Source organism: Pseudomonas mercuritolerans (assembly GCF_025706525.1).
Classification (GTDB): Bacteria; Pseudomonadota; Gammaproteobacteria; order Pseudomonadales; family Pseudomonadaceae; genus Aquipseudomonas; species Aquipseudomonas mercuritolerans.
Map to the genome: position 1 here is coordinate 57,494 of NZ_JAMSHA010000008.1, position 57,671 is coordinate 115,164.

Annotated in this window: 42 protein-coding genes (2 of these 42 running past the window's edge); 25 read left to right on the plus strand and 17 right to left on the minus strand. The window is 59.9% G+C overall.

Features of this window, described 5'->3' with window-relative positions; all coding sequences use genetic code 11:
- Positions 1-274: the 3' end of a hypothetical protein gene (locus ND528_RS21555; RefSeq protein WP_130912024.1), read on the plus strand. The gene continues 440 nt to the left of window position 1, outside the view; 274 of the gene's 714 nt are visible here — the last part of the coding sequence; its start codon lies beyond the left edge, outside the window; its stop codon occupies positions 272-274.
- A 121-nt stretch (positions 275-395) separates the two neighbouring features.
- On the opposite strand, the gene ND528_RS21560 is transcribed toward ND528_RS21555, so the two are convergent.
- On the minus strand, positions 396-1,613 hold the full coding sequence (locus ND528_RS21560; RefSeq protein WP_011335737.1) for an argininosuccinate synthase: 1,218 nt from the start codon (positions 1,611-1,613) through the stop codon (positions 396-398).
- A 129-nt stretch (positions 1,614-1,742) separates the two neighbouring features.
- A complete protein-coding gene (locus tag ND528_RS21565) occupies positions 1,743-2,657 on the minus strand; it encodes a flagellar protein MotY (RefSeq protein WP_041479867.1) in 915 nt (304 codons plus the stop codon).
- Positions 2,658-2,817: 160 nt separating this feature from the next.
- On the opposite strand from ND528_RS21565, the gene pyrC reads away from it, so the two are divergent.
- Positions 2,818-3,864, plus strand: a complete 1,047-nt coding sequence (gene pyrC / locus ND528_RS21570) for a dihydroorotase (RefSeq protein WP_263471207.1) — start codon at positions 2,818-2,820, stop codon at positions 3,862-3,864.
- Entirely contained in the window at positions 3,861-4,538 is a 678-nt protein-coding gene (rnt, locus tag ND528_RS21575; protein ID WP_130912022.1) for a ribonuclease T, read from the plus strand. The genes pyrC and rnt overlap by 4 nt, the downstream gene beginning before the upstream one ends.
- Positions 4,539-4,610: 72 nt before the next feature.
- Here the strand turns inward: rnt and ND528_RS21580 are convergent, their stop codons facing one another.
- Positions 4,611-5,213, minus strand: coding sequence for a peroxiredoxin (locus ND528_RS21580; protein WP_003227723.1), 603 nt, complete (start codon positions 5,211-5,213; stop codon positions 4,611-4,613).
- Positions 5,214-5,525: 312 nt separating this feature from the next.
- On the opposite strand from ND528_RS21580, the gene ND528_RS21585 reads away from it, so the two are divergent.
- Together ND528_RS21585 and bfr are read left to right on the plus strand one after the other, a co-directional pair.
- Positions 5,526-5,744, plus strand: a complete 219-nt coding sequence (locus tag ND528_RS21585) for a bacterioferritin-associated ferredoxin (protein WP_003227725.1) — start codon at positions 5,526-5,528, stop codon at positions 5,742-5,744.
- A gap of 201 nt (positions 5,745-5,945) precedes the next feature.
- Entirely contained in the window at positions 5,946-6,419 is a 474-nt protein-coding gene (gene bfr, locus ND528_RS21590) for a bacterioferritin (RefSeq protein WP_016773403.1), read from the plus strand.
- A 204-nt stretch (positions 6,420-6,623) separates the two neighbouring features.
- On the opposite strand, the gene grxD is transcribed toward bfr, so the two are convergent.
- From grxD to ND528_RS21605, 3 genes are all read right to left on the minus strand, one after another.
- Entirely contained in the window at positions 6,624-6,965 is a 342-nt protein-coding gene (gene grxD / locus ND528_RS21595) for a Grx4 family monothiol glutaredoxin (protein ID WP_016773402.1), read from the minus strand.
- 97 nt (positions 6,966-7,062) lie between these two features.
- Positions 7,063-9,168, minus strand: coding sequence for a molybdopterin oxidoreductase family protein (locus tag ND528_RS21600; protein ID WP_130912020.1), 2,106 nt, complete (start codon positions 9,166-9,168; stop codon positions 7,063-7,065).
- 135 nt (positions 9,169-9,303) lie between these two features.
- Complete coding sequence (locus ND528_RS21605) at positions 9,304-9,594, minus strand: hypothetical protein (RefSeq protein ID WP_016773401.1); 291 nt, start codon at positions 9,592-9,594, stop codon at positions 9,304-9,306.
- A 404-nt stretch (positions 9,595-9,998) separates the two neighbouring features.
- On the opposite strand from ND528_RS21605, the gene argF reads away from it, so the two are divergent.
- Positions 9,999-10,919, plus strand: coding sequence for an ornithine carbamoyltransferase (gene argF, locus ND528_RS21610; RefSeq protein WP_024014160.1), 921 nt, complete (start codon positions 9,999-10,001; stop codon positions 10,917-10,919).
- Complete coding sequence (locus ND528_RS21615) at positions 10,916-12,025, plus strand: ABC transporter ATP-binding protein (RefSeq protein WP_130912626.1); 1,110 nt, start codon at positions 10,916-10,918, stop codon at positions 12,023-12,025. Before argF ends, ND528_RS21615 begins: the two co-directional genes overlap by 4 nt.
- A gap of 120 nt (positions 12,026-12,145) precedes the next feature.
- Here the strand turns inward: ND528_RS21615 and ND528_RS21625 are convergent, their stop codons facing one another.
- Both ND528_RS21625 and ybaK read right to left on the minus strand, forming a co-directional pair.
- Positions 12,146-12,928 carry a PhzF family phenazine biosynthesis protein gene (locus ND528_RS21625; protein ID WP_137214064.1) on the minus strand — a complete coding sequence of 261 codons (783 nt, stop codon included), beginning with the start codon at positions 12,926-12,928 and terminating at the stop codon, positions 12,146-12,148.
- Between the two features lie 99 nt (positions 12,929-13,027).
- Positions 13,028-13,498: a Cys-tRNA(Pro) deacylase gene (gene ybaK / locus ND528_RS21630; RefSeq protein WP_130912627.1), complete on the minus strand. Its 471-nt coding sequence runs from the start codon at positions 13,496-13,498 to the stop codon at positions 13,028-13,030.
- A 350-nt stretch (positions 13,499-13,848) separates the two neighbouring features.
- On the opposite strand from ybaK, the gene ND528_RS21635 reads away from it, so the two are divergent.
- The 11 genes from ND528_RS21635 to ND528_RS21685 all read left to right on the plus strand — a co-directional run bounded on the left by ND528_RS21635 (position 13,849) and on the right by ND528_RS21685 (position 26,477).
- Positions 13,849-14,700: an MIP/aquaporin family protein gene (locus ND528_RS21635; RefSeq protein WP_016773396.1), complete on the plus strand. Its 852-nt coding sequence runs from the start codon at positions 13,849-13,851 to the stop codon at positions 14,698-14,700.
- A gap of 77 nt (positions 14,701-14,777) precedes the next feature.
- Positions 14,778-16,280 (plus strand): glycerol kinase GlpK, encoded by a 1,503-nt coding sequence (gene glpK / locus ND528_RS21640; protein ID WP_024014162.1) that lies wholly within the window; start codon positions 14,778-14,780, stop codon positions 16,278-16,280.
- 95 nt (positions 16,281-16,375) lie between these two features.
- On the plus strand, positions 16,376-17,131 hold the full coding sequence (locus ND528_RS21645) for a DeoR/GlpR family transcriptional regulator (protein ID WP_007916700.1): 756 nt from the start codon (positions 16,376-16,378) through the stop codon (positions 17,129-17,131).
- 246 nt (positions 17,132-17,377) lie between these two features.
- A complete protein-coding gene (gene glpD, locus ND528_RS21650) occupies positions 17,378-18,913 on the plus strand; it encodes a glycerol-3-phosphate dehydrogenase (RefSeq protein ID WP_263471208.1) in 1,536 nt (511 codons plus the stop codon).
- Positions 18,914-19,434: 521 nt separating this feature from the next.
- Positions 19,435-20,349 carry a glutamate/aspartate ABC transporter substrate-binding protein gene (locus tag ND528_RS21655; RefSeq protein WP_095181779.1) on the plus strand — a complete coding sequence of 305 codons (915 nt, stop codon included), beginning with the start codon at positions 19,435-19,437 and terminating at the stop codon, positions 20,347-20,349.
- Positions 20,350-20,549: 200 nt separating this feature from the next.
- Positions 20,550-21,296 carry an amino acid ABC transporter permease gene (locus ND528_RS21660; RefSeq protein ID WP_056790046.1) on the plus strand — a complete coding sequence of 249 codons (747 nt, stop codon included), beginning with the start codon at positions 20,550-20,552 and terminating at the stop codon, positions 21,294-21,296.
- A complete protein-coding gene (locus tag ND528_RS21665; RefSeq protein WP_016773391.1) occupies positions 21,296-21,967 on the plus strand; it encodes an amino acid ABC transporter permease in 672 nt (223 codons plus the stop codon). The genes ND528_RS21660 and ND528_RS21665 overlap by 1 nt, the downstream gene beginning before the upstream one ends.
- Positions 21,964-22,698, plus strand: coding sequence for an amino acid ABC transporter ATP-binding protein (locus ND528_RS21670; protein ID WP_016773390.1), 735 nt, complete (start codon positions 21,964-21,966; stop codon positions 22,696-22,698). Before ND528_RS21665 ends, ND528_RS21670 begins: the two co-directional genes overlap by 4 nt.
- Positions 22,699-22,915: 217 nt before the next feature.
- Complete coding sequence (gene aauS / locus ND528_RS21675; RefSeq protein ID WP_263471209.1) at positions 22,916-24,817, plus strand: two-component sensor histidine kinase AauS; 1,902 nt, start codon at positions 22,916-22,918, stop codon at positions 24,815-24,817.
- Positions 24,814-26,139, plus strand: a complete 1,326-nt coding sequence (gene aauR, locus ND528_RS21680; RefSeq protein WP_024014166.1) for a two-component response regulator AauR — start codon at positions 24,814-24,816, stop codon at positions 26,137-26,139. The genes aauS and aauR overlap by 4 nt, the downstream gene beginning before the upstream one ends.
- Before the next feature lie 8 nt (positions 26,140-26,147).
- Entirely contained in the window at positions 26,148-26,477 is a 330-nt protein-coding gene (locus tag ND528_RS21685; protein ID WP_172828174.1) for a GlpM family protein, read from the plus strand.
- 256 nt (positions 26,478-26,733) lie between these two features.
- Here the strand turns inward: ND528_RS21685 and ND528_RS21690 are convergent, their stop codons facing one another.
- Positions 26,734-27,768, minus strand: coding sequence for an alpha/beta fold hydrolase (locus ND528_RS21690; protein ID WP_137214068.1), 1,035 nt, complete (start codon positions 27,766-27,768; stop codon positions 26,734-26,736).
- A 215-nt stretch (positions 27,769-27,983) separates the two neighbouring features.
- On the opposite strand from ND528_RS21690, the gene ND528_RS21695 reads away from it, so the two are divergent.
- Both ND528_RS21695 and metR read left to right on the plus strand, forming a co-directional pair.
- Positions 27,984-33,524 carry a dermonecrotic toxin domain-containing protein gene (locus tag ND528_RS21695; RefSeq protein ID WP_263471210.1) on the plus strand — a complete coding sequence of 1,847 codons (5,541 nt, stop codon included), beginning with the start codon at positions 27,984-27,986 and terminating at the stop codon, positions 33,522-33,524.
- 154 nt (positions 33,525-33,678) lie between these two features.
- Positions 33,679-34,596: a transcriptional regulator MetR gene (metR, locus tag ND528_RS21700; RefSeq protein ID WP_130909512.1), complete on the plus strand. Its 918-nt coding sequence runs from the start codon at positions 33,679-33,681 to the stop codon at positions 34,594-34,596.
- Between the two features lie 127 nt (positions 34,597-34,723).
- Here the strand turns inward: metR and ND528_RS21705 are convergent, their stop codons facing one another.
- From ND528_RS21705 to ND528_RS21725, 5 genes are all read right to left on the minus strand, one after another.
- Positions 34,724-35,221 (minus strand): GNAT family N-acetyltransferase, encoded by a 498-nt coding sequence (locus ND528_RS21705; RefSeq protein ID WP_130909511.1) that lies wholly within the window; start codon positions 35,219-35,221, stop codon positions 34,724-34,726.
- Between the two features lies 1 nt (position 35,222).
- Positions 35,223-35,861, minus strand: a complete 639-nt coding sequence (locus ND528_RS21710) for a LysE family translocator (protein WP_263471211.1) — start codon at positions 35,859-35,861, stop codon at positions 35,223-35,225.
- Positions 35,862-35,884: 23 nt separating this feature from the next.
- Positions 35,885-36,295: an NUDIX hydrolase gene (locus tag ND528_RS21715; RefSeq protein WP_263471212.1), complete on the minus strand. Its 411-nt coding sequence runs from the start codon at positions 36,293-36,295 to the stop codon at positions 35,885-35,887.
- 68 nt (positions 36,296-36,363) lie between these two features.
- A complete protein-coding gene (locus ND528_RS21720) occupies positions 36,364-37,689 on the minus strand; it encodes an APC family permease (RefSeq protein ID WP_263471213.1) in 1,326 nt (441 codons plus the stop codon).
- Positions 37,690-37,954: 265 nt separating this feature from the next.
- The gene (locus ND528_RS21725) at positions 37,955-38,776 is read right to left on the minus strand and encodes a carbon-nitrogen hydrolase family protein (protein WP_263471214.1); all 822 of its coding nucleotides are present in this window, start codon (positions 38,774-38,776) and stop codon (positions 37,955-37,957) included.
- Between the two features lie 124 nt (positions 38,777-38,900).
- Here ND528_RS21725 and ND528_RS21730 point away from each other — a divergent pair, with 124 nt between their 5' ends.
- Together ND528_RS21730 and ND528_RS21735 are read left to right on the plus strand one after the other, a co-directional pair.
- Positions 38,901-39,701: a helix-turn-helix transcriptional regulator gene (locus ND528_RS21730; RefSeq protein WP_137214075.1), complete on the plus strand. Its 801-nt coding sequence runs from the start codon at positions 38,901-38,903 to the stop codon at positions 39,699-39,701.
- Between the two features lie 158 nt (positions 39,702-39,859).
- Positions 39,860-41,479: an FMN-binding glutamate synthase family protein gene (locus ND528_RS21735; RefSeq protein ID WP_137214076.1), complete on the plus strand. Its 1,620-nt coding sequence runs from the start codon at positions 39,860-39,862 to the stop codon at positions 41,477-41,479.
- 49 nt (positions 41,480-41,528) lie between these two features.
- On the opposite strand, the gene ND528_RS21740 is transcribed toward ND528_RS21735, so the two are convergent.
- The gene (locus tag ND528_RS21740; RefSeq protein ID WP_263471215.1) at positions 41,529-45,122 is read right to left on the minus strand and encodes a hypothetical protein; all 3,594 of its coding nucleotides are present in this window, start codon (positions 45,120-45,122) and stop codon (positions 41,529-41,531) included.
- Between the two features lie 390 nt (positions 45,123-45,512).
- A complete protein-coding gene (locus tag ND528_RS21745; protein WP_263471216.1) occupies positions 45,513-46,934 on the minus strand; it encodes an amino acid permease in 1,422 nt (473 codons plus the stop codon).
- A gap of 471 nt (positions 46,935-47,405) precedes the next feature.
- On the opposite strand from ND528_RS21745, the gene ND528_RS21750 reads away from it, so the two are divergent.
- The 3 genes from ND528_RS21750 (at position 47,406) to ND528_RS21760 (ending at position 57,261) form a co-directional block, all read left to right on the plus strand.
- Positions 47,406-47,864: an REP-associated tyrosine transposase gene (locus ND528_RS21750; RefSeq protein WP_130911184.1), complete on the plus strand. Its 459-nt coding sequence runs from the start codon at positions 47,406-47,408 to the stop codon at positions 47,862-47,864.
- Positions 47,865-48,813: 949 nt separating this feature from the next.
- Positions 48,814-51,951, plus strand: a complete 3,138-nt coding sequence (locus ND528_RS21755; protein WP_263471217.1) for a biosynthetic peptidoglycan transglycosylase — start codon at positions 48,814-48,816, stop codon at positions 51,949-51,951.
- Positions 51,952-52,143: 192 nt separating this feature from the next.
- Positions 52,144-57,261, plus strand: a complete 5,118-nt coding sequence (locus ND528_RS21760) for a dermonecrotic toxin domain-containing protein (protein WP_263471218.1) — start codon at positions 52,144-52,146, stop codon at positions 57,259-57,261.
- Between the two features lie 52 nt (positions 57,262-57,313).
- On the opposite strand, the gene ND528_RS21765 is transcribed toward ND528_RS21760, so the two are convergent.
- Positions 57,314-57,671 carry the 3' end of a hypothetical protein gene (locus ND528_RS21765; protein ID WP_408005058.1) on the minus strand. The gene runs 893 nt beyond the window's last position, so only the last 358 of its 1,251 coding nucleotides appear in the window; the start codon falls outside the window, past its right edge — the gene reads right to left on this strand; the stop codon is at positions 57,314-57,316.

Sequence of the window (57,671 nt, forward strand, 5' to 3'; positions counted from 1 at the left end):
CATCAAGCTGTCACCCTCGGTAGGCGAACTGACCATCATCGACGCGCGAGGTATCGATGCATCAAGGGAATTCGATGCGATCCTCGAAGCGCTCAAAAACGCAGAGAGGAAACATGCGCGCGTTCTCGTATTCCTGTGCAATCACGCCTCGGATTCGCTGGCCCACTGCGCACTGCAACAGATCAGGCAGGCGAAGAAAGGCCCAGGCGCCACACTTTGCATCGTGTACAACCTGTGTTCGCAGACAGTGACATTGCTCGGCAGAACGAGCTGACACCGCGACCAAGCCTGTGTACAGACAGAACAAGGACCGGCCTGATGAACCCTACTGAAAATCCGAAAAAAAAGGCGGCCCTGAACAGGCCGCCTTTTTTATGCGCGTCGGTCAGAGTCGCTCAGAACAACTTGCGACCCTTGTTGGCAGCAATACGCATGCGCAGCGCGTTGAGCTTGATGAAGCCTGCCGCGTCGGCCTGGTTGTAAGCGCCGCCGTCTTCTTCAAAGGTCGCGATGTTGGCGTCGAACAGTGAGTCGTCGGACTTGCGGCCAGTAACGATGACGTTGCCTTTGTACAACTTCAGGCGCACTACGCCGTTCACGTTGACCTGCGAAGCGTCGATCATCTGTTGCAGCATCAGACGCTCAGGGCTCCACCAGTAGCCGGTGTAGATCAGGCTGGCGTACTTGGGCATCAGCTCGTCTTTGAGGTGAGCGACTTCGCGGTCCAGAGTGATCGATTCGATGGCGCGGTGGGCGCGCAGCATGATGGTGCCGCCCGGGGTTTCGTAGCAGCCACGGGACTTCATGCCGACATAACGGTTTTCGACGATGTCGAGACGACCGATGCCGTGCTCGCCGCCGATCCTGTTCAGCGTCGCCAGTACGGTGGCCGGGGTCATTTCGACGCCGTCCAGCGCGACGATGTCGCCGTTGCGGTAGGTCAGTTCCAGGTACTGCGGGGTGTCGGGAGCCTTCTCCGGGGAGACGGTCCAGCGCCACATGTCTTCTTCGTGCTCGGTCCAGGTGTCTTCCAGCACGCCGCCTTCATAAGAGATGTGCAGCAGGTTGGCGTCCATCGAGTACGGAGATTTTTTCTTGCCGTGGCGTTCGATCGGGATCGCGTGCTTCTCGGCGTAGTCCATCAGCTTCTCGCGGGACAGCAGGTCCCACTCGCGCCAAGGGGCGATCACTTTCACGCCTGGCTTGAGCGCATAGGCACCCAGTTCGAAACGCACCTGGTCGTTGCCCTTGCCGGTGGCGCCGTGGGAAATGGCGTCGGCGCCGGTTTCGTTGGCGATTTCAATCAGGCGCTTGGCGATCAGCGGACGGGCGATGGAAGTACCCAGCAGGTACTCGCCTTCGTAAACGGTGTTGGCGCGGAACATCGGGAACACGAAATCTCGCACGAATTCTTCGCGCAGGTCATCGATGTAGATTTCTTTGACGCCCATGGCCTGAGCCTTGGCGCGGGCCGGCTCGACCTCTTCGCCTTGACCGAGATCAGCGGTGAAGGTCACCACTTCACAGTTATAAGTATCCTGCAGCCACTTGAGGATCACCGAAGTGTCCAGGCCGCCGGAATACGCCAGAACGACCTTGTTTACGTCCGCCATGCCATCACTCCACGGGGTTCTACGGAAAGCCGGGGAGTCTACCGCTCAAACGCGATAATTTACAGAGGCGCGACAGCTTAAGACGACAAAGCGACAGAATCTGTCGAGAGCGCGACGATGACCGGCGGGTCAGGAAGTCGCTGCGGCCGTGGCCGGCGTACTCGCTTGCGGCGCCGGCGCAGGAGCCGTGGTGGGTGCCACGCGCGACAGTTTCACGTTGACCCGACGGTTCTTCGCACGATTGGCCTTGCTGGTGTTCGGCACGATCGGATATTGCTCGCCGTGGAAACGCACGGTGATCTGCGATTCCTGAATGCCGTTGGCCTTGAAGAAATCCACCACCGCCAGCGCGCGGCGGCGCGACAATTCGCGGTTGGTCAGACGATTGCCGCTGTTGTCGGAATGACCGTCGAGGTCAATGTGGTTCACCGTCGGGTCGGCCTTCATGTATTCGAGCATCACTTGCAGCTTGGCCTTGGCAGCCGGGTCCAGCTCAACCCCTTCGCCGGGGAAGCCGATTTGCGACTGCTTGATCTGGTCGAAATTCTGCGGCAGCAATTTCGCCACACAGCCTTGATAGTCGTTGAACGCCTTGCTGAATTTCACCGGCAACAAACGCACTTCGGAGACGCGGCCATCGCCAGACGCACGGCGTACCACCGGGCTGCGACCATCCAGCAGACCGCTGATCAGACCACCGGCCTGCGACTGCGAGCTGTTGAACAAGACGTTGCCGCTGCCCAGCCGCACAGAGCCCAGATTGATGTCGCCACGCCCCGGCTGCCACGGTGCAGCGGCAGCGAGCAAGGTCGCCGAACCACCACCGAGCATGGCGTTATAGGCATTCAGGCGAAAGATCGCCTGCTCACCGGCCTTGCGCACGAACTCGCCCGAGCCGAAATCGGTGATCGGTTGCGTCAGGCGGCACTCGAACTGGTCGCCGGCGACCGTCCACTCAATGTTCTCCAGACGGGTCTGGTAGGTCAGCGCCATCGCGGGAAGGCTGGCAAACACACTGAGCAGGGCTAAATAACGCTGGCGCACGGGAGGCTCCATTGGCTTGTGAAACACAAACACCGATTCACACAATGTTTACGGCATACCTCCGGGATATCGGACGCTCGTGGCAAAACTTGATAGCGGGTGCCTGCAAGAGTCTTTTCCGGTAGCATTCGCCTCAGTTTGACCCGCCTGGAATCCCCTCATGTCCGACCGCCTGACCCTGCTGCGTCCCGACGACTGGCACATTCATCTTCGCGATGGTGCCGTGTTGACCAATACCGTTGCCGATGTGGCCCGCACCTTCGGGCGCGCGATCATCATGCCGAACCTGGTACCGCCGGTGCGCAACGCCGCTGAAGCCGACGGCTATCGCCAGCGCATTCTCGCTGCCCGCCCGGCCGGCAGTCAGTTCGAGCCGTTGATGGTGCTGTACCTCACCGACCGCACCCAACCGGAAGAAATTCGTCAGGCCAAGGCCAGCGGTTTCGTCTACGCCGCCAAGCTGTACCCGGCCGGCGCGACCACCAACTCCGATTCCGGCGTGACCAGCATCGACAAGATCTTCCCGGCGCTGGAAGCCATGGCCGAAGTCGGCATGCCGCTGTTGATCCACGGTGAAGTCACCCGTGGCGACGTCGATGTATTTGACCGCGAAAAGATTTTCATCGACGAGCACATGCGCCGCGTGGTCGAGCGTTTCCCGACGCTGAAAGTGGTGTTCGAACACATCACCACCGGCGACGCCGTGCAGTTCGTCAACGAGGCTTCGGCCAACGTCGGCGCGACCATCACCGCGCATCACCTGCTGTACAACCGCAACCACATGCTGGTCGGTGGGATTCGGCCGCACTTCTACTGCCTGCCGATCCTCAAGCGCAACACCCACCAGGAAGCCTTGCTCGACGCGGCCACCAGTGGCAGCACCAAGTTCTTCCTCGGCACCGACTCGGCGCCCCACGCCCAGCATGCCAAGGAAGCCGCCTGCGGTTGCGCCGGTTGCTATACCGCTTACGCCGCCATCGAGATGTATGCCGAAGCGTTCGAACAGCGTAACGCGCTGGACAAGCTCGAAGCCTTCGCCAGCCTCAACGGCCCGCGTTTCTACGGCCTGCCGGCAAACACCGATCGCATCACCCTGGTCCGCGAAGAATGGACCGCCCCGACCAGTCTGCCATTTGGCGAGCTGACCGTTATCCCGCTGCGCGCCGGTGAAAAACTGCGCTGGCGCCTGCTGGAGGAACACGCGTGAGTGAAGACAATTTCGACGATGAGCTGGACGGTCAAAGTGGTGGCGGCGGTTCCCGTCACCCGATGGCAGCGCGTTTTCGCGGCTACCTGCCGGTTGTCGTCGACGTAGAAACCGGTGGCTTCAACGCAGCCACCGATGCCCTGCTGGAGATTGCCGCGACCACCATCGCCATGGATGAAAAGGGTTTCGTCTACCCGGATCACACCTACTTCTTCCGCGTCGAGCCATTCGAAGGTGCGAACGTTGAAGCGGCAGCGCTGGAGTTCACCGGGATCAAGCTCGATCACCCGCTGCGCATGGCCGTCAGCGAAGAAACCGCGCTGACCGACATCTTCCGTGGCATTCGCAAGGCGCTGAAAGCCAACGGCTGCAAGCGGGCAATTCTGGTCGGGCACAACAGCAGTTTCGACCTGGGCTTCCTCAACGCAGCAGTTGCGCGCCTGGACATGAAGCGCAACCCGTTCCACCCGTTCTCCAGTTTCGACACCGCGACCCTGGCGGGTCTGGCGTATGGTCAGACCGTGCTGGCGAAAGCCTGTCAGGCGGCTGGCATCGATTTCGACGGTCGTGAAGCGCACTCGGCGCGCTACGACACCGAAAAGACCGCTGAGCTGTTCTGCGGCATCGTCAATCGCTGGAAGCAGATGGGCGGCTGGGAAGACTTCGACGACTGATCCTCGTCGAGCAAATCCCGCGCATGAAAAAACCGGCCACGTGGGCCGGTTTTTTTACCTCGACGTCGCGCCTTACAGGGCCGCAGCGTTCTCGGTCAGGTAAGCCGCAACGCCTTCCGGCGAAGCGTTCATGCCTTTGTCGCCTTTCTTCCAGTTGGCCGGGCAGACTTCGCCGTGCTCTTCGTGGAATTGCAGCGCGTCGACCAGACGGATCAGCTCTTCCATGTTACGGCCCAGCGGCAGGTCGTTGATGATCTGCGAGCGAACCACGCCTTTGTCGTCGATCAGGAACGCGCCACGGAAAGCCACGCCGCCTTCGGATTCAACGTCGTATGCCTTGGCGATGTCGTGCTTCATGTCGGCAGCCATGGTGTATTTCACCTGGCCGATGCCGCCATTGTTGACCGGGGTGTTGCGCCAGGCGTTGTGGGTGAAGTGCGAGTCGATCGACACGGCGATCACTTCAACGTTGCGTGCCTTGAAGTCAGCCATGCGATTGTCCAGAGCGATCAGCTCGGACGGGCAGACGAAGGTGAAGTCCAGTGGGTAGAAGAACACCAGGCCGTATTTGCCTTTGATGGCCGAGGACAGGGTGAAGCTGTCAACGATCTCGCCATTGCCGAGTACGGCCGGGACGGTGAAGTCTGGGGCTTGTTTGCCTACGAGTACGCTCATTGATATCTCCTGGTGTAGAAACTTGAAGTTCAAGGTCCGGGCCAGCCTGCCACCCTCAGGCGACAGCCCTGTGACACGAACCCTCTTCGCAAGGGACGACCATCATACACTGCGTATTTGGCCTGACCGTAACGGATTTTCCCTGTGCGGCTATCCACTGCGTATTCATTGGGTCAAGGTAGCGTCTGACAAATACCGTTCGTCAGTCGCCAGCAAATAGGCTGCGAAGCGTTCCGAAAGCACTTTGACAATCATTCTCGTTAACATTAAGATCCATCGCAATTGAGTCACAACCAGCGACGGTTCTTACTTATGTATGTTTGCCTCTGCACTGGCGTCACCGACGGACAGATCCGCGAAGCGATCTATGAAGGTTGCTGTAGCTACAAAGAAGTTCGCCAGGCCACCGGCGTCGCCAGCCAGTGCGGCAAATGCGCCTGCCTTGCCAAGGAAGTGGTGCGCGAAACCCTGACCAAGCTGCAAACCGCCCAGGCCGCGATCCCTTACCCGGTAGAATTTACTGCTGCGTAAATGCCCTCATTTCAAAGAACCGGACCAGATGTCCGGTTTTTTTATGCCTGAAAATCAATTGCTTAGCGTCCAGACGCGGAACACAAACATTCTTATTCCGATTAATTTTCATTTATTATTCAATAACTTAGGTTTGACACTTATAACTGCCAAGCTCAAACTCCGCCTTATATACGGTTAATACAGGGCAGGACTCCGATCATGAAAGGCGACATTACAGTCATCCAGCATCTCAACAAGATCCTCGCCAATGAGCTGGTCGCGATCAATCAATACTTTCTGCATGCACGCATGTATGAAGATTGGGGTCTGAACAAGCTCGGCAAGCACGAATACCACGAATCCATCGACGAGATGAAACACGCGGACAAGCTGATCAAGCGCATCCTGTTCCTTGAAGGCCTGCCGAATGTGCAGGACCTGGGCAAGCTGCACATCGGCGAACACACCCGCGAGATGCTCGAATGCGACTTGCGCATCGAAAAGACCGGCCACGCCGACCTGAAAGCCGCAATCGCCCACTGCGAAACCGTTGGCGACTTCGGTAGCCGTGAACTGCTCGAAGACATTCTCGAGTCGGAAGAAGAACACATCGACTGGCTGGAAACCCAGCTCGGCCTGATCGACAAGATCGGTCTGGAAAACTATCTGCAGTCGCAGATGGGCGAAGAGTAGGAGCTGTCGGGTGAAACGAGGCTGCGATCTTTATCGATTTCAGCTTTAACTTCGCAAGACCTATGTAAACGCCAACAAAAAAGCCCCGCCCTCTTTCGAGGTGCGGGGCTTTTTGTTGGCCGAAGATCAAAAGATCGCAGCCTCGTTTCACTCGACAGCTCCTACAGGAGACGCGTCGTCGAGCGAAACTCCATGAACGCAGAATCAGGCTTCGGACTTGTTCGCCGCTGCCGCTTCGACAGCCGCCTTGATGGTGCTTTGCAGCGAACCGTCTGCAGCCATCTCGGTCATGATGTCGCTGCCGCCGACCAACTCACCGCCGACCCACAGTTGCGGGAAAGTCGGCCAGTTGGCGTACTTTGGCAAATTGGCGCGGATTTCCGGGTTCTGCAGGATGTCCACGTACGCGAACTTTTCACCACAGGCCATCACGGCTTGCGCAGCTTTTGCGGAGAAGCCGCACTGCGGGGCATTCGGCGAGCCTTTCATGTAAAGCAGAATGGTGTTGTTGGCAATCTGCTCTTTAATCGTTTCGATGATATCCATGGAGCACCTCGGCTGAACTTTCCGACTCAGAGGTCGGCACGGTGGCGCATTGTAACGGAATCCCGAGCGCCATGCTCGGTCTCCCCGACAGACCCGCTCAAGCCGCCGCCACCTTCACCGGCACACCGTTCAACGCCGCGTTACCCGACAGTTCGTCGAGCTGGCACTCGTCGGTCAGGTCGTTGGCGCTCGATCCCGGCTGGCCACTGGCGATTGCCATCTGCACGCCCGGGCGCGCATGGCCCCAACCGTGGGGCAGGCTGACCACGCCTTTCATCATGTCGAGACTGGCGAGCACTTCCACCTCGATCTGCCCGACCCGCGAACTCACCCGAACCCGCTGCCCATCGGCCAGACCACGGCTGGCCAGGTCATCCGGATGCATCAGCAACTGATGCCGCGGCTTGCCCTTCACCAGCCGATGAAAATTGTGCATCCACGAATTATTGCTGCGTACATGGCGGCGGCCGATCATCAACAATTCATCGGCTGCCGGCGCCTGCAACGCGGCAAAGCGTGCGAGGTCGGCGAGAATTTCCGGCGGTGCGGCCTGGATACGCTGATTCGGCGTTTTCAGACGTGACGCCAGATTCGGCTTCAGCGCCCCCAGATCAATGCCGTGCGGATGATCGAACAGCGTCGCCAGCGACAGCTTGTGCTCGGATGCATCGCCATAGCGGCCCATGCGCAGGCCCATGTCGATCATCTTAGCCGGCGGCATCGTCGGTTTCAGCTCCTTGCCGGTTTTCTCGGCGAAGGCTTTGGCCAAGCCGACGAAGATCTCCCAGTCGTGCAGCGCACCCTCGGGCTTGGCGAGAATCGCGCGATTGAAGCGGGTGACGTTACGCACCGCAAACAGGTTGAAAGTGGTGTCGTAGTGATCGTTTTCCAGCGCCGAGGTCGACGGCAGGATCAGATCGGCATAGCGCGTGGTTTCGTTGATATACAGGTCGATGCTGAGCATGAAGTCGAGGCCGTCCAGCGCCTGCTCCAATTGCCGGCCGTTGGGCGTCGACAGCACCGGGTTGCCGGCGACGGTGATCAGCGCGCGGATCTGCCCCTCGCCTTCCGTGAGCATCTCTTCGGCCAGTGCCGAGACCGGCAACTCGCCGCCGTATTCCGGCCGACCGGAAACGCGGCTCTGCCATTTGTTGAAATGCCCGCCCGAGGTCGACGCCACCAGATCCACAGCGGGTTCGGTGCACAGTGCACCGCCAACGCGATCGAGATTGCCGGTGACCAGATTGATCAACTGCACCACCCAATGACAGAGGGTGCCGAAGGCCTGAGTCGAAACGCCCATGCGTCCATAGCAGACCGCACTCGGCGCAGCAGCGAAGTCGCGCGCCAGTTGGCGAATCTGTTCGGCAGGCACTGCGCAGAGCGGGCTCATCGCTTCGGCACTAAACGCAGCCACGGCGTTGCGCACCTCGTCGAGGCCATCGACCGGCAAATGGCTGTCGCGGGTCAGGCCTTCGCTGAACAGCGTATTGAGCATGCCGAACAGCAACGCCGCATCGCCACCGGGGCGGACGAAAACGTGTTGATCGGCCATCGCTGCGGTTTCGCTGCGGCGCGGATCGACCACCACCACTTTGCCGCCGCGCCCCTGAATCGCCTTCAGGCGCTTCTCGACGTCCGGCACGGTCATGATGCTGCCGTTCGACGCCAACGGATTGCCGCCGAGGATCAGCATGAAATCGGTGTGATCGATGTCGGGAATCGGCAACAGCAGACCGTGGCCGTACATCAGATAGCTGCTGAGGTGGTGCGGCAGTTGATCGACCGACGTTGCCGAGTAGCGATTGCGGGTTTTCAGCAACCCCAGGAAGTAATTGCTGTGGGTCATCAGGCCGTAGTTGTGCACGCTCGGATTGCCCTGATACACCGCAACGGCGTTCTGCCCGTGACGTTCCTGAATCGCCGCCAGTTTCTCGGCCACCAGCGCAAACGCCTCGTCCCATTCGATCGGCAGCCATTCGCTGCCGACGCGGCGCATCGGCTGACGCAGGCGATCCGGATCATTCTGAATATCTTGCAGGGCCACGGCTTTCGGGCAGATATGGCCGCGGCTGAAGGTGTCGAGGGCATCACCCTTGATCGAGGTGATCGCGACGTTGCCATCGGTTTCCGTGGTTTCGATGGTCAGGCCGCAAATGGCTTCGCACAGGTGGCATGCACGGTGGTGAAGAGTCTTGGTCATGGCCAGTCTCTGTCTTGTTCGGGAGCAGGCAATCACGCCCGCGGGAACAAAACTATGGCCCGTGCGCAGAGGCGGCGCCAGCGACGTTCGTCTTGTGAATCGACGGTTATCAGGACAGCCGATAAATCGCCGCGATCAGTTCGGCGGCAACTGCGGCGGTGCCGCCAACTGGATTTCCTGGATGGTTTCGATCTGCTCATGGGCGACGTGGACGCCGGTGAGCTCGCCGATCAACCGCCAGTGCTCATCAAGCCCGGCGCTGATGGTGGCCATGCGATCGATCATGTGTCGACCGGCGGATTTGACCACTTCATCGTCACTGCGCAGCAACTCGAAAGACATCGAGGTGACGGACGCGGTGAGATGGGTCAGGGAGCGAGCCGTGTGGCCCAGCAGTTCCATTAACAGTTGTTCTTTCGATTCCATGCGGAGGCTTCCTGCGTCGCTCGAAACTTATTTATAACCCAGCACTTTGCTTTAGCAAATGTTTCAGTCTGAACATCCGACCAAGCGAATCCGTGGCGCGATGGTCGTAAAGCGACCAAAGCCGCGCCGATGCCCCGCGGCGGATTGCCAAGCCCGGCGGCGCCAGTGTACAAAGAGGCTTACCGCTGTACTGAATCCGGCTTCAACATGCGTGATCGAAATGCTCGGTCCGCGCTCCGAATCCCGCTGAAATAGTACCCTATTGGAAAAACGCGACATTTAGTGTCAATATCGCGCCTTCCCCTATTTCGTCGCCCCGTGCGGCTTACGCCGCAGGTCTCGCCCGTTGTTCCGTTAAACAAGGCTTTGAGCATCTGCGGTCTGTAGCAAAAAGGTAGTCAATGATGAGCGCAAGGCACTTTCTCTCCCTGATGGATTGCACGCCCGAAGAGCTGGTCAGCGTGATCCGTCGAGGCGTTGAGCTCAAGGACCTGCGTAACCGCGGCGTACTGTTCGAGCCTCTGAAAAACCGCGTGCTGGGGATGATCTTCGAAAAATCCTCGACCCGTACCCGAATCTCCTTCGAGGCCGGCATGATCCAGCTCGGCGGCCAGGCGATTTTCCTGTCCCCGCGCGACACCCAACTGGGCCGTGGCGAGCCGATCAGCGACTGCGCCATCGTCATGTCGAGCATGCTCGATGCGGTGATGATCCGCACCTTCGCCCACAGCACCCTCACCGAATTCGCCGCCAACTCGCGCGTGCCGGTGATCAACGGCCTGTCCGATGATCTGCACCCGTGCCAGTTGCTCGCCGACATGCAGACCTTTCTTGAGCACCGTGGCTCGATCCAGGGCAAGACCGTGGCCTGGATCGGTGACGGCAACAACATGTGCAACAGCTATATAGAAGCGGCGATCCAGTTCGACTTCCAATTGCGCGTTGCCTGCCCGGAAGGCTACGAGCCGAACCCGGAATTCGTCGCCCAGGCTGGTGATCGCGTGACCATCGTCCGCGATCCGCAAGACGCCGTGCGTGGCGCGCACCTGGTCAGCACCGATGTCTGGACTTCGATGGGCCAGGAAGAGGAAACTGCCAAGCGCCTCAAGCTGTTCGCGCCGTTCCAGGTCAACCGTGCCCTGCTCGACCTCGCTGCCGAGGACGTGCTGTTCATGCACTGCCTGCCGGCGCACCGTGGCGAAGAAATCAGTCTCGACCTGCTCGATGACCCGCGCTCCGTCGCCTGGGATCAGGCAGAAAACCGTCTCCACGCACAGAAGGCCCTGCTCGAGTTCCTCGTCGAACCGGCATATCACCACGCATGAGCCATGAATTACTGCTGAACCTGCGCAACCTCGCTTGCGGCTATCAAGATCAACGCGTGGTGCAGAACCTCAATCTGCACCTCAACGCCGGCGACATCGGCTGCCTGCTCGGCTCGTCCGGCTGCGGCAAGACCACCACCCTGCGCGCGATCGCCGGTTTCGAACCGGTGCACGAAGGCGAAATCACCCTCGGTGGCGAAACCCTCTCCAGTGCCGGTTTCACCCTGGCGCCGGAGAAACGCCGGATCGGCATGGTGTTTCAGGACTACGCGCTGTTCCCGCACCTGAGTGTGGCCGACAACATCGCTTTCGGCATTCGCAAGCACCCTAACAAGGCGCGCGTGGTCGAAGAGCTGCTGGAACTGGTCAACCTGAAAAACCTCGGCAAACGCTTCCCCCACGAGTTGTCCGGCGGTCAGCAACAGCGTGTCGCCCTCGCCCGCGCCCTGGCGCCGGAGCCGCAGTTGTTGCTGCTCGACGAGCCGTTTTCCAACCTCGATGGCGAGTTGCGCCGCAAGCTCAGCCATGAGGTACGCGACATCCTCAAGGCCCGTGGCACCAGTGCGATTCTGGTCACCCACGATCAGGAAGAAGCTTTTGCCGTCAGCGATCACGTCGGCGTCTTCAAGGAAGGTCGGCTGGAACAGTGGGACACGCCCTACAACCTCTACCACGAACCGGCGACGCCTTATGTCGCCAGTTTCATCGGTCAGGGTTACTTCATTCGCGGTCAGCTCGTCACCCCGGAATCGGTGCAGACCGAACTGGGTGAACTGCGCGGCAACCGTGCTTACACCTGGCCGATTGGCGGCGCGGTGGACGTGCTGTTGCGTCCGGATGACATTGTTTATGCGCCGGATAGCTCACTGAAGGCGCAGATTGTCGGCAAGACGTTCCTTGGCGCGGCGACCTTGTATCGCCTGCAACTGCCGACCGGTGCGCAACTGGAATCGATCTTCCCCAGCCATGCCGATCATCTGGTTGGCGCGCAGGTCGGGATTCGCGTAGCGGCGGATCATTTGGTGCTGTTCCAGGCTTCGGGGAGCACTGCGGCACAGATTCCGGCGGTGGAAAACGGCGTCCGTCGATTCAGCACCAGCCTTTGATCCGCACTGGATAAAAATTGTGGGAGCGAGCCTGCTCGCGAATGCGGTGTTTCAGTCGCCGAAGATGTTGACTGAAAGAGCGCTTTCGCGAGCAGGCTCGCTCCCACAGTTGGTATTGCCTCAGCCTAAAAACAGGGTGCCGCTGGCCACCAGCGTCGCATTGCCGCCAATCTTCACCCGCTCACCTTCCAACCGACAGAACAACTCCCCGCCCCGCGCCGAGCGCTGGCACGCGGTCAGGTTCGATTTGCCCAGACGTTTGGCCCAGTACGGAATCAGGCTGCAATGGGTCGAGCCGGTCACCGGGTCTTCATTGATACCGATTGCCGGGGCGAAATAGCGCGAGACGAAGTCATGCTGGTTGCCACGCGCAGTAACGATCGCGCCCAGCCATGGCAGTTTCGCCAGCGCTGCCATGTCCGGTTGGCAGTCGAGCACGGCCTGTTCCGAGTCCAGCACCACGAACAGCTCGTTGGAGCCGAGCACATCAACCGCCTCGACACCGAGCGCCCGCTCGACGTCCAGCGTCACGCCGATTTCCGATGGCACGATGGTCGGGAAGTCCAGCCATAGCCGGTCGCCTTCGCGGCTGACACTCAGCGGGCCGGACTTGCAAGTGAAGTCGATGCGCTCGGCCCCTTCCTTATAGATTTCGAACAATACAAATGCGCTGGCCAAAGTCGCATGCCCGCACAGTGGCACTTCAGTTGTCGGGGTGAACCAGCGGATATGCCAGGCCTGGCCTTCGCGCACCAGAAACGCGGTTTCCGCGAGATTGTGCTCGGCGGCGATCTTCTGCATCAAGTCATCGGCCAGCCAACTGTCGAGCCGATAGACCATCGCCGGGTTGCCACTGAACGGCCGATCGCTGAAGGCGTCGACCTGATGAAACGCAAGCTGCATGATTTTCTCCCTGAATTGGTCGACCGAGCATGCAACGGCGGCCCGGATCAGTGCCAGTGACAGAAACGCAATTTTTTCTTCATACAGCCGGCGCGACTATTACGCCCGGCCGATATCGGCGAACTGCGCCTGGGTGTGCTGGGCCAGCACCGCAGGCGCCAGTTCCACTTCCAGTCCTCGCCGCCCGGCACTCACATAAATAGACGCAAACCCCTGAGCGGAATTGTCGATGAAGGTGCGCAGGCGTTTCTTCTGCCCGAGCGGGCTGATGCCGCCCAACAGGTAGCCGGTGGAGCGTTGCGCGGCGGCGGGATCAGCCATTTCGGCTTTCTTCACTCCAGCGGCATGGGCCAGCCCCTTGAGATCGAGCGTTCCGACGACCGGCACCACAGCCACCAGCAGTTCGCCTTTTTCACTGGCGGCCAGCAAGGTTTTGAACACTTGCGCCGGTGCGAGCCCGAGCTTCTCCGCCGCCTCCAGCCCGTAGGACGCGGCCTTCGGATCATGTTCGTAACTGTGCACGCGATGTTCGGCACGAACTTTTTTCAACAAGTCCAACGCTGGGGTCATGGCAGCTCCGGGTTCGGCAATCTTTGAAAAACCTGCGGCGGATTCTAGGTCATCGTTCGGCAAAAGGCTCTATTCCAAGCCGCGAATCCCGTGGCTTCGCGCTGCACTCAAGCTGATCGCCGCGCTGATCATTCACACGACGAATAGTTTTATTGTGACCGACGGTTCACTTTCGACCTTTGACAGCTTTGTTTCTTGTCTATATTTTTTCGAATCTGAATAATGTAAGAATCATGCTCCGCGCAGTACCCAGCAGTAACCCGGGAACCGAATGGGGATTCCGACCCGGTGAAGATCGCGCCCTGCTCCGTTGGCAAGGCGCTACACAAGAAAAAGAACCGAGGTTTTCAATGACAGCTGCTTTACCGCAACCATCGCTTTCCGGCCAATGCATGGCCGAATTCCTGGGCACTGCCCTTCTGATCTTCTTCGGCACCGGCTGTGTCGCCGCGCTCAAAGTCGCGGGCGCCAGCTTCGGCCTGTGGGAAATAAGCATCATCTGGGGCGTCGGCGTGAGCATGGCGATCTACCTCACCGCCGGGGTTTCCGGCGCGCACCTGAACCCGGCCGTGAGCATCGCTCTGGCAATCTTCGCTGATTTCGAAAAGCGCAAACTGCCGTTCTATATCCTTTCGCAAATCGCTGGCGCCTTCTGCGGCGCGTTGCTGGTGTACACGCTGTACAGCAATCTGTTCTTCGATTACGAACAAACCCACCAGATGGTTCGTGGCTCGGCTGCCAGCCTGGAATTAGCCTCGGTGTTCTCGACCTACCCGAACCCGGTGCTGTCGACGGCCCAGGCGTTTCTGGTCGAGATGATCATCACCGCGATCCTCATGGGCGTGATCATGGCCCTGACCGATGACAACAACGGCCTGCCACGCGGCCCGATGGCGCCGCTGCTGATCGGTCTGCTGATTGCCGTGATCGGCAGTGCGATGGGTCCGCTGACCGGTTTCGCGATGAACCCTGCGCGTGACTTCGGTCCGAAACTGATGACTTTCTTTACCGGTTGGGGTGAAATTTCCTTCACCGGTGGTCGTGATATTCCGTATTTCCTGATTCCGATTTTTGCACCGATTGTCGGTGCCTGCCTCGGCGCTGCCGGGTATCGCGGGCTGATTGCCCGTCACCTGACCGGCGCCACACCTGCTACAAAGGATGCAGAACCGGCCATTGACGGCAAACCAAGAACTTCTTGAAACAGTCGGCGCCGGCTCCTGCCAAACCGAGCCTGCGCCACGGCCCACTCTCCCTTATTTCGTCCAAGGCAATCGACATGACCGACATTCAGAACAAGAACTACATCATTGCCCTTGATCAGGGTACGACCAGCTCCCGCGCGATCATCTTCGACCGCGACGCGAACGTGGTCTGCACCGCGCAGCGCGAATTCGTTCAGCATTACCCGCAAGCCGGTTGGGTCGAGCATGACCCGATGGAAATTTTCGCCACCCAGAGCGCGGTGATGGTTGAAGCGCTGGCCCAGGCCGGCCTGCATCATGACCAGGTCGCCGCGATCGGTATCACCAACCAGCGGGAAACCACCGTGGTCTGGGACAAGACCACTGGCCGCCCGGTGTATAACGCGATCGTCTGGCAGTGCCGCCGCAGCACCGAGATCTGCCAGCAGCTCAAGCGCGATGGTCACGAAGACTACATCCGTGACACCACCGGCCTGGTCACCGACCCGTACTTCTCCGGCACCAAACTGAAGTGGATCCTCGACAACGTCGAAGGCAGCCGCGAGCGTGCGCGCAACGGCGAGCTGCTGTTCGGCACCGTCGATAGCTGGCTGATCTGGAAATTCACCGGCGGCAAGGTGCACGTCACCGACTACACCAACGCTTCGCGCACCATGCTCTTCAATATCCATTCGCTGGAGTGGGACTCGAAGATGCTGGAGATCCTCGACATCCCCCGCGAGATGCTCCCGGAAGTCAAAGCCTCCTCGGAAATCTACGGTCGCACCAAGAGCGGCATCGCCATCGGCGGTATCGCCGGCGACCAGCAAGCGGCGCTGTTCGGCCAGATGTGCGTAGAGCCGGGCCAAGCGAAAAACACCTACGGCACCGGTTGCTTCCTGCTGATGAACACCGGCGACAAAGCGGTGAAATCCCAGCACGGCATGCTCACCACCATCGCCTGCGGCCCACGCGGCGAAGTGGCTTATGCTCTGGAAGGCGCCGTGTTCAACGGCGGTTCGACCGTGCAATGGCTGCGCGATGAACTGAAAATCGTCAACGACGCCCACGACACCGAATACTTTGCCAACAAGGTCAAGGACAGCAACGGTGTGTATCTGGTGCCGGCGTTTACCGGTCTCGGCGCACCGTACTGGGACCCGTATGCCCGTGGCGCGCTGTTCGGCCTGACGCGCGGCGTACGCGTCGATCACATCATCCGCGCCGCGCTGGAATCGATCGCCTACCAGACCCGCGACGTACTCGACGCCATGCAACAGGACTCCGGCGAACGCCTCAAGGCCCTGCGTGTGGACGGCGGTGCGGTGGCGAACAACTTCCTCATGCAATTCCAGGCCGACATCCTCGGCACCCAGGTCGAGCGTCCGCAAATGCGCGAAACCACCGCACTCGGCGCTGCCTATCTGGCCGGCCTGGCCTGCGGCTTCTGGGGCAGCCTGGAAGAACTGCGCGGCAAAGCAGTGATCGAGCGCGAGTTCGAACCGAGCCTGGACGAAACCGAGAAAGAGAAACTCTACAAAGGCTGGAAAAAAGCCGTCAGCCGCACCCGTGACTGGGCGCGTGAGGACGCCGAATAAGCCAACGTGCAGTTCCAGAAGGGTATCTAACTGGTAGGGAGCAGATTCCTGCGGCATCATGGGCAAATTTTGCTTGGCAGCCCAAAGGAAGCCCCATGAATCTGCCTCCCCGTCAGCAGCAAATCCTCGAGCTGGTCCGCGAACGCGGCTATGTGAGTATCGAGGAGATGGCCACGCTGTTCGTTGTCACCCCGCAAACCATCCGCCGCGACATCAATCAGCTCGCGGAAGCCAATCTGCTGCGTCGCTACCACGGTGGCGCCGCTTACGATTCCAGTGTCGAAAACACCGCGTATGCCATGCGTGCCGATCAGATGCGCGACGAAAAGCAACGCATCGGCGAAGCCATCGCCGCACAGATCCCCGATCACGCCTCGCTGTTCATCAATATCGGTACCACCACCGAATCGATCGCCCGCGCCCTGCTCAATCACAATCACCTGAAGATCATCACCAACAACCTGCACGTCGCCTCGATGCTCAGCGCCAAGGATGATTTCGATGTGCTGCTGACTGGCGGTAACGTGCGGCGTGACGGCGGTGTGGTCGGTCAGGCGAGTGTGGATTTCATCAATCAGTTCAAGGTCGATTTCGCCTTGGTCGGGATCAGCGGCATCGATGAGGACGGCAGCCTGCTCGACTTCGATTATCAGGAAGTGCGGGTCAGCCAGGCGATCATTGCCAATGCGCGGCAGGTGATTCTGGCGGCGGACTCAAGCAAGTTCGGGCGTAACGCGATGATTCGACTGGGGCCGATCAGCCTGATCGATTGCCTGGTCACCGATCAGCAGCCGGTACCGGCGCTGGCGCAATTGTTGAGTCAGCACAAAATTCGTCTGGAAGTCGTTTAACCCGCAAGATCAAAAGATCGCAGCCTTCGGCAGCTCCTACATCTGGAATGCATTCCTCCTGTAGGAGCTGCCGAAGGCTGCGATCTTTTGCTTTTAATGTTCGGATATTTTCCTTTCTCAGCCCTTCGATGAGTTTTTTCAATCGAACGCGACTGGCTGCGCGCGTGTTTATGGGCTACCATTTTCGCAAATGAACATTAATGTTCGATTTCCAAGACATAAAACCAAAAGAACCGAGGCCAGCCGATGTCCACCTCTACCTTGCGTACGCCCCCTCTCTCCGAGATCTATGACGTTGCCGTAATTGGCGGCGGGATCAATGGCGTGGGGATCGCAGCGGATGCCGCCGGTCGCGGTCTTTCGGTGTTCCTTTGCGAAAAAGATGACTTGGCCAGCCACACCTCGTCGGCCAGCAGCAAGCTGATCCACGGTGGCCTGCGCTACCTCGAGCATTACGAATTCCGTCTGGTGCGCGAAGCGCTGGCTGAGCGCGAAGTGCTGCTGGCGAAAGCGCCGCACATCGTCAAACCGATGCGTTTCGTCCTGCCGCACCGCCCGCACCTGCGTCCAGCGTGGATGATTCGTGCCGGCCTGTTCCTTTACGACAACCTTGGCAAGCGCGAAAAACTGCCGGGTTCGAAAAGCCTGAAGTTCGGCGCCGACAGCGCGCTGAAAAGCGAAATCAAGAAAGGCTTCGAATACTCTGACTGCTGGGTAGATGACGCGCGCCTTGTGGTCTTGAACGCCATGGCCGCCCGGGAAAAAGGTGCGCATGTGCACACCCAGACCCGCTGTGTCAGTGCCCGCCGCACCAAAGGTTTGTGGCATCTGCATCTGGAGCGCGCCGACGGCAGCGTGTTTTCGATCACCGCCAAAGCCCTGGTCAACGCCGCCGGTCCGTGGGTGGCGAAGTTCATTCGTGACGACCTGAAAATGGAATCGCCGTATGGCATCCGTCTGATTCAGGGCAGCCACATCATCGTGCCGAAACTGTATGAAGGCGAGCACGCGCACATTCTGCAAAACGAAGACCAGCGCATCGTTTTCACTATTCCGTACCTGAACCACTTCACCCTGATCGGCACTACCGACCGTGAGTACACCGGCGACCCGGCGAAAGTGGCGATCACCGAAGGCGAAACCGACTACGTGCTGAAAGTGGTCAACGCTCACTTCAAGAAGCAGCTGAGCCGCGAAGACATTGTGCACAGCTACTCGGGCGTTCGGCCGCTGTGCAACGACGAATCCGACAATCCGTCGGCAGTGACCCGCGATTACACCCTGGCGCTGTCGGGCAACGCCGAAGAAGCGCCGCTGCTGTCGGTGTTCGGTGGCAAGCTGACCACTTACCGCAAACTCGCCGAGTCGGCGATGGCGCAGTTGATGCCGTTTTTCACCCAGATGCGCCCGAGCTGGACCGCAACCGCCACCCTGCCCGGCGGCGAAGACATGACCACTCCAGAGGCGCTGAGCGCGCGAATTCGCGACAAATTCGACTTCGTGCCGACTGAAATCGCCCGACGCTGGGCCGTCACCTACGGCAGCCGCACCTGGCGCATGCTCGAAGGCGTGGAAACGCTGGCCGACATGGGCGAGCACATCGGCGGCGGGCTCTACACCCGCGAAGTCGATTACCTGTGCAGCGAAGAGTGGGCGACCACGGCGCACGATATCCTGTGGCGCCGCACCAAGCTTGGCTTGTTCACCACAGCGGAGGAACAGCAGAAGCTCGCGACGTATCTGGGCAAGGTTGAGCAGAATCGGAAGATCGAGGCGGCTTGATCTCACCGTTCAAACGAAAGCCCCTGCATCGAGAGATTCTGGGGCTTTTTGTTATGTGGACTTTGTTGAACCTGATTGGGGCAGTTAGATCTTTTCCCCCTCACCCCAGCCCTCTCCCCCAAGGGGTAGAGGGGGAAAGGGAGCCGATCTCCGTGGGCTCCAAAGTCCGAGGTCGACTCGGTATCTCACGTCGCCGTAACTCGACCATCCACCGCAGTCAGTCCCCTCTCCCTCCGGGAGAGGGTTAGGGTGAGGGGCTTTTGATCGTTCGGTTTTCCGAACGCGACTCCACAGTCGATTCGGTTAACCGGATCTCACCCTCAAAAAATTACCGCCACAAAACTTTAATAACGTTATAAAACAATTGGTTAACCGACTGTGACTGGTCTGGCACGAGTCATGCTCTACACTCTCTCGACGAATGCCTGCTGTGCCGACACTTCAGGAGCCGTCAGGCATTCGAAGCACAAAAAGGGCCGACAAACTGGCTCCATAAAAAAAACAATGTCGAGGAAAATTTGATGCGCATCGTTCCCCATATCCTGGGCGCAGCCATTGCTGCCGCTCTGATCAGCACGCCAGTTTTCGCCGCCGAGCTCACCGGCACCCTGAAGAAAATCAAAGAGTCCGGTGTCATCACCCTGGGCCACCGTGACGCCTCCATTCCGTTCTCCTACATCGCTGATGCGTCCGGCAAGCCGGTTGGCTACTCGCACGATATCCAGCTGAAGATCGTCGAAGCGATCAAGAAAGACCTCGACCTGCCGAACCTGCAAGTCAAATACAACCTCGTCACCTCGCAGACCCGTATCCCGCTGGTGCAGAACGGCACCGTGGACGTCGAGTGCGGTTCGACCACCAACAACGTCGAGCGTCAGCAGCAGGTCGACTTCTCCGTCGGCATCTTCGAAATCGGTACCCGTCTGCTGTCCAAGAAAGACTCCAAGTACAAGGATTTCGACGATCTGAAAGGCAAGAACGTCGTAACCACCGCCGGCACCACCTCCGAGCGCATCCTCAAGGCGATGAACGCCGACAAGCAGATGGGCATGAACGTCATCTCCGCCAAAGACCACGGCGAGTCCTTCCAGATGCTGGAATCGGGCCGTGCCGTTGCGTTCATGATGGATGACGCGCTGCTGGCTGGCGAAGCCGCCAAAGCCAAGAAAGCCGCCGATTGGGAAGTGACCGGCACACCACAGTCGTACGAAATCTACGGCTGCATGATGCGCAAAGGTGACGAGCCGTTCAAAAAGGCTGTGGATGACGCGATCAAGGCCACCTACGCTTCGGGCGAAATCAACAAGATCTACGAGAAGTGGTTCATGCAGCCGATTCCGCCAAAAGGCCTGAACCTGAACTTCCCGATGAGCGACGAGCTCAAGACCCTGATCGCCAATCCGACCGACAAAGCGGCTGACGACAAGAAGTCCTGATTTTCTGACTAACCTTATCCCCTGAGGAGGCGCCTGCCTTTTCAGGGGATGGTCACTCCCTGCTGGCATTTTTCTGGAAACACTCGAACCGGTGGCTGTCGAGCCGATCGCGTGTGCCCGGTCTTTGAAAAAAGACTGGGGAGGGAACGGAGTTCCCCAGGCGGGCACTTGTACATCGATCGAATCGAGGGGAGACCCTAATGAATTACAACTGGGACTGGGGCGTGTTCTTCAAGTCCACCGGCGTGGGCAGCGAGACCTATCTCGACTGGTTCATCTCCGGTCTGGGCTGGACCATCGCCATCGCCGTCGTGGCGTGGATCATCGCCCTGCTGCTCGGCTCGCTGCTGGGCATCATGCGCACCGTGCCGAACCGCATCGTATCGGGCATTGCGACCTGCTACGTCGAGCTGTTCCGTAACGTGCCGCTGCTGGTGCAGCTGTTCATCTGGTACTTCCTGGTGCCCGATCTGCTGCCGCCGGATCTGCAGGAGTGGTACAAGCAGGACCTCAACCCGACTACTTCGGCCTACCTGAGTGTTGTCGTCTGCCTCGGTCTGTTCACCGCCGCCCGTGTCTGCGAGCAAGTGCGCACCGGTATCCAGGCGCTGCCTCGTGGCCAGGAATCCGCCGCCCGCGCGATGGGTTTCAAACTGCCGCAGATCTACTGGAACGTGCTGCTGCCCCAGGCCTACCGGATCATCATTCCGCCGCTCACCTCGGAATTTTTGAACGTGTTCAAGAACTCCTCCGTGGCGTCCCTGATCGGTTTGATGGAATTGCTGGCGCAGACCAAACAGACCGCCGAGTTCTCGGCCAACCTGTTCGAAGCGTTCACCCTGGCAACGCTGATCTATTTCACCCTCAACATGAGCCTGATGCTGCTGATGCGCCTGGTCGAGAAGAAAGTGGCGGTGCCCGGCCTGATCTCCGTGGGGGGTAAATAATGGAATTCGATTTCAGTGGCATCGTCCCGGCCATTCCCGGTTTGTGGAACGGCATGGTGATGACCCTCAAGCTGATGGCCATGGGCGTGATCGGCGGGATGATTCTCGGCACGATCCTCGCGCTGTGCCGTTTGTCGCACAACAAGCTGCTGTCGAGCATCGCTGGCGCCTACGTCAACTATTTCCGCTCGATTCCGCTGCTGCTGGTGATCACCTGGTTCTACCTGGCAGTGCCGTTCGTGCTGCGCTGGATCACCGGCGAAGACACGCCGATCGGTGCGTTCACCTCGTGCGTCGTGGCGTTCATGATGTTCGAAGCGGCGTACTTCTGCGAAATCGTCCGTGCCGGTGTGCAGTCGATTTCCAAGGGCCAGATGGGTGCCGCGCAAGCGCTGGGCATGAATTACGGGCAGATGATGCGCCTGATCATCCTGCCGCAGGCGTTCCGCAAGATGACCCCGCTGCTGCTGCAGCAGAGCATCATCCTGTTCCAGGACACCTCGCTGGTCTACACCGTGGGCCTGGTGGACTTCCTCAACGCCTCGCGCGCCAGCGGCGACATCATCGGCCGCTCCAATGAGTTCCTGATTTTCGCCGGTCTCGTGTACTTCATCATCAGCTTCGCCGCCTCGCGGTTGGTCAAGCGTCTGCAAAAAAGGTTCGCCGTATGATCTCTATCAAAAACATCAACAAGTGGTATGGGGACTTCCAGGTGCTGACTGATTGCAGCACCGAGGTCAAGAAAGGCGAAGTGATCGTGGTCTGCGGCCCGTCGGGTTCAGGCAAGTCGACGCTGATCAAGTGCGTCAACGCCCTGGAACCGTTCCAGAAAGGCGACGTTGTGGTTGACGGCACATCGATCGCCGATCCGAAAACCAACCTGCCGAAACTGCGTTCGCGCGTGGGCATGGTGTTCCAGCATTTCGAGCTGTTCCCGCACCTGACCATCACCGAAAACCTGACCATCGCGCAGATCAAGGTGCTTGGCCGCAGCAAGGAAGAGGCGACCAAAAAGGGTCTGCAACTGCTCGAGCGCGTAGGGTTGTCGGCGCACGCCCACAAGCATCCGGGGCAACTGTCCGGTGGTCAGCAACAGCGTGTGGCGATTGCCCGTGCGCTGGCGATGGACCCGATCGTCATGCTGTTCGACGAACCGACCTCGGCGCTCGACCCGGAAATGGTCAACGAAGTGCTCGACGTGATGGTGCAGCTGGCCCACGAAGGCATGACCATGATGTGCGTGACCCACGAAATGGGCTTCGCCCGCAAAGTGGCCGACCGGGTGATCTTCATGGACCAGGGCAAGATCATCGAAGACTGCCCGAAAGAGGAATTTTTCGGCGACATCAGCGCCCGCTCCGAACGCGCGCAGCACTTCCTCGAGAAAATCCTGCAGCACTAAAAAACCACGCAGAACCCTGTGGTGTGGCGAGCTTCTGTGGCGAGGGGATTTATCCCCGTTCGGCTGCGAAGCAGTCGTCGAACCGTTAAATCCGGTTTGACCATGAAATGCCGGGGCCGCTTCGCAGCCCAACGGGGATAAATCCCCTCGCCACAGGGTTCACCTCAAACCAATGGTGATGCACAACAAGTGTTGTGGTTGACCCAAGGCATCTGTGATGAAATGCGACCCCACTCTTTATCGCGCTGCAGAGCCATCACTTGCCGTGAAGCCCCGTCTGATCCGTCATCTGTTCCTGCCGCCGCTGATCATCGCCTTGATGGTCGGACTGGGTTTTATCGGCTTCTGGACCAGTGAACACTTCGGCATCCGCAGCCTCGGCGAGAACGGCCAGCGCCAGCTGGAACTGCACGCCCGCGCGGTCGAAAGCGAGATCAGCAAATACACCTACCTGCCCAGTCTGCTGGAACTCGAAACCAGTGTGCCGCAGTTACTGGCCGACCCGACGCCGGAACACCGGCAGACGGTCAACGATTACCTCGAAGGCCTGAACCGCCGCAGCCGCAGCCGGGCCATCTACGTCATGGACACCACCGGCCGGGTCATGGCCACCAGCAACTGGCGCGATGTCGACAGTTATCTGGGTGAAGACCTGTCCTTCCGCGCCTATTTCAAGGACGCCGTGCGCGGCCAGCCCGGGCGTTTCTATGGCATTGGCAGCACCAATGGCGAACCCGGTTACTACCTCGCCCACGGCCTCGAAGAGCACGGCAAGATCATCGGTGTCGCGGTGGTCAAGGTGCGTCTGGAAGCCATGGAAGAACGCTGGCAACGGGCGCGTCTGGAAGCCTTCGTCAGCGACGAGAACGGCATCATCATTCTGTCCAGCGATCCGGCCAGGCGGCTGAAATCGGTGATCCCGCTCAGCGACGAGGTCAAGGAAAAACTCGCTCGCAGCCTGCAGTACTACTGGTTTCCACTCAACGAACTGCAACCGCTGGCCCGCGAGACACTGGCCGAAGGCGTGGAGAAACTGACCTTCCCGGCCAACAGCGAATTGCAGCCCGACGAAGACGACATCAGCTATCTGGCGCAAACCCGACTGCTGAGCGACACGCCGTGGAATTTCACCCTGCTCACGCCGTTGCAGGACCTGCGCCGCGAAGCGATCAACCAAGGGATTCTGGTGGCGGTGGCGTTCGCCCTGTTCGCCTTCCTGCTGATTGCCTGGAACGAGCGCCGCAAAGTCCTCGCCACCCGCCTCGCCGCCCGCGAAGCGTTGCAGGAAGCCAACAGCCAACTCGAACGTCGGATTACCGAACGCACCGCCGATCTGCGCGCCAGCAACGAACGCCTGAAGAGTCAGATCCGCGAGCGCCGCCAAGCCGAGGAGACGTTGCGCCGCGCTCAGGATGAACTGGTGCAGGCCGGTAAACTCGCGGCCATCGGCCAGATGTCGACCAGCATTGCCCATGAACTGAACCAGCCGCTGGCGGCGATGCGCACGCTGTCGGGCAACACCGTGCGCTTTCTCGAGCGCGGCCAGCTCGACGTCGCCAGCACCAACCTCAAGACCATCAACGACCTGATCGACCGCATGGGCCGAATCACCGCCAGCCTGCGTTCGTTTGCCCGGCGCGGCGACAACAAGGGTCAGGCCAGTCTCGGCAAAGCCGTCGACGCCGCGTTGCAAGTGCTCGGCGCGCGCGTGGAAAACGCCGCGCTGCAGATTCACCGGCAGTTTGCCGATGTGCAGCTGCTGATCGATCAGACCCGCCTCGAACAGATCCTCGTCAACCTGATCGGCAACGCCCTCGACGCCATGCACGCGCAACCGCGGCCGCAGCTGTGGCTGGAGGGTGAAGAATTCAACGGCAAGTATCGCTTGCGGGTGCGCGACAATGGCCACGGCATCGACGCCGAAGCGCGCAAGCATCTGTTCGAACCGTTCTTCACCACCAAACCCGGCGAGCAAGGCCTGGGCCTGGGCCTGACCCTGTCCGCCAGCCTCGCCGCCGCTACCGGCGGGCACCTGGGTGTTGAACACCCGGCCGGCGGTGGCACCACTTTCGTCCTCAGTTTACCGTTGGTAAGCCCTCTTTCTGCCGAGCCAATATGAACCCTGAACTCAGTGTGCTGATTGTCGAAGACGACCCCCATGTGCTGCTCGGCTGCCAACAGGCGCTGACCCTCGAGGACATTCCCTGCATCGGCGTCGGCAGTGCCGAAGAGGCGCTGGCGCAGGTCGGCGACAACTTTGCCGGCATCGTCATCAGCGACATCCGCCTGCCGGGCATCGATGGCCTGGAATTGCTCACCCGCCTCAAGCAGCGTGATCGCAGCCTGCCGGTAGTGCTGATCACCGGCCACGGCGACATTTCCATGGCCGTCGGCGCGATGCAGAAAGGCGCTTACGACTTCATGGAAAAACCGTTTTCGCCGGAGCGTCTGGTAGACGTCGCGCGACGGGCGCTGGAGCAACGCAGCCTCGCCCGTGAAGTGTCGTCGCTACGTCGGCAACTGGCCGAACGCGATTCGCTGGAGGGGCGGATCATCGGCCGCTCACCAGCGATGCAGAACCTGCGCGAACTGATCGCCAACGTTGCCGACACCTCAGCCAACGTCTTGATCGAAGGCGAGACCGGCACCGGCAAGGAACTGGTCGCCCGTTGCCTGCATGATTTCAGTCGCCGTCACAGCAAACAGTTCGTCGCGCTGAACTGCGGCGGCCTGCCGGAAAACCTTTTTGAAAGCGAGATCTTCGGCCACGAAGCCAATGCCTTCACCGGCGCCGGCAAACGCCGCATCGGCAAGATCGAGCACGCCGACGGCGGCACGCTGTTTCTCGACGAAGTGGAAAGCATGCCGCTGCCGTTGCAGATCAAGTTGCTGCGCGTATTGCAGGAACGCACCCTCGAACGTCTCGGCTCGAACCAGAGCGTGGCAGTGGATTGCCGGGTGATTGCGGCGACCAAATCCGACCTTGATGAGTCGAGCAAGGCCGGCGAGTTTCGCAGCGACTTGTACTACCGCCTCAACGTCGTGACCCTGGAACTGCCACCGCTGCGCGAACGCCGCGAAGACATCCTGCAACTGTTCGAACACTTCACCCAGCAGTCGGCGCTGCGCTTTGATCGCGCACTACCCGAGCTGGACAACCAGACCCTGTCGAACCTGATGAGCCACGACTGGCCGGGCAACGTGCGCGAACTGCGCAACGTCGCCGAACGCTTCGCCCTCGGCCTGCCGGCCTTCAAGAAGTCCGGCGCCAGCGCTGGTCAAGGCCTGGCATTTGCCGAAGCGGTGGAAGCCTTCGAACGCAATCTGCTGGTCGACGCCCTGCAACGCAGCGGCGGCAACCTGACCCAGGCCAGCCAGGAACTGGGCATGGCCAAGACCACGCTGTTCGACAAAGTCAAAAAATACGGGCTGAGCCACTGATGGATCTGATTCTCAAAGCCGCGATCGGCGCCGCAGTGGTGCTGATTCTCGCGGCACTGTCGAAGACCAGGAACTATTACATCGCCGGCCTGGTGCCGCTGTTCCCGACCTTTGCCCTGATCGCGCACTACATCGTCGGCAAGGGCCGTTCGGTCGACGATCTGAAGACCACGATCGTGTTTGGGATGTGGTCGATCATTCCGTATTTCGTCTATCTGGCGACGCTGTACGTGATGGTCGACCGCATGCGCCTGGAAGCATCGCTGGCCGTGGCAGCGGTGGCCTGGTTGATGGCGGCGACCGTGTTGGTAACGGTCTGGGTGCGTTTGCACAGCTAAGATCAAAAGCCCCTCACCCCAGCCCTCTCCCCGAGGGAGAGGGAGCCGACCGAGGTGTCCTGCGAGGTACATCGACGTGAGACACCGAGTCGACTATGGATCGGTGAAAACCGAGTCGGTTATGGTGGTGTCAACGTGAACGCATTCACCGAATTCATAATCGACTCGGTCATTCAGATCGGCGTAGAGCACAAGACACCTCGGTCAGTCCCCTCTCCCTCTGGGAGAGGGTTAGGGTGAGGGGACTCTTTCTGGCTCACAGCAGATTCCTGCCCACCACCGGCTCGATCTGTGCCCAGTGCGAAGTATCCTCACGATGCGCTTGCAGATAAGGCAGCACCGCCGCCAGCAACGGTTCCTTGAACGCCTCCTGAAAGCGATGCGCCAGCCCCGGAATCAGCTTCAACTGACTGCCCTGAATGTGCGCCGCCAGATGTACGCCGTGCATCACCGGCAGCAGCGGATCAGCCGTGCCATGCACCACCAGCGTGGGCACACGCAATTGATTGAGCAAAGCCACGCGACTGGGTTCAGCAAGGATCGCCATGATCTGCCGTTTGACGCCTTCGGGGTTGAACGCGCGGTCGTAGGACGCTGCCGCCTGTTGCAGCAACGCTTGGCGATCATCAGTCACCGCCGGGCTGCCGAGTGCCGCGAGCAGATCGGCCTGCTGCTCCAGCGCCACTTGACGGTTCGGCGCGCCCCGCCGTGAAAGCAATTGCACCAGCGCCGCACTCGGTGCCGGCAGGCCTTCAGCGCCGGAAGTGGTCATGATCAGCGTCAGGCTTTCCACCCGCTGCGGCGCCATCGCCGCCATGTGCTGGGCGATCATTCCACCCATGCTCGCGCCGAGCACGTGGAATTGCTCGACCTTCAACGCCGTCATCAAACCCAGCGCATCGTCGGCCATGTCGGTCAGGCTGTACGGGGCCGAGACCGGCAAACCGAGCTTGTAGCGCAGCACTTCGAAGGTCAGATTGGCCTCGATGGGCGCCTGCCGCCAGGTCGAGAGGCCGACGTCGCGGTTGTCATAGCGGATCACCCGGAAACCCTGCTGACACAGCGCGACTACCACCTCATCCGGCCAATGAATCAACTGGCCCCCCAGGCCCATGACCAGCAACAGCGCCGGGTCTGATGCACGACCGATGCTCTGATAGGCAAGGCTGACCGCAGGCAGATCGGCGTGCTCGGTCGGCACGTTCACATCGCAGCGCCCGGCTGCCAACGAGCCGGCCCCGAACACAAGCGCGGCCAACGCGGCCGCGACTGAAATAAATCTCTTGAACATGAAAAACACCAAAACGCAGCACCCCAGTAGAGCGCGAGTCTGATGAAGTTCGTGCGAGCGCGCTGCCACACTTGCATGACAGTTTGATGAAGAGTGCCGAGCGGTCATGCAGGCGCTGCAAACAATATCCCTGTACCGCCATGCTCCGGCGCAAATTCTTTTGAATGACTTGAACAGGAGCGGATGCCCCGCTCCCCCCTTGCGAGTCATCCACCATGCTCGAACCCCTTACCCTGGATTTGCCGCCAGCGCCCCCGGAGTCGTTCGCTACCTCCCTGGCGCTGCCTCAGACCATCGACGAAAGTCTTTTGTTACGGGCCAATCAGCACTGGCGCGACAGCAGCAGTGGCCTGCGTGAACTGTTTGCGAGCAGCCCCGCACTGCGCGATACGATCAACGCTTCGCTGCGACAACACCTGCAACTGGACGGCGAAAAAACCGGATTCGGCTTCATTGCCACCCAAACCCAGCCGGAGCATTTTGTCAGTCTTACCGACGCCTGCGCTTTTGTCGTACAACATCCGGCGCTGGAAACCACGTTGGACCAGCACTGCCACGTTATCGGCCTGAAGCCTGATCACCCGCTGTACACCCTGAAGCCGCTGCAACTGCTGGCCAAACTCAAGCCGCTCGACCCGCAGAGCGCCCACGCCACCCGCTGGGCCGAGTTCTGGGAAGCACGTGCGCCCGGCACCCCGGTTTCGCGACGCACACGCGCCACCGAGCTATACCGATCACATTTCGAAGCGAGCGCTGACGCCGCTTACGCCAGTAAAGTCATCAACGCCGAACAGCGCGACCTGCTGCAGCAAATCGTTGATTCAGGTTCCACCCCAGCGATGTTCAAAGGGCAGTCCGTTCACCTGGAAAAACCGGCACTGGTGCTGAGCAATCACAGCAAAGTCAAACTGCCGGGGGCTTGGGTGATCAGCACGGGGGACCGGGCAACGGCGCGAGCGCTGCTCTACCTGCCCTGCCGCCCCGCGTGCATTCAGGCGTTCGACAATCGAGTGGATCTGCAGACGTGGCTCGCCGGTCAGGTACAGATCCCTGGCGGCCTGCCACGCCAGATCCAGCGCTTCGATTACAGCGCAGCGACAGATCCGATGATCACCGGCGCCAGCGATCTGTTCGCCGACCGGCAGCAGGCGCAGATGAATGCCTTGCGCAACACCAACCGGGGCAAACCCGGGTTGCGCGAACACGCTGCGCAAGCGCTGTTGCATGTCGATCTGATTGACCATCAGCGCAGCACAGCGATCATCGTTGCAACACCGGCCAAAGCGCTCACTGCGCAAGAACCCATCGCAAGTGACGCCCCTCCGTTGTTCGGCAGCCTGTCCGCAGGCATTCCGCTGGCCCTGAGACACGCCTCGCTCAACCGCGAGCGCGATGCACTTGAACACTTGCTGTCCAACGACCCGGACGGCACACGCTTGCAACAATGCCAGGACGCCCTGAAAGCGCTGGAAAGTGCCGAGCAAGCCTGCGAAAAGGTCAGCACCTTGTTGTTCGACAACGCCCCCGTCTGCGACACGGCGTTCGCTGCGATTTGTCAGGCTCACAAGGATGGCTTGTACGCCGAGGCGAAGCTGCAAGTGCTACTCGGGCAAATCGACAGCGCCGAACACGACCTGCTCAAAGCCGTTCTGGACAAGCCTGTGGCCAGTGCACGCGATGCAGACTGGATCGCCGCCAGCCTGACACTTTCGCTGAGCGAAACCCGCGACACGATCACTACGGTGCAGCGCGAAACGCTCAAGGGTGTACTGGTATTCACTCGGCAAGCTGCGCTGGCGGACCGCGCCTCCAACACGAGTCTGCTGTTGTATTGCCCAGGCAGCGGCGGTGGTCTGCAACGCTTTCCCGATCGCCGTACCTTGGCACTCGATTTTTTCAAGATCAGCGAGCAGGACAGCGAATCGGCCTTGCAACTCGACGCCATCGCCTCGGACCCGCTGCGTCATTGCCTCAACGCATTGATCGTCGATTGCGAGACGCGGACCGCCGCCCTGCGCGATCAGTCCGGGCATGCCGATGCACTGGAAATTCTCCGCCAGGATTGCACAGCCGCTCTGCAAGTACCGGTCAGCGCCGCCAGGAGTCTGATGTTCGCGCACGAGCAAGAGCAGCAGCGCAGCGGTGTTCTGGCCACTCATCTGCCGAGCTGGCTGGTGCGTTTGCAGAAAAGCGAGCGGGCTGCGCTCAAAGAGCGCATCAAGGCGTATATCGAGGCGATGCGCAAAAGCCACGCGCTGATGACACTGGCACTGGAACCGCGCGACGACTTCACCCGTAAACATCTGTACGCGCGCCTGCGCAAGGACTTTGCCACCGAGGGCTATTTTTCCGTGCAGGTCGAATTGCCCGATTCCACCAAAACCGAAACCGTAGTGGAAGCCACCCCCACCGGCCCGCGGCGTAAAACGGTGATCGTGCCCGGCGCCACGCGCAGCACGATGTCACTGGAAGACCTCGCCCAGTTGAACATCGACAACGTTCAGTCAGTGCTCAATGACTCACTGTCGCAACGCCTGATTTTCATGCGGGTGAAGGTCAGTGCCGCGCGCCAACAGGATCGCAACCGTCTGCTCAACGGCATCAACCTGAGCTATCTGCTTAAAGTCCTGCCGGAGCTGGACCTGCCCAAGGCCTATGAGCGCAGGATCCTCGAAGCCTTTAATGGCGCGCCCGGCGAAGCGCTGTTCGTCAGACAGCATCGGCGCGAAGGCCTGATCGAACCCTGGCGCCTGCTGCTGAAGATCCAGAGTGAAAATGCGCGTGCACAGAAACACCTCGACCGCAATGAGGCTGAGGTGGTGAACATCGCAATCGATGCCGATACCGCTGAAGCCTGGCGCGCTCAAGGCAAGCGCATCGTTCTGCTGCCGGTCGCGCTTAAAACTGGCGGCAAAGACACCCCGCGCGAAGGTCCAGTGACCTTGTCCGGCGTGACCTTCATTGAAGAGCAGATCAGCGGCACTACACTGCTCTACCTGCCGGACAGTCCGGATCAACAATTTTTCCGCCGTTACGACAGTCTCGAATCAGCGCGCAAAGGGCTGTTCACACTGTGCGCAAGTGACCGCTGGATCGAATACCTGGCGGGCAAGGCCTTGCAGGGCAATGTTCGCGCGCATGTCAGCCGCATCGGTCAGGCGCATGAAAAAAACTTCGACGCCATTATCGAAGTCGGCGCACGCTGGCCGGCAAGCACTTCGCTGGCCGCGCACCTGCTCGATGCGCACATGGGTCGCTTGCTCGAAGCCCATCGCGGCAGCTCGCGCTCCAACGATGCGCTGTTCTTCGAACGCTATGCACTCAAAGGCCCACGGGCGTTCAACTACATAAAAATGGCGATTGGCATGGTCCCCTTTGTCGGCACCGTCCTCGCGCTTTACGATGCGTGGAACGCAGCCAATCAGGCCGTGGCAGCGTTTTTGCGCGGCGACGTGGCAGACGGGCTGGCGGAGCTCGAGTCAATGTTTCTCTCATTGATCGACGCGCTCATGGATCTGCTTCCGGGCGAAGCGGTGGCCTCGACTCTTGCGCGGTCCACCCGCGCCCTGACACGTGCGCGCCAGTTGCATGCGCTGCTGGGCAACGTTTCGGCCTTGCACGGTAAAACCCAGCGGCGGGCCCGGCATGTACTCGCCCGCTTTCAGGATTACGACTACGAACTACCGCTGTCCCTGGCCGGGATCGAGCCAGCCAGCCACGGGTTGTACCGTGGCGTTTACCGGCATGCCGACGGCGATTTCATCCAGCGTCAGGGGCGCATCTACCAGGTGGAGCTGGGCACGGGCTCACGCAACTGGCGCCTGGTCGGCAATTCGCGCAAGTCTTACAAGCAACCGGTCGCCCTGGATGAAACCGGCCAGTGGGACACTTGGTTCGGTGTCTATGGAACCGCCGCTGAGGCTGGCTTGCGTGGCGGCGGTAACGTCGCCGGGCATCTGGCCGATGCGCTGGACCCTTATTGGCCTCCGGTGATTCGCCAGCGCTTGCCGCGCTGGTGGGCAGAGCGTACGTTTCGCCGGCATCAGCAGTTGGAACTGGAGACGGAACGCCTGGGATACGTTATCGATAGCGGGGTCGAGGCGCGCAAGAGGGCGATACTGGCTTTCCAGGACGCCAGCCCCGCCGACCAGCGGGCCTTGTTGCCGGCAGCCGAAACCGCATGTCTGGAAGAAATTCGCCTGTGCGCTCAACGCTATCAGGGGTTGGCGGAGTTGAGGCCGCTCACCAGCGGCAATAAACAAGCGTCCGTAAACCGCGTACAAAGCTCTCTCGCTTTACGCCTGACCTCGCGATATGCCATGCGCGCCGGCCAAGTGTCAGCAGGCACAATCATGGTGCTGGAAGACATCCGGCGGCTGACACGCATGCACAGTGCTCTGCCGCCGAGCGCACGGTCACAGCGATTGGCCTTGCGTGCCCGGATTCGCGATCTGGAACTCGGTTACGTAAAAAAATTCGAGGAACTGGAAAGCACGAGATTCCAGCTCAATCAGTGGTACGAGCGCATCACCTTGAGATCCGACAAGGTCGGCCAGATCGAAACTGTCAATCTGGTCAATCGTCAGTTCAGCGATACCCGTCTGCTCTTTCACAAAACCTACATGCGCCTGGAGCTGGTCAAGAACTACGGCTATGACAATGACGTTTCCTGGATGTACTTCAACGAGCAAACGGACGGACTCTGGACACAGGCCAGACAGGCGGTGACCACCCAGTACGACCTGCCGAATCTGCAAACCACTGCGCAGAATCGCAGCCGGATGCTGACGCAATGTCTGGATGCCTATATCCGCTTCCGCCGACACATCACAGTCTGGATGACGGCCTACCCTGAGCACTTTCACCGGGATGCCATCGAACCGCTGCTCGACGGCCTGGAGCAGATGGCCGAACGTGCCCGCCGAGGCGTAATTGATCCACCGGCTCCGAGAACGCCCGGCCAGCCTGCCCAGCGGGTCTTCACCACTGAAGACGGCAACCTGCTGTACGGCACGGAAAAATTTGACTCGAGGTCGCAACGTCGGGTTTATGAACGCCGCCTCAGGGATGGCGAAGTGCAACTCTGGGAACAGGGTCCAGACGGCCGTTCGCGGCAGATCAGCCCTCAGGCTCCAGCCCCCCAGGCGCCGTCCGTAAGTCTCGCCGCGCTGGTCAATGACGCCGGACAGCGCCTGGACAGCATCCCGGCCTACCGGGCGACCGTGCAGAGCAATGCCGAGCGCGGCATGCTGCCGGTCGATCTGCAACACATGATGGACACCCAGGCCGCTGAGCTGAACACCCGAGCCGAGCGTATCGCCGCCAGATCTGCGCAGCATCCGCTCATCCAGCGCTTGCGCGATGCAGCCGCCGAGCTGACCGTTGCCGGACGCACCCTGCGCACCGAACGCTCACTCACCAGCCAGAAGCCCACCGATGGCATGCTCGATGACCTGATCGGGCAAGGCGCCGTTGCAATACGCAGAACGCAACCGATCAGATTGCTCGGCCGGCGTGGCGGTCACCCGGACTATATGCAGGAGTACGAGATCTGGAACATTACGACCGAACCCCAGCAGTTGCTGTGGTACGCGCACTTTCACTACCGCAACGCGACGCCGGTGTTCAACCGCTTCGAAACCGCGCATTTGAAATTGCCGCAGCACCGCTTCCTGACCCATGCCGATGATGCGACGTTGCCTTACGCGAAAATCGGCAGTAAATCGCTGGTCCTTGGGCATTTCGAGCGGCTCTGACGACTGGCGCCCGACCTTGCTCTCAGCCAGTGAATGGCAGGGAGCAAGGACGAATTGTTCTGCCCTCAAAGTGCGATGGTCGACAACCGGATGACCATGAGACAAACTCAACAGATCCTCGCTGATCACAAATTTTGTTCATGGAGCCCCGCCGGTGCTTGAAATCCGTCACCTGAAAACCCTGCATGCCCTGCGCGAAGCCGACAGTCTGGTCGATGCCGCTGACCGCCTGCATCTGACGCAGTCAGCCTTGTCGCACCAATTCAAGGAACTGGAAGAACGCATGGGCATGCAGTTGTTCGTGCGCAAGACCAAACCGGTGCGCTTCACCAGTGCCGGTTTGCGCCTGTTGCAACTGGCCGATGCCACCCTGCCGCTGCTGCGCGCGGCTGAAAGGGACATCGCTCGTCTGGCCGGTGGCACCGCCGGGCGTTTGCACATGGCCATCGAATGCCACAGCTGCTTTCAGTGGCTGATGCCGACCATCGACCAGTTCCGCGATGCCTGGCCGGAGGTCGAGCTGGACCTGGCCTCGGGCTTCGCTTTCGCGCCGCTGCCGGCACTGGCCAGGGGCGATCTCGATCTGGTGGTGACCTCCGATCCGCTGGAGATTGCCGGTATCACTTACGTGCCGCTGTTCACCTACGAAGCCATGCTCGCGGTGGCCAACCAGCATGCGCTGGCGAGCAAGCCGTACATCGTTCCCGAAGACCTGCTGACGGAAACGTTGATCACCTACCCGGTCGAGCGCGATCGTCTGGACATCTTCACCCGCTTCCTCGAACCGGCCGACATCGAACCGGCGCAGGTGCGCACTTCCGAGCTGACAGTGATGATGATGCAACTGGTCGCCAGTGGCCGTGGTGTCTGCGGCATGCCGCATTGGGCGCTGCACGAATACAGCTCGCGCGGCTATGTGAAGGGCAAACGGTTGGGTGAAAAGGGCTTGTTCGCGACGCTGTACGCGGCGATTCGCACCGACATGCTCGATGCGCCGTACATGCGTGATTTCCTGCTGACCGCCAAGGACACCTCGTTTTCGACCCTCGATGGCGTCAGCGCCGTACGCTGATTCTCCAGATCAAGAGATCTCCCTGTGGGAGCGAGCCTGCTCGCGAATCGCCGTGTCAGTCGCCGAACATGTTGCTGATAAAGCGCTTTCGCGAGCAGGCTCGCTCCCACAAGGATTTCGTGGTGGATCAGAGCTGGCGCCACATGTGGATCTTGTCGAAGTAGTCCTCGCCCACCCGCACCGCCAGCGGTTCGAGGCCGTACTGGATAAAGCCACAACGCTGGTAAAGCTGAAAAGCCGCGTCGTTGCCAGCAGTCACGGTGAGCTGCAGCAGTTTCAGCGCCGGATGTTTTTGCGCTTCGGCCAGAGCCGCCTGGACCAGATCAAAGCCCAGCCCTTTGCGACGAAAATCCGCCGAGACATACATGCCGAACAGCGTGGCTTTGTGGCGCGCCTTCTCGCGCGGCTCGAAGGCCAGGCCGACAATCCCTGCCAAAGTGCCGTCGTCGAACGCGCCCAGAACCACATCGAGCTTGCTGGTCAGGCGCGCTTCCCACCAGCTCAACGGCATCACCGCGCGTTCGCGCACGCTGGAAGTGAAGGCCTGCGGATGCCGGTCATAGGCTTCCAGCATCAGTTCGCGGTAAGCCAGGGCATGGCTGGCATCCAGCCGTTCGATCCACATGTCAGGCGGTCCGGCGTTGTTCGAGCATCAGTTTTACGGCGAGGCCGCCGAGCACCAGGCCCATGAAATAACGCTGCATCGCCACCCACGTCGGATTGCGCACGAACCACGAGGCGATGCCTGCGGCGAACAGCGCGATCAACAGATTGACGCTGAAGCTGACGCTGATCTGCGTCAGGCCGAGGATGATGCTTTGGGTGAACACCGAGCCGTGTTCAGGGCTGATGAATTGCGGAAACACCGACAGATAGAACACGGCGATTTTCGGGTTCAGCGCACTGGTGAGAAAGCCCATGGTGATCAGTTTGCGCGTCGAGTCCGGCGGCAATTGCTGCGCTTCGAACGGCGAACGTGCGCCGGGTTTCAGCGCTTGCCAGGCCAGCCACAGCAGGTACAACGCGCCGGCCCATTTCAACACTTCATAAGCCATCGGCACGGCGAGAAACACCGCCGTCAAACCCGCCGCCGCAGCGAACATATGCACGAAGAACCCGCCGACCACGCCAAGCAACGAAGTCACTCCGGCGCGGCGGCCCTGACAGATCGACCGCGAGATCAGATAGATCATGTTCGGCCCCGGCGTCAGCACCATCAGCAATGCGGCGGCGGCGAAGATCAGCAGGTCTTGCAACGGGATCATGGCAACGTCCTTTGCGGGAATGATCAGGCGAGTGCCGTCAGTGAACGGCGATAAAACGGCAGGATGTGCTCGCGTGTCAATGGCGCCAGCTCGAGCGCCGGATCAGTGGCCGGATCGACCCAGATGACTTCCTCGATCTCCGCCGCCGGGCGAACGTCAGTATCGATGGTCAGTTGATAAATTTCGGCATGGACGATGAAGCCCGGCTCGTTGGCGGCGGGGGCGGAAAAGCTGTTGAGGAAAATCGCCTGCGCCGGGTCGATCTGCAGCCCGAGTTCTTCTTCCAGCTCACGGGCCAGGGCGTGGATCGGTAATTCATGGGCCTCGATCTTGCCGCCCGGTTGCATGAAAGCCGTGGTGCCGCGCTTGCGCACCAGCAGGGTCTGGCCTTGACCGTTGAGCAACAGGGCAGCGGCGATATGAATGGTCGACATAAAGGAATCCCTTGGCGCAAAAGCGCCAAGGATCCCATGCCCGTCAGAGGGAAGCCAAGCCACGAAGCTCAGGTCGCTTCCTGAAAATCCAGTTCCGGCGGCTGACGGCGGAAACCACCGGTCAGCACGGCAAGGTACACCACGCCAATCGCCAACCAGCTCAGCCCCAGCCACACCGCCAGATGATCGAGACTGACCATCAGCCACAGGTCGGCCACCAGACCGATCAGCGGGCAGAGCAAAAACAGCAGCAGCTCGCGCAGGCCTTTTTTCTCGCCGCCGATCCAGTAATGGAAGATCACCGACAGGTTGACCAGGCTGAACGCGAGAAACGCGCCGAAGTTGATGAATGAGGTCGAGGTGGTCACATCGAGTTTCAGCGCCAGCAACGCCACCGCCGCGCACAGCAGAATGCTGTTGACCGGGGTGCCGAAGCGCGCATGCAACGTACCGAAAAAAGACTTGGGCAAGACGCCGTCGCGGCCCATGGCGAACAGCAGTCGCGAACCACTTGCCTGGGCCGACAGCCCCGAGGCGAACTGGCCGACAATCAGGCCGATCAGGAAGATCGAGACGAACAGGTCGCCACCGATATTGCGCGCGATTTCATAGGCAGCCGAGTCGACGCTGTCGAACTGGAACGATGGATGAGCGATCTGCACGAAGTATGAAACGCCAACGAAGATCAGGCCGCCAATCAGGGTGATCAGCATGATCGCCCGGGGAATGGTGCGGCGTGGATCGCGGGTCTCTTCGGTCAGGGTGCTGACCGCGTCGAAGCCAAGGAATGAATAACAGGCAATCGCCGCGCCGCTCATGATCAGCGGCATCTGCATGTCGCCGTTGAAGAACGGTTTGATCGACCACAGCGGCGTGCTCGCATCGCCGCCGATGTAGTGCACGCACAGCGCCACGAAGGCGATCAATACGAGAAACTGCACCAGCATCAGCAAAGCGTTGATGCCATTGGCCAGTTTCAGCCCGACGATGTTGATCGCACTGGTGATGCCGATGAACGCCAGCACCCAGATCCATTGCGGGATCGACGGAAATGCCGAAGCCAGATAAGCGGCGCCGATCAGCCAGATCGCCATCGGCAGGAACAGGTAATCGAGCAACACCGCCCAGCCGGCAATGAAACCGAGTTTCGGACTGATCGCCTTGCGCACGTAGCTGTATGCCGAGCCGGCCACCGGGAAAGCGGCAGCCATGCGCCCGTAACTCATGGCGGTGAAGAACATCGCCACCAGCGCCGCCAGATAGGCCGCCGGGACCATGCCGGCGGTGGACTGGGCGAGGATGCCAAAGGTGCCGAGGACAATGATCGGCGTCATGTAGGCGATGCCGAACAGCACCACCGACCCTAGCGAAAGGGTGCGTTGCAAACGAGCCATGGGCGACTTACTCCGAATGTTATTGGATTTATGGCAGAGCCGGGTTCGGCGAAAATTTCGGGTGTGGCTGATTATTTTTGTTCGACTGAAGATCGTTACCCCTCACCCCAGCCCTCTCCCCCAAAGGGGGCGAGGGGGAAAAGGAGCCGATCTATGTGGACTTCAATATCTGAGTTCGACTCGGTATCTCAGGTCGATGTATCTCGAAAGTACACCTCGGTCAGTCCCCTCTCCCTCCGGGAGAGGGCTAGGGTGAGGGCAGCGGTTATCGGTGTGGAATAAATAGCTCGCGAACACCGCAAGCCTGCTCCACCACCTCTCCCGGCAACTTCAAACGCTGATCATCCAGATAGCGATAATCCTTGCGCGCAATCTCCAGTTGCGTGAAATCCAGCTCGACCCTGAACTGCCCTTCTTCGCGCCCGGCCTCGAACAGCAGCGCCCCCAGCGGATCGACCAGCGCGCTGCCGCCGGCAAACACCAGACCGTCATCGCCCGCCTCGACACGATTGACCATCAGCGCAAACGCCTGGTTTTCCTGGGCGCGGGCCATGATCGCGGTGCGGTGGGTCGGGCCGTACGGGTCCATGTTGCCGTTGGTGACGATGAGCAATTCCACGCCCAGTTGCGCCAGGGCGCGGGCGGTTTCCGGGAACTCGATGTCGTAGCAGATCAACAGGCCCACGCGCACGCCGTTCCACACACAGGTGGTGTAGCGGTCGCCGGCTTCGAACACGCCGCGATCCGAAGCCCACAAGTGGGTCTTGCGGTATTTCAGGGCGATGCCTTCGGGGGTGATCAACAACGTCGTGTTGTAGAAGCGGCCGTTGTCGTTCTCGGCCATGCCCACCACCACGGCGATGTCATGCTCACGCGCCGCCGCGAGCACGGCGCTGACGGTCGGGCCGTCGAGCGGTTCGGCGACCCGGGCCACGGTTTCGGCGTTGGGGAAGCCCATCAGGTGGGTTTCCGGGAACACGATCATTTGCGTGTCGGCCGCGCAGGCAGCAATCGCCGCCAGTGCGCGTTCGAGGTTGTAAGCCGTGTCGTTGTCACGGCCCGCCAGTTGGGCGAGTTCGACTTTCATGGTTATCCCTTGTTATGTGGCCCGGCCCGGAAAGATTGCCCGGTGCCTGTCTGTGGGCCAGTATGCGCAGCAAGCAACCGGCCAGGGAATCACGCGGCCGGGGTAACCCGATAGGGGTAGATCGATGACACTTTCGTTGAATGACATCACTTGGCACCGCGCCGTCGGGCAATTGATCGACGCGCTCGACAAGCCGAATTTCTGGGCGCAACTGGTGCGTCTGCTTGAGCAGTACGTGGCGTTCGATAGCTGGGTGGTGCTGCTGTTCAGCACCGATCAGCATCCGCAAGTCTTCGCCGAATGCCCCGGCGAGGACGGCAGTCCGGACCCGTTGTTCCAGGATTATCTGCGCGGGCTGTATCTGCTCGATCCGTTCTACATCGCCTGCCGCGAGCAATCGCGCACCGGTCTGTATCGCCTCTCGGAAGTCGCGCCGGAGCATTTCGAGCTGACCGAGTATTACCAGCGATACTTTCGTCTGAATGTGGTGGCCGACGAAATCCAGTTCAATTGCCAGCTCGAAGGCGAGCGCACGCTGTGCCTGTCGCTGGGCAGTGAAAAACGTTTCACTGGCGAACAGATCGCTTTGCTGTCTTTGATTCAACCATGGGTGCTGGGCCTGTTGCGCCAACGTCTGCCGTACGAAATCAACGAAACCGTGGCCCTCGCCGTCGCACCTGCGCAGGCAGACTGGCGGGTGCAACTGGAAGCGTCGGTGCAACAGCTCAAGGGCGCCCAATTGACCGCGCGGGAACTGGACGTCGGGCGTTTGATGCTCAGCGGTTGTTCCAGTAAGGAAATCGCCCGCAAGCTGGAAATCTCCGTGGAAACCGTGAAAGTCCATAAGAAACACATGTACAGCAAGCTGGGGATCAAATCCCAGTCCGAGCTGTTTTCGATTTTTCTGCAGGCGCAGAACGCCTGAAACAATGTGACTAACGCTTTTTGTGGGAGCGAGCCTGCTCGCGAAGAGGCCCTCATGGCCGACATCAAGGTTGGCTGGTCCGCCGTCTTCGCGAGCAGGCTCGCTCTCACAGAAATGCGTGTCGTTGCACAAAATTGAGTCCGAACCAGGGAAACCGTATGAGCCTGTCTTTGCTGAGCCGCTACGCCTTCTTTGCCGTCTGTGTGATTTTCACCCTCGCCAGCCTGCCCTTTCTCGAACATGACTGGCTGTGGCCGATCACCGCCGTCACCGCAGTGCTGAGCCTGCTCGGCGTGTTCGACTTGTTGCAGACGCGCCACGCAGTGCGCCGCAATTATCCGATTCTGGGCAACATCCGTTATCTGGTCGAAGGTATCCGCCCGGAGATTCGCCAGTACCTGCTCGAATCCGACAGCGACGCCCTGCCCTTCTCCCGCGCGCAGCGTTCGCTGGTGTACTCGCGAGCGAAAAACGAAACCGCCGACAAACCGTTCGGCACGCTGATCGACGTCTACCAGTCCGGCTTCGAATTCATCGGCCACTCGATGCGCCCGGCGCCGTTGAGTGACCCGAACGGTTTCCGCGTCACTGTCGGCGGGCCGCAGTGCACGCAGCCCTATTCGGCGTCGATCTTCAATATTTCGGCGATGAGCTTCGGCTCGCTCAGCGCCAACGCCATTCGCGCCTTGAACCAGGGCGCGAAACTCGGCAACTTTGCCCACGACACTGGCGAAGGCAGTATCAGTCCGTATCACCGCGAACACGGCGGCGACCTGACCTGGGAGCTGGGCAGCGGCTACTTTGGCTGCCGCACCAGCGACGGCCGCTTCGACCCGGAACGCTTCGCCGTGCAGGCGCAGAATCCGCAAGTGCGCATGATCGAAATCAAGATGAGCCAGGGCGCCAAACCCGGCCATGGCGGGATCTTGCCCAAGCACAAGGTCACCAGGGAAATCGCTGAAACCCGTGGCATCCTGATGGGCGAAGACTGCGTTTCGCCGTCGCGCCACAGTGCGTTTTCCACGCCGATCGAAATGATGCAGTTCATCCAGCAACTGCGTGAGCTGTCCGGCGGCAAACCGGTCGGCTTCAAGTTCTGCCTGGGCCATCCGTGGGAGTTCATGGGCATTGCCAAGGCCATGCTGGAAACCGGCATCCTTCCCGACTTCATCGTCGTCGATGGCAAGGAAGGCGGTACTGGCGCAGCGCCTGTCGAGTTCACCGACCACATCGGCGTGCCGATGCGCGAAGGCTTGCTGTTCGTGCACAACACGCTGGTCGGCCTGAACCTGCGCGACAAGATCAAACTCGGCGCCAGCGGCAAGATCGTCAGCGCCTTCGACATCGCCAGCGTGCTGGCCATCGGCGCCGACTGGGCCAACTCCGCGCGCGGCTTCATGTTCGCCATCGGCTGCATCCAGTCGCAGTCGTGCCACACCAACAAATGCCCGACCGGCGTCGCCACCCAGGACGCCCTGCGCCAGCGCGCTCTGGTGGTCCCAGACAAAGCCCAGCGCGTCTACAACTTCCATCGCAGCACGCTCAAAGCGCTGGCGGAGATGCTCGCTGCCGCCGGGCTCGATCATCCATCGCAACTGTCGGCCAAGCATCTGGTGCGACGCATGTCGGCGACCGAGATCAAACTGTTCTCGCAGCTGCATGTATTTCTGAAACCCGGGGAATTGCTCACTGGGGAAGTGAACGGCGAGTTTTATTCGCGGATGTGGCAGATGGCGCGGGCGGACAGCTTTGAACCTTTGGAAGTGGCTGCCGCGTAACTGCAAAGCGCCAATCCGCACGACGGATTGGCGCTCGACATCCGTTACATCACGCGGCAGTAGCACCTTCAACAACCGGCACCGGCCTGGTGACTGTTTTAATCACGCCGGGGTTGGGATAAACGCTGACCAGTGTGTCCGGTTGCGTTATCCAGCCAGGTTTCTCCGATGAATATTTTATGATCGTGCCCGCACCTTCACTGGCCTGGAAATGCAACTTCCAGGATTGCGCCGCGCGGTCGTATTTCATGAACGCAAAACCCAACAGCCGCGAGTCCGCCTGACCGTTTGCATTCACACGCAGCCCATAGTCGGGATATTCCATGGACGCGCTGAGACCCAGACCGTGCTCATGCGTGGCGAGGCCATTGTACTGAGCGAGTTCCTTGCCACCCTCGACATGCCTGACCCGCAGGCGACTGGCGTCGAGTTGATCGACCACCAGCGAGCAGCCACTGAAGCCAGGCGTAAACAAATGATCGGGCTCGCCCCACTTGGGGTGGACCGGAATATCGACATAACCTCCCTGCGCGGCCCAGTAACCGACCACGGCATCTGACGACTGCGGAAGCTTGTCGATTTTCGGGTCATGGATTTTCAATGCATTGAATTGCGTCCGGACCGAGTTGGCAGGCTGAACGCGCTCCATGACAAAGACGAAACTTGCCCCGCCCTCCTGATTGGCCAGTTGTGACGCGATCTCGGCGCTGTAATTGACGCGCCCCGGTTGCAACAATTCGGTGGCCACCGGTAACCGGCTTAATTGCGCCGGCGACAAGGCTTCATGAATGCCGGTGCGCTGCAGCGAATAACGCGTCAGGGAAGGCAGACCACAATCGTACGCAAGGTGTGCAACCTCACTGTTAGCAACGACTTCGATGACCGGTTCCCATAAACCGTTGGGCAGCCGATGGCGCATAAATGCCGAGCCCGGAAGTAGCGGATTGCTTGAGGTGTACACAAGCTGATGGCTGAGACGGGTACTTTCATCGACAGTCGCCCCCACCCGCACGTCTGTTGCACCTTGCGGCAGCTCACCGCCACGCAGCGAAACCGGCTGCCATTGATCCGGCGCAACTTGCCAGAGTCTGGCGCCGTGCGTGCGGTTCGTCGCCGGGTCAACAATCACCACGTCGGTGAAATCGTCTGCCAGATTGAAATCATTCCTGATTCCATACACCGCTTCCTTGCCAGCGGCGTCGATATTGCGGATATAAAAGCGTTGGCCGTCCGCGCTGCGGAAAATACCCCGGGCATTGCTCTCAAGACCGACGAGTACCGAGGGCTTGATGGCGAAGCGGTTGAAATCGCTGTTAGTGAATCCGTTCACTCCAAGGATTTCAGGCTTGGGCCGGAAATCGCCCGGTGCGCCGTAAAGCCGATTGTTCAGCGGGTTGTAGTGATGCCACTGCTGGTCTTTCAGCACGCCGATGCCATCGACACTTTGCTGGTTTATCTTCCAGGTACCTATCAGTGCGGGCCCGTGTTCTTTGCGCAGTAACCGCAATAACTCGCTGGGGTCTGACACTCTGCGCAATGCCATGATCTGCCGCAGGCCTTGCTCGCCGAGAAATCTGAGGCCTTGACCAAGCAGCCGGGTCGCCCCCACGCCCACGTCACGCAGGGCGATCAACGGATTGAGTTCGGTGATGACCACCGCACCGATTATCTTCGCCGCCTTGAGTGTCTTGCTGATGGCTGACGCCGTGGAAACACCAATCCTGGCCAGTTTTCCGGCAACACTTGCACCGGCAGTAACAAAGCCCAATACATCAAAAAACAGGTCCACTGCGCCGTCGGCATAGTTGCCGTCGACGAAGTTGGCGATCGCCGTCTTGAACGGGATCAGGTCGACCACGAAATCGATAACCCTCTGCACGAACGCGTTTTCCCCGTCTTGCGTGGTCTGGCCCTTTGCTGCCTGCAAAATGTCCTCGTTGTCCAGATCCAGATGTTGCACAAAGGCTTGAGCAATCAGCTCGGTGCGCTCGCTCGAATAACTGACGGGCACTGAAGAGCTTTTTGCGCTTTTTGGCAGGAGCTTAGCGGCTTGCGACTGGTCAGCCAGCAGCAATGGCTCGATGGTGTGCTTGATGCTCGGAACAGATGCATTTGTGCGCTCGGACGCTTCTGCTGGATCGTAGGACCGGGTCCGGATAACCCCTTGTTTCAGATCGATATCATAAAGCTTCGATTCCTGGCCCAGATCAACCTTCACCCTGAGGATGGCGCTTGTAGATATCAGGTTTCTGCCGACAATATTCAGACTCAAGCGGTAGGTCTTGTATTGGTAAAACGAGACGTGGCCGTGTTCCAGGTTTTTCCTGTCCTGCAGCGGCAACTCGGCGATCAGATGTTTTACAAACAGCAGTGCGCCTTGCTTGAGGTTGCCGATAGCATTTTCAAATTGTGCCTGGAAGGCATCTGCCGCGCCAAGTTCCAGCGGTGCATTGATCTGGTCAAGCAGCGGAAGCAAGCGCGGATCGCGGGTCGTCCATTGATAGTAGGGCGGCCCGCCCATCATGACGATGTCGAGCAGCGAGTATCGGCCGTTGAGGGTCGGGTACAACAAGAGCCCGTCGCCTCCGGCAACCTTGGGCTGCTCCAGCAGGCGCTCTTCAAACGGTATGTCGCCTTTGAACTTTTTCTGCAGTCTGTCCAGCGCGATGGCTTTGCGGCTTGGCAATTGGCTGTTCAACAAAATCGAGGTGTTGAGACGACCGGCCAGTTGCAGGTTGAAGTGTGTCTTGGCGCGCTCCAGTTCGTCACGGGTGTAATGTTCACCGTGGTTCTTTTGCACCACGCCGTTGACTACGCCCCAATCTGCCAGCGCGGCGGCCTGAACGTGCTGAAAAACCTGCGAGTCGATCAACGAAGCGCTTTCTGTGCTGGCCATAACTTGAGCAAAGGTCATATAGGCGACTTTCCCGGGTGTGTAGGCCTCGATCGTTCGCGCCGCGACGGTCAGGTTGAACCATGCCGTGGTGCCGTATTTCAAGTCGGGGGGAAATTTCTTGATGAGAAACTCGGGCGCCTTGCGAACCAGCAACAGAGCGGCGGTCAATCCGGCCAGTCGGCGGCTGCTCAAGCGTTCCTTGATCAAGTAAGCCACCAGGTTATCGAATACCTGCAAAGGGGGTTTGCCCCAGAGTTTCTCTCCGGCTAGATCGAAGCCAGCAACTTTGCTACGTGACGGCTGATCAATATCGCCCTGATGCAGACTCAAATGAATGCCGGCCATTGCGTACTCGGCGGCGCTGACATCGGTGGCGATGCCGTTCAAGCGGGTCTGGATTGCAAGACCCAGAGCCTGCCCGCGAGGACTGTTGATGAGTCTTGCCAATGCCGACAGCGGATCACTCAGCGCCTCATTCGCAAGCCGCTCGTCTACGTCCAGATAGTCCAGCACTCCGGCACCCGGTAGCGCAATGAAATCAAGGCTATCCAGAAAAACACTGGTGGCGTGCAAGGCTTCTTTTTGTTGCGCAACAGTCAATGGAATTGACCAGGACAATGCACCGGCAAAGTCACCAAACGGATGGGAATTTACTTTTGCGATTTCCAGGCTGGCCGCGAGGTGCTCAAACTGATTATTCTCAGGTGCCGATACTTCACCAACGAGGTCCATGTTGGATTCAGACATTTTATTTTCCTTCAACGGATTAAATAGAATCCGAAGTAGGCGATAGAACACGCTTTAATTTGAAGGCCAGAAGTATTACCAATAAATCATATCAGAGCCGCCAGACACCATTTAAATACCAAACTTATCAAGTATATGACCGAGTGAATGTTGCCAAACAATAGACCAACCAAAGTCAGCCATACCCATTCACTCTAAAACCGGCATCAGGCGTGGAAACTTACAACATGAAAATACTTGCAAAGCTGCCTCTTGAAATTACAAACGGGAGCCTCACGATTACTGTTACAACAAAAAAAGATCGCTTTCTGCAACAATATCCACATTACTTACAATGTAGAAACTCCTGCAGGCAGCGACCTTTTCCGGAGGTCTTGCGCGTTTAATAACTTACGACGCGGAACGCACGGCATCTCGCGATAAGTTATTCGGCTGCAACTTGAACACGTAAAACAACACCGTCAGCAACACCAGAAACGCAGGCCCGACATACAGCGCCACGCGGGTATCCGGGAAGTACGCCATCAGGCCGACCACCAGCACCAGAAATGCCAATGCAAAGTACGAACTGACCGGGTACAGCCACATCTTGTACTTGAGGCCGGCACGTTCGCTGGCGCTCAGGCCTTTGCGGAATTTCAGCTGGGCGAGAAGGATCATCACCCAGGTCCAGATCGCACCGAAGGTGGCAATCGAGGTGACCCAGACGAAGACTTTTTCCGGCACCAGATAGTTGAGCACTACACCCAGCAGCAACACCGCAATCGACAGCAACAGCGCCCGGCGTGGCACGCCGTTGTTCGAGGTCTTGGCGAAACCGGCCGGGGCCTGGCCGTTCTGCGCCAGGCTGTAGAGCATGCGCCCGGTGCTGAAGATGCCGCCGTTGCACGACGACAGCGCCGCAGTAATCACCACGAAGTTGATGATACCGGCGGCGGTCTTGATGCCCAGCCGCTCGAAGGTCATCACAAACGGGCTGCCTTGGGTGCCGATTTCGTTCCACGGGTAGATCGACAGGATCACGAACAGCGCGCCGACGTAGAACAGCAGAATCCGCCAGAACACCGAGCCGATCGCGTCGGGAATGGTCTTCTGTGGGTTTTTCGCTTCACCGGCGGTGAGGCCGATCATCTCGACACCGAGGTAGGCGAACATGACCATCTGCAGCGACATCAGCACACCGGTCACGCCGTTGGGCATGAAACCGCCATGGGCCCAGAGATTGGAAATGCCCAGTGCCACGCCGTCATTGCCGAAACCGAAGGCGATGATGCCGACGCCGCCGATGACCATGGCAATGATGGTGACGATCTTGATCAGGGCGAACCAGAATTCGAATTCGCCGAAGGCTTTCACCGCGATCAGGTTGATCGAGCCCATGCTGATCAACGCCGCCAGGGCCCAGATCCAGCGCGGCACATCGGGAAACCAGATGCCCATGTACACGGCCACGGCGGTGATTTCCGCGACGCAGGTCACCAGCCACAGAAACCAGTAATTCCAACCGGTGAGAAAGCCTGCCAGCGGACCGAGATAGTCCTGCGCGTAGCGGCTGAACGAACCGGCCACCGGGTTATGCACGGCCATTTCGCCGAGTGCGCGCATGATCACCAGGATCGCCAGACCGCCAAGAATGTAGGAAAGCATGATCGCCGGGCCGGCCATCTGGATGGCCTTGGCCGAACCGAGAAACAGACCGACGCCGATACAGGCACCGAGCGCCATCAGGCGGATATGCCGTTCGCCGAGTTCACGTTTGAGCGGACCGCCCGAAGCGGTGTCGCCGTGCGGCAGAGGATTGCCAACTGGCATAGGGGTACAACCTCGTCTTGTTATTGGATATGACCACCGGGTTTCGAAGCGTCGGCCGATAGGCCTTGGCTGGGCAGGAAACCGCGTCAGCTTCGTGGGCAGACGCGTCTTGCAGGGCGGGCCTGAAAGATCAGCGGGGCGTGCAGTATAAAAAGCTCAGGGCAGGATTTTTCACTCTAAAAGTCACAACATTCAGCGACAACTCTCGGCAATAGTGGGTTCTTCGGAGAGGCATTACCTGCACTACGTAGGAAAAGTCGCCACTGAAAAAGCCGCGAAGTATTGCACAGACATGGTGCAGCGTCATGTTCCAGCCCGGGTGCATTTGATTCACTGCGCGATGTCTCTCCTCGCGATTGATCACGGATAAATGGCCGGCGGATTCAGAAATTTCTCTCAACGATTGCGGCGTCGACAGGGACAGGCAGCCACTAACCTTTGAAGAAGCCATGAACAAGCAAGGAAGCTCACATGCCAGTCCGTCCCAATTCCCACCGTCTGCGCCAAAATCGCTTCTCGGAAAACGGTCGTGCCTACTTCATCACCTCTGTCATCCACGAACGCCAGCCCGTATTTGCAGATTGGCAGACAGGCCGATTATTGGTTGCCGAACTGCGCCGGGCTCATGAGCAAGGAGTCGCGCAATCCATCGCCTGGGTTGTCATGCCTGACCACTTTCATTGGCTGATGCAATTGCAACGCGGCTCACTTGGCGAAGTCATTGGTGGTGTAAAGGCCCGCTGTACGCATGCGGTGAACAGAAAAACCGGACGTCACGGACCGCTGTGGCAAACCGGCTACCACGACCGTGCGATCCGTGACGGCGAGGACCTGGAGCCCATCGCCCGCTATATCATCAATAATCCCCTGCGAGCCGGGCTGGTCGATAACCTCGGTGACTATCCGCTCTGGGATGCCTACTGGCTCTGAGCGCACCAGCTTTCTGAAATAAGTGGATCTATTGTGGCGAGGGGATTCATCCCCGCTCGGCTGCGAAGCAGTCGCAACTCGCTGACACGCGGTGTACCTGTAGAAACCTTGCCGGCAGGTGTTGGGGCCGCTTCGCAGCCCAACGGGGATGAATCCCCTCGCCACAGGGAATCCCTGCATGACTGATAAATCTGCTAGCCACCTGAATCCTTTCCTCACACAGACAACATGCCCCGATGTGAACAGCCTCTTTGTGGCGAGGGGATTTATCCCCGCTCGGCTGCGCAGCAGTCGCAACTCGCTGACACGCGGTGGGCCTGCATAAACCGTGTTGGCCGGTTTTGGGGCCGCTTCGCAGCCCAACGGGGATGAATCCCCTCGCCACAGGGAATCCCTGCATGACTGATAAATCTGCTAGCCACCTGAATCCTTTCCTCACACAGACAACATGCCCCGATGTGAACAGCCTCTTTGTGGCGAGGGGATTTATCCCCGCTCGGCTGCGCAGCAGGCGCAACTTGCTGACACGCGGTGTGCCTGCGTAAACCGTGCTGGCGGCTTTTGGGGCTGCTTTGCAGCCCAGCGGGGATAAATCCCCTCGCCACGGGGAATTTCCGCATGACTGATAAATCTGCTAGCCACCTGAATCCTTTCCTCACACAGACAACATCCTGGGATATAAACAGCCTCTCTGTGGCGAGGGGATTTATCCCCGCTCGACTGCGCAGCAGGCGCAACTTGCTTACACGCGGTGTACCTGCATAACCGTGCCAGCAGCTTTTGGGGCCGCTTCGCAGCCCAACGGGGATGAATCCCCTCGCCACAGGGTGTGTTCCAGTTTTATTCAGGCAATCCGCATCCTCCGCTCTTCACATTTTTTTCACCGGCTCCAACCACCGTCTAAGCTTCAGACAAGTCCGATCAATCTGCGTGAATGGATCAGTCGACTATGGGCGCTTTGTGGCAAACCGATTCGAGTAAAACCGTGGTTCAGACTGAAAGTGTGAATGAAGCGCCTGTCCCTGAAAAACCCCGTCGCCAGCGGCACGGGTGGAAGGCTTTCTGGTTGCTGTTCTTGATCATTGCGGTGGTGGTGGGACTCGCCGCGTCCAAGGAAATGCGCACCTCGCGCTTCCAGGCCCGGGAGCTGAGCCAGTACGCCGCTTCGCTGACCTACAAGCTTGAACCCGGCCCCAGTGAAGCGATTCGTTATCCGGGCAACGGCCCGTTCGATCTGCGCCTGGGTTACAGCTCGCTCGATGAATTCCTGCCGCGCCTGCTCAAGCGCAATTATGTGATTACCGAGCAGACGCGCTTCTCCCCCGCCCTGCTCGGTTACACCGATAAGGGCCTGTTCGTGCCCTATTCGGAGAAGATCCAGGCCGGGCTGTCGATCACCGATTGCCGAGGCGCTCCGCTGTACCGATACAACTATCCGCAGCAACTGTATGCCGACTTCGCGGCGATTCCGCCGGTGGTGGTCAGCAGCCTGCTGTTCATCGAAAACCGCTTTCTCCTCGACCCGAAACAACCGCTGGCCAACCCGGCGGTGGACTGGCCGCGCTTCGGTATGGCGGCATGGTCGCAAGTGGCCAAGCTGCTGCGCCTGCCCGGGCAATCGGCCGGCGGCAGCACCCTGGCGACGCAACTGGAAAAGTATCGCCACTCGCCCGATGGCCTGACCGTGTCCGGCGCGGAGAAGATCCGCCAGATGATTTCCGCCAGCGTGCGCGCCTACCAGGATGGCCCAGAGACTCTAGGTTCGCGGCAGAACATCGTGCGTGACTATCTCAACAGCGTGCCGCTCTCGGCGGTACCTGGCCACGGTGAAGTGCACGGCATGGCCGAAGGTTTGCGGGTCTGGTACGGCAGCGATTTCAACAAGGCCAACGAGCAACTGAACAGCGCGAAGACCGACCCGCAGACCATGGCCGCCAAAGGCCTGGCCTTGCGCGAAATGCTCTCGCTGATGATCGCCCAGCGCCGCCCTTCGCATTACCTGACCAAGGGCCGCGAGGAACTGGCCAACCTTACCGACAGCCATCTGCGCCTGCTCAAGCAGAATGGCGTGATCGACAGCGCCCTCGCCGACGCTGCGCTGGCGAGCACCGTGACGTATCGCGACTGGCAGACCCAACCGACCATGCAGCCGATCGAAACCAACAAAGGCATCAGTGTCGCCCGCAGTCGTCTGGCGAGCATGCTCAATCGCCCGCTGTACGACCTCGATCGCCTCGACCTGTCGGCCACCAGCACCCTGCAGGGCGATCTGCAAACGCAGGCCACGGCTTATCTGAAAAAACTCGCCGACCCGGCCTACGCCGCTGAAATCGGCCTGCTCGGTGAACGCCTGCTGACGCCGACCAGCACCACGCAAGTACGCTACAGCTTCACCCTGTTCGAACTGACCCCGGACGGCTCGCGCGTACGCGTGCAGACCGACAGCACCGACCAGCCGTTCGACATCAACGAAGGCAGCAAGCTTGAACTCGGCTCGACGGCGAAAATGCGTGTGCTGACCACGTACCTGCAAATCGTCGCCGAGCTGCACGACAAATACGGCGCGATGAGCGGACCGGAACTGAAAAAAGTCGAAGTGCCGGATCAGGATCGCCTCAGCCGCTGGGTCATCGACTACCTGATCCAGAACAAGGATCACGACCTGTCGAAGCTGCTTGGCGCGGCGCTGGATCGCAAATACTCGGCGAGCCCCGGCGAGGCGTTTTTTACTGGCGGTGGGCTGCATACCTTTCACAACTTTCGCAAAGAGGACAACGGTCGCCTGCCGACCCTGCGCGATTCGTTGCGCGAGTCGATCAACCTGCCGTTCATTCGGCTGATGCGCGACATCGTCCGCTACACCACCTACTCAGGCCCCAACGCCGAATTGCTCAAGGATGATCGCGATCCGCGCCGTCAGGAGTATCTGGCCAGTTTCGCTGACCGCGAAGGCACCTCGTTCCTGCTCAAGTTCTGGAAGAAGTACCGCAACAAGGATACCCAGGCGCGTCTCGATACCTTCCTCGACAGCATGCGCCCGACGCCTATTCGCATGGCCGCCGTGCATCGCTATCTGTTGCCCGAGGCAAGCCAGGAAGACTTCAACCGCTTCGTGCGCTCGCACCTCAAGGGCACCAAACTCAACGAAAAACTCACAGACGACCGTTTGATCCGCCTCTACGATTCCTATGGCCCCGGCAGTTACGATTTGCCCGACCAGGGCTTCATCGCCAAGGTGCATCCGCTGGACTTGTGGATGATGGGTTATCTGCTGCATCACCCGGAAGCGACCTTCAGCGAGATCGTCAAGGCCAGCCATTTCGAGCGCCAGGAAGTCTACAGCTGGCTGTTCAAGAGCCGGCACAAAGGCGCGCGCGACAGCCGCATTCGTACCATGCTCGAGATCGAAGCCTTCCTCGACATTCATCAGCGCTGGCAGAAAGTCGGGTACCCGTTCGATCACCTGGTGCCGTCACTGGCCACCGCCATCGGCAGCTCAGGTGACCGCCCCGCCGCGCTTGCCGAACTGATCGGCACCATCCTCAATGACGGCGTGCGCATGCCGACGCTGCGCATCGACAGCCTGCATTTCGCCGCCGGCACCCCTTACGAAACCAAAGTGGTCAACGATCCGCATGTCGGCAAACGGGTAATGCCGGTGGAAGTCGCGCGAGCCATGCGCGAGGCGTTGTCGCAAGTGGTCGATGCCGGTACCGCCAAACGTGTGTCGGGCAGTTTCAAATTGCCCGACGGCATACCGCTGGCCATGGGCGGCAAAACCGGCACCGGCGACAACCGCATCGCGGCGATCGGTTCCGGCGGGCGGATCATCAGTTCGAAGTCGATCAACCGCACGGCGACATTTGTGTTCTACATCGGCGATCACCATTTCGGCACCCTCACCGCGTTCGTGCCCGGGCGCTCGGCGGAGAACTTCAAGTTCACCTCGGCCCTGCCCACACAAGTGCTCAAGGGCATGGCGCCGATTCTCACGCCGTATCTGCAACCGGGCAGCGATTCGCAGTGCCGACCGGTGCAAACCGCCAGCGTGGCCATGGCCGAGAACGCGATGCCCGAGCTCAAGTAACCAATCATTTCAGGCGGCGTACGGCTCAGGATGCCGTTTTCCATCAGCGCCGGGTGGTACTGATGTATTTTTTCCATTCGATTTTTGGTCGGATCCGACGTCAACTGCGGCGATAGCTCCCGATCTTTGAACTTTTGTTTTGCTCATGCGGCAGTAGGCTGAATACTCCCCAACAATCAAGGATGATTGGCCATGCCTACTGCTTCCCTGCCCGCCGAACCAACGGACAAAGGGCAACACTACGAGTTCATCAAATCTGCCGTCAGCGAACCGTTCAAAAACGCCACCGTCAGTCGGGGCCAAGCCCTGGCGGCAACACCTCTTAACGTCGAGCCCTGGTACACGAACGTGGGCGCAGGCTCGATGGAGAAGCTTGCTGCCGCCAACCTCAAGGCCTGGACATCACAGAACAGCGTCGATCATGCACTGGCGAAAACCGACCTCTACGCATTTGCCGAGCCGTTGTTGAAAGCGCTGATCAAACAACGCCACGGCATCGAGCCGGATGTGCGCAATACGTACCTTCTTCTGTATCAATCAAAAAAGCTGCCCTGGTACACGATCAATATTTCCGAAGGCACCACTGGTCGGACCGTGTCGTTGCTGGATGCTGCCCTGCACAATTTTGCCAGCCATGAACAAGTCGAACAGGGTTCGGCGTATATCAGCAAACCCGATGCCCGAGGACTTTTCGATGTGCTGCCCATCGCCAACAAGATGTCCATCGCCCGGTTCCAGACGTTATGCCGCGATCTGGACCTCGGTGGACAGTACAAAACCCATCTCGAGCAATTGCTGTTGCCCACCGAGCCGCTCGCGCAAGGTGTTCTGCAAGCACGGGTGATGGCCGCCCAAAAAGATGCCCTCGCCGCTGCCGCGCTGATGGCCATGCTCAGGCAGGACATTCAGTACGATGCTTACGAGATGATTCTAAAGCTGATCGATGGCGATTCGCGGGCGTTGCTCGATGGTATCCCGATTCGCTGCTGCGACCTGTCCATGCTCGAAACGCCATTGACCGGCGTACTGTTGATGGTGCACGGCGCTCGTGCCTCCCAGGGTCAGCGAAGGCTTATCGTCTACGTTCCGCATGACCCTGATCATCCGCTCAAGGACTACGACTCGCTGGGTGCCTTCAGGGACGAGTTGACCCGCCAATTGCGTGAAGACCGCTACAGTCAGGCAACCCGGCAGACCTACCGGCAATTCTTCAGCCAGTTCGTCGACCAACAGCAGCGCGGGCATTTCTTTGCGTTGCTCGAGCAACGCCTGTTCACTATCAGCTATCACCCGCGAACGGACCCGAACGATCAGCGCCCACCCTGGCGCAAAACGCCTGTTGCCAAGCCGAGGCTGCAATTCAATCATCTGCCGGTGCGAGGCAATTACTGGCGCCATGCGTACGAGCAAAAGCTCAACAAAATCCTCAATGACGCCAGGGAAGTTGCCGTGTCCACGGCGGCGGCCGACAGCAAGGCGCGCTGGGAATGGTGGGAAAATTTCAAGAAAATCGTCTCGGACGTCTTCAATGTTGCGCTGTTGATCGCCACCCCGTTCGTGCCCGGGCTTGGCGAGTTGATGATGGCCTACACCGCTTATCAATTGACCACCGAAGTCATCGAGGGCGTTGTCGATCTCGCCGAAGGCCTGTGGCAGGAAGCGGCGGACCATGTCATTGGCGTGGTCACCAGCGTCATCGAACTGGCTGCGTTCGGCGCCGCAGGGCAAATCGGCAGCGCCTTCAAAATCAAGCTGTCGCCGCTGGTCGAAGGCATGCGGCCGGTCGAGTTGCCGGATGGCAGACCGAGCCTGTGGCATCGCGATCTGAGCCCGTATGCGCGCAACGACCTGGCCCTGGAGCCGCAATCCAGACCCGATCGACACGGCCTGCATCAGCACCCGAGCGGAAAGGTCCTGCCGCTGGAAGGCAAGCTGTATGTCGTTGACAAGGCGTCGACCGACCCGGCTGTCAACACGCACCGCATCCAGCACCCGCGCCGTGCCAATGCTTATCAGCCGCAGGTCGAACACAATGGTCATGGCGCGTGGGTGCACGAAGCGGAGAACCCACTGGACTGGCCGGACGCCAGACTGATGCCCCGCCTGGGTCACAGCGTCGACAATTTCACGCCGACGCAACTGGAACAGATTCAGCGCACCAGCGGCACCTCCCACGGCGAACTGCGGCGCATGCATCTGGACAACAATCCGCCACCGCCACTGCTGGCCGATACGGTCAAACGCTTCAGCGCTCGAGAGCAGGTGCGAAACGCCACAGCGAGCATACGCAACGGTCAGGCAATTGACGCCGACTCGGTGTGGCTGGAGCCGATACTGACCAGCCTGCCGGGCTGGCCACCGGCGCGCGCACTGGAAGTATTCGCCAACCAGGAGCTGACCGGTTACTCGCGCAAATACGGCAACCCGCTTGCCCAGCAGAGCGACACCCTGCGCATCAGCCTCGCCGACCTCAACGCCGGCGAGTTGCCGGAACGGGTCACGGCTTTTCTACGCGAGGAGGAACTGAACAGTCTGCTGGGGCCAATGCTCACCCCGGAACAACGCGTGCCAGCGTTGCGCAATCAACTCGCGGACGCGGTCAAAAAACGCCGCAACGACGTAGCCCGGCATGTTTATCAGGCGGGCGAGCGCGGCACGAGCGATGAGCTGCGCACGGTCAAACAGGTGTTTCCCGAACTGCCGCTGCCGCTGGCAGAAAAAGTCGTGGCCCGTGCCCGTCCTGCCGAGCTGCAGACAATCCGTGAGGAGCACCGCTTGCCGCTGCGCTTGAAAACCGAGGCCCGTGAACTGGATTTCGAGGCCTCGACCAGCCGCGCTTATGAGGGCTTTTATGGCGACGGGCCGACGACGGCGCAAAGCGAACGCTTGGCACTCAACACCTTGAAAATCAATAGCGACAGTTTTGCCGATCTGCATATCGAGGTGCGTGACGGCAGCCCTGAAGGACCACTGCGCTGCAGTGCCGGACCGCAAGACGCGACAAACGTGCGGCGCCTGATCCGCGATGAGAAGGGCCGCTACGAAGTACTCGACGTTGACGGCCGCAGCGTCCACGCCAACGCTGATTTCTACGAATCGCTGCTGCAGGCGCTGCCGGACGAAGCCCTGGCGAGCATCGAACTTCGGCGCGGCCAGGGCGAGGGCTTCAAGCTATGGATCATGGACCGTTGCGCACTGCCGAGCGAACGGCGTATCGCGCTGGCCGAGCCGCCCATCCGCCCGGTAATACCCCATGAAACCGAACGACTGGTGCGTGGCTGGCCACGTTTCCTTGGTAGCCCGACACCGGAGCAACGAATCAGTGAACTCTACCCGTTGATGAACGAGAGGGAGGTCACTGCGTTTGTCGAAACACTCACGCGCCGAGGCAAACACCTGGAAGCTATCGACCAACTCGAAAGCGAACGCAACCAATTACAGAGCGAGCTGCGTAACTGGCGTGACGGCTACAGCGAACGCGACGGCGAAACAGGGCACCCTCATCTGTCAATAGAATTCCAGCGCGAAGGTGGGCAGTTTATTCTGGATCGGTTGACCGAATGTTTTGATCGAAACAGCGAGATTTTCGGTGAGCGCAGCGTCCACCCCGACCAGGGCTACACCCTGGATCTGTCGTCCGACCTTCAAAATCACAAGCTGGAAAACTGGTGGAATGACCTGCGCAGACGTCCAAAAATGAAGCCCTATTTCGATCGCATTACCGCACTGAAAATCGATCGGGCAAGGCTGCCGCCAGACCCCAGCATCCTGCTTAGCACCTTCCCCAATTTGCGCCAGTTGAGTGCGCGCCAATGCGAGCTCAAGGAGCTGCCTTCGATTCTTGGGCTGATGCGACAAATGGAACAACTCGATCTGGCCGACAACGCTATCCGGCTGACCACCGAGTCGCACCAGGACCTGGGTGCGCTGGACCGACTGCGCACCCTCAATCTGAACGGCAACCGCCTGCAAATACCGCCTGACGTCAGCCGGATGGATCATTTGACGAACTTGCATCTGCGAGATACCCGTCTCAAGGCCTGGCCCGAAGGGTTGTTCGAAGTTGGCAGCACGCCGAAACAACGACCGCGCAGCTTCACGCTGGACATGCGCGGAACCAACGTCGACACGTTGCCGGAAGTCGCCGCCAAGTCCGATCAGGAGTTAATTCTGAGCCGGTCACGCCTGGACCCGTCATCGCTCACGCCCGACGACCGCATTCGCTACGGCAAATACCGTGAGTCCGCAGGTTTCAGTGCCGTACAGGATTACCTGCCGGCCGCCAGCGACGAGCTCCTCCATTGGAAGACATTTCCGCGAAATTCCATCGACTTCAGCCCGTCAGGTTCACTGAGCCGGTACCGCGAGGAGTCGTGGCACGATCTGATGGCCGAGCCCGATTCCGCTGGTTTTTTCAGCGTGATCCGCAAACAGCGCGAAAGCGCCGATTACCACACGGATGAAGGACGCCGGCGCCTGACCCAGCGCGTCTGGGAAATGGTCGACGCGGCCGCTGTCGACGCCAAATTGCGCGAGGCCCTGTTCAAGCAGATCGTCTCCCCCGAGGACCGCGGTGATCTGGGCGCGCAATTGTTCAACTCGCTGGGAATGAAAGTGCTGGTTTCAAAGGCCTACACGGAGTCGACCTCACCGGCCATGCTGGAGGACAGGCTCGTACGCCTGGCCCGTGGTGCGGCTCGTCTGAACAAAGTGGCCGATGAAGCCGCTTTCGAATACAAGACCCAGGAGGCGTTGAACGCCAGCGACCCGAAGAATCTGGCGCCCGACGAAGTCGAGGTTCACATGGTGTACGAGACTGCTCTGGCGGGACGGCTGCAGTTGCCATGGCAGACGGACCAGATGCTGTACCGCCCGCGTTCCGGCGTTACCGTGGAAAAGGTCGACGCGAGTTACGCAAGAATCATCCAGGGTGAACAAGGCGATGGCTTGGTCAACGCCATGCTCGATCTGGACTCGGACAACTTTTGGGCTGACCACCTGCGCAAGACGTACCCGGAACTCTACGAACTCAATGATCGGACTTTCGAGCCCATGGAAGGCCTGCTCGATGAGCTGCGCGAGGCCAAAGCCGAATGGGCTGACCCGAACGGGCAAGCCAATCCGCATACACTTGCCGCAAAGATGCAGAAACTCGCCGATCAGCTGGACATTGCCGATGAACCCGGGCTGTTCGACGAAGTCCCGATGAGCCAGCAACGTTACCAGGAACTTTTGAACGGAATCGGCTACAAGCGCAACGAGCTGTCACGCCGCCTGACCCGCGAAGCGATGGCCAGAGCCGGCCTGTAAAACCGCACATATCCGACCGACCAGCCTTCGAAGGCTGGCCGGTCTGATCCATCTAGTCCACCTCTGAATCCCAGATCACCGTGATATTGCCTCTGAAGGGTCGGCCTTTGGCATTGATGATCAACCAGTTGGTGGACGTCGGCCCTACTTCGAAATGCAGCGTTCCCGGCTTGCGATCCAGATAAATGCCCGGTTGAAACGCGGCACTGGCCTGGCGTTTGAGCGGGTACCGATTGACCGGTTGACCGGTACTATCGGTCAGGCCGCTGGGCAGACTGACACTGACGTCTACCGCGCCGGCGTAACCCGACTCGCGGTCGACGATGCCGCAGCCGGAGCCAAACCCAAGGTCGTGCTCACACTCGATACTCATGCTGAATCTGGACGACGCGGAAATCAGGAAGGTCTGA

Excerpts from the sequence above, each read along its gene's own strand:
- ND528_RS21665 (WP_016773391.1), top strand. The coding sequence starts at position 21,296 with ATGGAATTCGATTTCAGTGGCATCGTCCCGGCCATTCCCGGTTTGTGG.
- ND528_RS21660 (WP_056790046.1), top strand. The coding sequence starts at position 20,550 with ATGAATTACAACTGGGACTGGGGCGTGTTCTTCAAGTCCACCGGCGTG.
- ND528_RS21710 (WP_263471211.1), bottom strand. The coding sequence starts at position 35,861 with ATGATCCCGTTGCAAGACCTGCTGATCTTCGCCGCCGCCGCATTGCTG.
- ND528_RS21745 (WP_263471216.1), bottom strand. The coding sequence starts at position 46,934 with ATGCCAGTTGGCAATCCTCTGCCGCACGGCGACACCGCTTCGGGCGGT.
- ND528_RS21690 (WP_137214068.1), bottom strand. The coding sequence starts at position 27,768 with ATGTTCAAGAGATTTATTTCAGTCGCGGCCGCGTTGGCCGCGCTTGTG.
- ND528_RS21655 (WP_095181779.1), top strand. The coding sequence starts at position 19,435 with ATGCGCATCGTTCCCCATATCCTGGGCGCAGCCATTGCTGCCGCTCTG.
- ND528_RS21600 (WP_130912020.1), bottom strand. The coding sequence starts at position 9,168 with ATGACCAAGACTCTTCACCACCGTGCATGCCACCTGTGCGAAGCCATT.
- pyrC (WP_263471207.1), top strand. The coding sequence starts at position 2,818 with ATGTCCGACCGCCTGACCCTGCTGCGTCCCGACGACTGGCACATTCAT.
- ND528_RS21670 (WP_016773390.1), top strand. The coding sequence starts at position 21,964 with ATGATCTCTATCAAAAACATCAACAAGTGGTATGGGGACTTCCAGGTG.
- ND528_RS21705 (WP_130909511.1), bottom strand. The coding sequence starts at position 35,221 with ATGTGGATCGAACGGCTGGATGCCAGCCATGCCCTGGCTTACCGCGAA.
- ND528_RS21715 (WP_263471212.1), bottom strand. The coding sequence starts at position 36,295 with ATGTCGACCATTCATATCGCCGCTGCCCTGTTGCTCAACGGTCAAGGC.
- ND528_RS21750 (WP_130911184.1), top strand. The coding sequence starts at position 47,406 with ATGCCAGTCCGTCCCAATTCCCACCGTCTGCGCCAAAATCGCTTCTCG.
- ND528_RS21645 (WP_007916700.1), top strand. The coding sequence starts at position 16,376 with ATGAATCTGCCTCCCCGTCAGCAGCAAATCCTCGAGCTGGTCCGCGAA.
- aauR (WP_024014166.1), top strand. The coding sequence starts at position 24,814 with ATGAACCCTGAACTCAGTGTGCTGATTGTCGAAGACGACCCCCATGTG.
- ND528_RS21625 (WP_137214064.1), bottom strand. The coding sequence starts at position 12,928 with ATGCAGCTTGCGTTTCATCAGGTCGACGCCTTCAGCGATCGGCCGTTC.
- glpD (WP_263471208.1), top strand. The coding sequence starts at position 17,378 with ATGTCCACCTCTACCTTGCGTACGCCCCCTCTCTCCGAGATCTATGAC.
- ND528_RS21605 (WP_016773401.1), bottom strand. The coding sequence starts at position 9,594 with ATGGAATCGAAAGAACAACTGTTAATGGAACTGCTGGGCCACACGGCT.
- ybaK (WP_130912627.1), bottom strand. The coding sequence starts at position 13,498 with ATGACCCCAGCGTTGGACTTGTTGAAAAAAGTTCGTGCCGAACATCGC.
- argF (WP_024014160.1), top strand. The coding sequence starts at position 9,999 with ATGAGCGCAAGGCACTTTCTCTCCCTGATGGATTGCACGCCCGAAGAG.
- grxD (WP_016773402.1), bottom strand. The coding sequence starts at position 6,965 with ATGGATATCATCGAAACGATTAAAGAGCAGATTGCCAACAACACCATT.
- bfr (WP_016773403.1), top strand. The coding sequence starts at position 5,946 with ATGAAAGGCGACATTACAGTCATCCAGCATCTCAACAAGATCCTCGCC.
- ND528_RS21755 (WP_263471217.1), top strand. The coding sequence starts at position 48,814 with ATGGGCGCTTTGTGGCAAACCGATTCGAGTAAAACCGTGGTTCAGACT.
- glpK (WP_024014162.1), top strand. The coding sequence starts at position 14,778 with ATGACCGACATTCAGAACAAGAACTACATCATTGCCCTTGATCAGGGT.
- ND528_RS21615 (WP_130912626.1), top strand. The coding sequence starts at position 10,916 with ATGAGCCATGAATTACTGCTGAACCTGCGCAACCTCGCTTGCGGCTAT.
- ND528_RS21695 (WP_263471210.1), top strand. The coding sequence starts at position 27,984 with ATGCTCGAACCCCTTACCCTGGATTTGCCGCCAGCGCCCCCGGAGTCG.
- ND528_RS21735 (WP_137214076.1), top strand. The coding sequence starts at position 39,860 with ATGAGCCTGTCTTTGCTGAGCCGCTACGCCTTCTTTGCCGTCTGTGTG.
- aauS (WP_263471209.1), top strand. The coding sequence starts at position 22,916 with ATGAAATGCGACCCCACTCTTTATCGCGCTGCAGAGCCATCACTTGCC.
- ND528_RS21635 (WP_016773396.1), top strand. The coding sequence starts at position 13,849 with ATGACAGCTGCTTTACCGCAACCATCGCTTTCCGGCCAATGCATGGCC.
- ND528_RS21760 (WP_263471218.1), top strand. The coding sequence starts at position 52,144 with ATGCCTACTGCTTCCCTGCCCGCCGAACCAACGGACAAAGGGCAACAC.
- ND528_RS21585 (WP_003227725.1), top strand. The coding sequence starts at position 5,526 with ATGTATGTTTGCCTCTGCACTGGCGTCACCGACGGACAGATCCGCGAA.
- ND528_RS21725 (WP_263471214.1), bottom strand. The coding sequence starts at position 38,776 with ATGAAAGTCGAACTCGCCCAACTGGCGGGCCGTGACAACGACACGGCT.
- ND528_RS21720 (WP_263471213.1), bottom strand. The coding sequence starts at position 37,689 with ATGGCTCGTTTGCAACGCACCCTTTCGCTAGGGTCGGTGGTGCTGTTC.
- ND528_RS21560 (WP_011335737.1), bottom strand. The coding sequence starts at position 1,613 with ATGGCGGACGTAAACAAGGTCGTTCTGGCGTATTCCGGCGGCCTGGAC.
- ND528_RS21740 (WP_263471215.1), bottom strand. The coding sequence starts at position 45,122 with ATGTCTGAATCCAACATGGACCTCGTTGGTGAAGTATCGGCACCTGAG.
- ND528_RS21580 (WP_003227723.1), bottom strand. The coding sequence starts at position 5,213 with ATGAGCGTACTCGTAGGCAAACAAGCCCCAGACTTCACCGTCCCGGCC.
- ND528_RS21730 (WP_137214075.1), top strand. The coding sequence starts at position 38,901 with ATGACACTTTCGTTGAATGACATCACTTGGCACCGCGCCGTCGGGCAA.